Annotated in this window: 66 protein-coding genes (2 of these 66 running past the window's edge); 44 read left to right on the top strand and 22 right to left on the bottom strand. The window is 37.8% G+C overall.

Annotated features, from left to right (window positions below):
- Positions 1-194 carry the end of a GntR family transcriptional regulator gene (locus AOC36_RS11565; RefSeq protein WP_067634484.1) on the top strand. Its footprint begins 499 nt before the window's first position, so 194 of the gene's 693 nt are visible here — the last part of the coding sequence; the start codon falls outside the window, past its left edge; it ends in the stop codon at positions 192-194.
- A gap of 189 nt (positions 195-383) precedes the next feature.
- Here AOC36_RS11565 and AOC36_RS11560 read toward each other — a convergent pair whose 3' ends face one another.
- The 7 genes from AOC36_RS11560 to AOC36_RS11530 form a co-directional block, all read right to left on the bottom strand.
- A complete protein-coding gene (locus AOC36_RS11560; RefSeq protein ID WP_067634482.1) occupies positions 384-1,376 on the bottom strand; it encodes a sugar kinase in 993 nt (330 codons plus the stop codon).
- 1 nt (position 1,377) lies between these two features.
- The gene (dagF, locus tag AOC36_RS11555; protein WP_067634479.1) at positions 1,378-2,118 is read right to left on the bottom strand and encodes a 2-dehydro-3-deoxy-phosphogluconate aldolase; all 741 of its coding nucleotides are present in this window, start codon (positions 2,116-2,118) and stop codon (positions 1,378-1,380) included.
- Positions 2,115-3,197, bottom strand: coding sequence for a DgaE family pyridoxal phosphate-dependent ammonia lyase (locus AOC36_RS11550; protein ID WP_067634477.1), 1,083 nt, complete (start codon positions 3,195-3,197; stop codon positions 2,115-2,117). Before AOC36_RS11550 ends, dagF begins: the two co-directional genes overlap by 4 nt.
- Positions 3,194-4,309 (bottom strand): amidohydrolase/deacetylase family metallohydrolase, encoded by a 1,116-nt coding sequence (locus tag AOC36_RS11545; RefSeq protein ID WP_067634475.1) that lies wholly within the window; start codon positions 4,307-4,309, stop codon positions 3,194-3,196. The genes AOC36_RS11550 and AOC36_RS11545 overlap by 4 nt, the downstream gene beginning before the upstream one ends.
- A gap of 4 nt (positions 4,310-4,313) precedes the next feature.
- Complete coding sequence (locus AOC36_RS11540; RefSeq protein WP_067634473.1) at positions 4,314-5,402, bottom strand: DUF871 domain-containing protein; 1,089 nt, start codon at positions 5,400-5,402, stop codon at positions 4,314-4,316.
- A 1-nt stretch (position 5,403) separates the two neighbouring features.
- Complete coding sequence (locus AOC36_RS11535; protein WP_067634471.1) at positions 5,404-5,667, bottom strand: hypothetical protein; 264 nt, start codon at positions 5,665-5,667, stop codon at positions 5,404-5,406.
- A 65-nt stretch (positions 5,668-5,732) separates the two neighbouring features.
- Positions 5,733-7,028, bottom strand: coding sequence for a PTS sugar transporter subunit IIC (locus AOC36_RS11530; protein WP_067634469.1), 1,296 nt, complete (start codon positions 7,026-7,028; stop codon positions 5,733-5,735).
- A 365-nt stretch (positions 7,029-7,393) separates the two neighbouring features.
- On the opposite strand from AOC36_RS11530, the gene AOC36_RS11525 reads away from it, so the two are divergent.
- The 3 genes from AOC36_RS11525 to AOC36_RS11515 all read left to right on the top strand — a co-directional run bounded on the left by AOC36_RS11525 (position 7,394) and on the right by AOC36_RS11515 (position 9,977).
- Complete coding sequence (locus tag AOC36_RS11525; protein WP_067634467.1) at positions 7,394-8,140, top strand: class I SAM-dependent methyltransferase; 747 nt, start codon at positions 7,394-7,396, stop codon at positions 8,138-8,140.
- 119 nt (positions 8,141-8,259) lie between these two features.
- A complete protein-coding gene (locus tag AOC36_RS11520) occupies positions 8,260-9,132 on the top strand; it encodes a transglutaminase domain-containing protein (protein WP_067634465.1) in 873 nt (290 codons plus the stop codon).
- The gene (locus AOC36_RS11515) at positions 9,129-9,977 is read left to right on the top strand and encodes a helix-turn-helix domain-containing protein (RefSeq protein WP_067634463.1); all 849 of its coding nucleotides are present in this window, start codon (positions 9,129-9,131) and stop codon (positions 9,975-9,977) included. The genes AOC36_RS11520 and AOC36_RS11515 overlap by 4 nt, the downstream gene beginning before the upstream one ends.
- A 25-nt stretch (positions 9,978-10,002) precedes the next feature.
- Here the strand turns inward: AOC36_RS11515 and AOC36_RS11510 are convergent, their stop codons facing one another.
- The 5 genes from AOC36_RS11510 to gltS all read right to left on the bottom strand — a co-directional run bounded on the left by AOC36_RS11510 (position 10,003) and on the right by gltS (position 15,099).
- A complete protein-coding gene (locus AOC36_RS11510) occupies positions 10,003-11,673 on the bottom strand; it encodes a formate--tetrahydrofolate ligase (protein WP_067634461.1) in 1,671 nt (556 codons plus the stop codon).
- Between the two features lie 74 nt (positions 11,674-11,747).
- Complete coding sequence (locus AOC36_RS11505; RefSeq protein WP_067634459.1) at positions 11,748-12,296, bottom strand: HutD family protein; 549 nt, start codon at positions 12,294-12,296, stop codon at positions 11,748-11,750.
- Positions 12,296-12,922 carry a cyclodeaminase/cyclohydrolase family protein gene (locus AOC36_RS11500; RefSeq protein ID WP_067634457.1) on the bottom strand — a complete coding sequence of 209 codons (627 nt, stop codon included), beginning with the start codon at positions 12,920-12,922 and terminating at the stop codon, positions 12,296-12,298. The genes AOC36_RS11505 and AOC36_RS11500 overlap by 1 nt, the downstream gene beginning before the upstream one ends.
- Before the next feature lie 14 nt (positions 12,923-12,936).
- Positions 12,937-13,833 carry a glutamate formimidoyltransferase gene (gene ftcD, locus AOC36_RS11495; RefSeq protein ID WP_067634455.1) on the bottom strand — a complete coding sequence of 299 codons (897 nt, stop codon included), beginning with the start codon at positions 13,831-13,833 and terminating at the stop codon, positions 12,937-12,939.
- 27 nt (positions 13,834-13,860) lie between these two features.
- A complete protein-coding gene (gltS, locus tag AOC36_RS11490) occupies positions 13,861-15,099 on the bottom strand; it encodes a sodium/glutamate symporter (protein ID WP_067634453.1) in 1,239 nt (412 codons plus the stop codon).
- A 258-nt stretch (positions 15,100-15,357) separates the two neighbouring features.
- Between gltS and AOC36_RS11485 the strand changes: the two genes are divergently transcribed.
- The 9 genes from AOC36_RS11485 to guaC all read left to right on the top strand — a co-directional run bounded on the left by AOC36_RS11485 (position 15,358) and on the right by guaC (position 22,691).
- The gene (locus tag AOC36_RS11485; RefSeq protein WP_067634451.1) at positions 15,358-16,359 is read left to right on the top strand and encodes a GntR family transcriptional regulator; all 1,002 of its coding nucleotides are present in this window, start codon (positions 15,358-15,360) and stop codon (positions 16,357-16,359) included.
- 217 nt (positions 16,360-16,576) lie between these two features.
- Entirely contained in the window at positions 16,577-17,713 is a 1,137-nt protein-coding gene (locus tag AOC36_RS11480; protein ID WP_067634449.1) for a pyridoxal phosphate-dependent aminotransferase, read from the top strand.
- Between the two features lie 123 nt (positions 17,714-17,836).
- A complete protein-coding gene (locus AOC36_RS11475) occupies positions 17,837-18,157 on the top strand; it encodes an FtsB family cell division protein (RefSeq protein WP_067634446.1) in 321 nt (106 codons plus the stop codon).
- 63 nt (positions 18,158-18,220) lie between these two features.
- Positions 18,221-18,721, top strand: coding sequence for a hypothetical protein (locus AOC36_RS11470; protein ID WP_067634444.1), 501 nt, complete (start codon positions 18,221-18,223; stop codon positions 18,719-18,721).
- Positions 18,722-18,770: 49 nt separating this feature from the next.
- Positions 18,771-19,154, top strand: coding sequence for a VOC family protein (locus tag AOC36_RS11465; protein ID WP_067634442.1), 384 nt, complete (start codon positions 18,771-18,773; stop codon positions 19,152-19,154).
- 135 nt (positions 19,155-19,289) lie between these two features.
- A complete protein-coding gene (tmk, locus tag AOC36_RS11460) occupies positions 19,290-19,910 on the top strand; it encodes a dTMP kinase (RefSeq protein ID WP_067634440.1) in 621 nt (206 codons plus the stop codon).
- Positions 19,907-20,806, top strand: a complete 900-nt coding sequence (locus AOC36_RS11455; protein ID WP_067634438.1) for a hypothetical protein — start codon at positions 19,907-19,909, stop codon at positions 20,804-20,806. Before tmk ends, AOC36_RS11455 begins: the two co-directional genes overlap by 4 nt.
- Entirely contained in the window at positions 20,803-21,645 is an 843-nt protein-coding gene (gene rsmI, locus AOC36_RS11450; protein ID WP_067634435.1) for a 16S rRNA (cytidine(1402)-2'-O)-methyltransferase, read from the top strand. The genes AOC36_RS11455 and rsmI overlap by 4 nt, the downstream gene beginning before the upstream one ends.
- Positions 21,646-21,713: 68 nt before the next feature.
- Positions 21,714-22,691, top strand: a complete 978-nt coding sequence (gene guaC, locus AOC36_RS11445) for a GMP reductase (RefSeq protein WP_067634433.1) — start codon at positions 21,714-21,716, stop codon at positions 22,689-22,691.
- Between the two features lie 26 nt (positions 22,692-22,717).
- Here the strand turns inward: guaC and AOC36_RS11440 are convergent, their stop codons facing one another.
- Complete coding sequence (locus tag AOC36_RS11440) at positions 22,718-23,302, bottom strand: uracil-DNA glycosylase family protein (RefSeq protein ID WP_067634430.1); 585 nt, start codon at positions 23,300-23,302, stop codon at positions 22,718-22,720.
- Between the two features lie 191 nt (positions 23,303-23,493).
- Between AOC36_RS11440 and AOC36_RS11435 the strand changes: the two genes are divergently transcribed.
- Entirely contained in the window at positions 23,494-23,877 is a 384-nt protein-coding gene (locus tag AOC36_RS11435; protein ID WP_198401181.1) for a Fur family transcriptional regulator, read from the top strand.
- A gap of 156 nt (positions 23,878-24,033) precedes the next feature.
- Here the strand turns inward: AOC36_RS11435 and AOC36_RS11430 are convergent, their stop codons facing one another.
- Positions 24,034-24,708, bottom strand: coding sequence for a MerR family transcriptional regulator (locus tag AOC36_RS11430; RefSeq protein ID WP_067634426.1), 675 nt, complete (start codon positions 24,706-24,708; stop codon positions 24,034-24,036).
- A 165-nt stretch (positions 24,709-24,873) separates the two neighbouring features.
- Between AOC36_RS11430 and metG the strand changes: the two genes are divergently transcribed.
- Positions 24,874-26,799: a methionine--tRNA ligase gene (gene metG, locus AOC36_RS11425; protein WP_067634425.1), complete on the top strand. Its 1,926-nt coding sequence runs from the start codon at positions 24,874-24,876 to the stop codon at positions 26,797-26,799.
- Between the two features lie 51 nt (positions 26,800-26,850).
- Here the strand turns inward: metG and AOC36_RS12275 are convergent, their stop codons facing one another.
- From AOC36_RS12275 to AOC36_RS11410, 4 genes are all read right to left on the bottom strand, one after another.
- The gene (locus tag AOC36_RS12275) at positions 26,851-27,012 is read right to left on the bottom strand and encodes a hypothetical protein (protein ID WP_157777193.1); all 162 of its coding nucleotides are present in this window, start codon (positions 27,010-27,012) and stop codon (positions 26,851-26,853) included.
- A 219-nt stretch (positions 27,013-27,231) separates the two neighbouring features.
- The gene (locus AOC36_RS11420; RefSeq protein ID WP_067634423.1) at positions 27,232-27,561 is read right to left on the bottom strand and encodes a hypothetical protein; all 330 of its coding nucleotides are present in this window, start codon (positions 27,559-27,561) and stop codon (positions 27,232-27,234) included.
- Positions 27,562-27,764: 203 nt separating this feature from the next.
- On the bottom strand, positions 27,765-28,298 hold the full coding sequence (locus tag AOC36_RS11415; RefSeq protein WP_198401180.1) for a hypothetical protein: 534 nt from the start codon (positions 28,296-28,298) through the stop codon (positions 27,765-27,767).
- 62 nt (positions 28,299-28,360) lie between these two features.
- Positions 28,361-28,882, bottom strand: a complete 522-nt coding sequence (locus AOC36_RS11410; protein WP_067634421.1) for a hypothetical protein — start codon at positions 28,880-28,882, stop codon at positions 28,361-28,363.
- Between the two features lie 179 nt (positions 28,883-29,061).
- Between AOC36_RS11410 and AOC36_RS11405 the strand changes: the two genes are divergently transcribed.
- The 3 genes from AOC36_RS11405 to AOC36_RS11395 all read left to right on the top strand — a co-directional run bounded on the left by AOC36_RS11405 (position 29,062) and on the right by AOC36_RS11395 (position 31,086).
- Positions 29,062-29,733 (top strand): response regulator transcription factor, encoded by a 672-nt coding sequence (locus AOC36_RS11405; RefSeq protein ID WP_067634419.1) that lies wholly within the window; start codon positions 29,062-29,064, stop codon positions 29,731-29,733.
- The gene (locus AOC36_RS11400; protein ID WP_067634417.1) at positions 29,730-30,764 is read left to right on the top strand and encodes a HAMP domain-containing sensor histidine kinase; all 1,035 of its coding nucleotides are present in this window, start codon (positions 29,730-29,732) and stop codon (positions 30,762-30,764) included. Before AOC36_RS11405 ends, AOC36_RS11400 begins: the two co-directional genes overlap by 4 nt.
- A gap of 64 nt (positions 30,765-30,828) precedes the next feature.
- Entirely contained in the window at positions 30,829-31,086 is a 258-nt protein-coding gene (locus tag AOC36_RS11395; protein ID WP_470295749.1) for an arsenate reductase/protein-tyrosine-phosphatase family protein, read from the top strand.
- Positions 31,087-31,268: 182 nt separating this feature from the next.
- Here AOC36_RS11395 and AOC36_RS11390 read toward each other — a convergent pair whose 3' ends face one another.
- Genes AOC36_RS11390 through AOC36_RS11380 form a run of 3 tightly spaced genes read right to left on the bottom strand, consistent with a single transcriptional unit; the run spans position 31,269 to position 34,577 of the window.
- On the bottom strand, positions 31,269-33,347 hold the full coding sequence (locus AOC36_RS11390) for a hypothetical protein (protein WP_067634415.1): 2,079 nt from the start codon (positions 33,345-33,347) through the stop codon (positions 31,269-31,271).
- A complete protein-coding gene (locus AOC36_RS11385) occupies positions 33,340-34,221 on the bottom strand; it encodes an ABC transporter ATP-binding protein (RefSeq protein WP_067634413.1) in 882 nt (293 codons plus the stop codon). Before AOC36_RS11385 ends, AOC36_RS11390 begins: the two co-directional genes overlap by 8 nt.
- Positions 34,218-34,577 carry a GntR family transcriptional regulator gene (locus tag AOC36_RS11380; RefSeq protein ID WP_067634411.1) on the bottom strand — a complete coding sequence of 120 codons (360 nt, stop codon included), beginning with the start codon at positions 34,575-34,577 and terminating at the stop codon, positions 34,218-34,220. Before AOC36_RS11380 ends, AOC36_RS11385 begins: the two co-directional genes overlap by 4 nt.
- A 137-nt stretch (positions 34,578-34,714) precedes the next feature.
- Between AOC36_RS11380 and mnmG the strand changes: the two genes are divergently transcribed.
- From mnmG to AOC36_RS11305, 15 genes are all read left to right on the top strand, one after another.
- Positions 34,715-36,568 (top strand): tRNA uridine-5-carboxymethylaminomethyl(34) synthesis enzyme MnmG, encoded by a 1,854-nt coding sequence (gene mnmG / locus AOC36_RS11375; RefSeq protein WP_067634408.1) that lies wholly within the window; start codon positions 34,715-34,717, stop codon positions 36,566-36,568.
- Positions 36,569-36,572: 4 nt separating this feature from the next.
- The gene (locus AOC36_RS11370; protein WP_067634406.1) at positions 36,573-37,547 is read left to right on the top strand and encodes a Gfo/Idh/MocA family protein; all 975 of its coding nucleotides are present in this window, start codon (positions 36,573-36,575) and stop codon (positions 37,545-37,547) included.
- Entirely contained in the window at positions 37,547-38,263 is a 717-nt protein-coding gene (gene rsmG / locus AOC36_RS11365) for a 16S rRNA (guanine(527)-N(7))-methyltransferase RsmG (RefSeq protein ID WP_067634404.1), read from the top strand. The genes AOC36_RS11370 and rsmG overlap by 1 nt, the downstream gene beginning before the upstream one ends.
- Complete coding sequence (locus AOC36_RS11360) at positions 38,256-39,011, top strand: ParB/RepB/Spo0J family partition protein (protein WP_067634402.1); 756 nt, start codon at positions 38,256-38,258, stop codon at positions 39,009-39,011. The genes rsmG and AOC36_RS11360 overlap by 8 nt, the downstream gene beginning before the upstream one ends.
- A 20-nt stretch (positions 39,012-39,031) precedes the next feature.
- Entirely contained in the window at positions 39,032-39,814 is a 783-nt protein-coding gene (locus AOC36_RS11355) for a ParA family protein (protein ID WP_067634400.1), read from the top strand.
- Between the two features lies 1 nt (position 39,815).
- Positions 39,816-40,682 carry a ParB/RepB/Spo0J family partition protein gene (locus tag AOC36_RS11350; protein WP_067634398.1) on the top strand — a complete coding sequence of 289 codons (867 nt, stop codon included), beginning with the start codon at positions 39,816-39,818 and terminating at the stop codon, positions 40,680-40,682.
- Positions 40,683-40,721: 39 nt separating this feature from the next.
- Positions 40,722-41,270: an SIR2 family NAD-dependent protein deacylase gene (locus AOC36_RS11345; protein WP_067634396.1), complete on the top strand. Its 549-nt coding sequence runs from the start codon at positions 40,722-40,724 to the stop codon at positions 41,268-41,270.
- Positions 41,267-41,941, top strand: a complete 675-nt coding sequence (gene rpiA, locus AOC36_RS11340) for a ribose-5-phosphate isomerase RpiA (RefSeq protein WP_067634394.1) — start codon at positions 41,267-41,269, stop codon at positions 41,939-41,941. The genes AOC36_RS11345 and rpiA overlap by 4 nt, the downstream gene beginning before the upstream one ends.
- A 793-nt stretch (positions 41,942-42,734) precedes the next feature.
- Positions 42,735-43,058: a cyclic-di-AMP receptor gene (locus AOC36_RS11335; RefSeq protein ID WP_067634392.1), complete on the top strand. Its 324-nt coding sequence runs from the start codon at positions 42,735-42,737 to the stop codon at positions 43,056-43,058.
- Between the two features lie 41 nt (positions 43,059-43,099).
- Entirely contained in the window at positions 43,100-43,582 is a 483-nt protein-coding gene (locus AOC36_RS11330) for a nucleoside-diphosphate kinase (protein ID WP_067634390.1), read from the top strand.
- 185 nt (positions 43,583-43,767) lie between these two features.
- The gene (locus AOC36_RS11325) at positions 43,768-44,385 is read left to right on the top strand and encodes a hypothetical protein (RefSeq protein ID WP_067634388.1); all 618 of its coding nucleotides are present in this window, start codon (positions 43,768-43,770) and stop codon (positions 44,383-44,385) included.
- A gap of 65 nt (positions 44,386-44,450) precedes the next feature.
- Complete coding sequence (locus AOC36_RS11320; RefSeq protein ID WP_067634387.1) at positions 44,451-44,774, top strand: TfoX/Sxy family protein; 324 nt, start codon at positions 44,451-44,453, stop codon at positions 44,772-44,774.
- 111 nt (positions 44,775-44,885) lie between these two features.
- Entirely contained in the window at positions 44,886-45,623 is a 738-nt protein-coding gene (locus AOC36_RS11315) for a glucosamine-6-phosphate deaminase (protein WP_067634386.1), read from the top strand.
- A gap of 144 nt (positions 45,624-45,767) precedes the next feature.
- Positions 45,768-45,944, top strand: a complete 177-nt coding sequence (locus AOC36_RS11310) for a MarR family transcriptional regulator (protein WP_067634384.1) — start codon at positions 45,768-45,770, stop codon at positions 45,942-45,944.
- Between the two features lie 36 nt (positions 45,945-45,980).
- Positions 45,981-46,253 (top strand): hypothetical protein, encoded by a 273-nt coding sequence (locus AOC36_RS11305; protein ID WP_067634382.1) that lies wholly within the window; start codon positions 45,981-45,983, stop codon positions 46,251-46,253.
- A 245-nt stretch (positions 46,254-46,498) separates the two neighbouring features.
- Here the strand turns inward: AOC36_RS11305 and AOC36_RS11300 are convergent, their stop codons facing one another.
- Complete coding sequence (locus AOC36_RS11300; protein WP_067634380.1) at positions 46,499-47,647, bottom strand: hydroxymethylglutaryl-CoA synthase; 1,149 nt, start codon at positions 47,645-47,647, stop codon at positions 46,499-46,501.
- A gap of 169 nt (positions 47,648-47,816) precedes the next feature.
- Here AOC36_RS11300 and AOC36_RS11295 point away from each other — a divergent pair, with 169 nt between their 5' ends.
- The 11 genes from AOC36_RS11295 to AOC36_RS11245 all read left to right on the top strand — a co-directional run.
- Positions 47,817-48,305: a hypothetical protein gene (locus AOC36_RS11295; protein ID WP_067634374.1), complete on the top strand. Its 489-nt coding sequence runs from the start codon at positions 47,817-47,819 to the stop codon at positions 48,303-48,305.
- A gap of 15 nt (positions 48,306-48,320) precedes the next feature.
- Positions 48,321-48,602, top strand: coding sequence for an acylphosphatase (locus tag AOC36_RS11290; RefSeq protein WP_067634372.1), 282 nt, complete (start codon positions 48,321-48,323; stop codon positions 48,600-48,602).
- Positions 48,603-49,000: 398 nt separating this feature from the next.
- On the top strand, positions 49,001-50,446 hold the full coding sequence (gltX, locus tag AOC36_RS11285) for a glutamate--tRNA ligase (protein WP_067634369.1): 1,446 nt from the start codon (positions 49,001-49,003) through the stop codon (positions 50,444-50,446).
- A complete protein-coding gene (locus AOC36_RS11280; RefSeq protein WP_067634368.1) occupies positions 50,430-51,653 on the top strand; it encodes an HD domain-containing protein in 1,224 nt (407 codons plus the stop codon). The genes gltX and AOC36_RS11280 overlap by 17 nt, the downstream gene beginning before the upstream one ends.
- 13 nt (positions 51,654-51,666) lie before the next feature.
- Positions 51,667-52,893, top strand: a complete 1,227-nt coding sequence (locus tag AOC36_RS11275; RefSeq protein WP_067634367.1) for an aminopeptidase P family protein — start codon at positions 51,667-51,669, stop codon at positions 52,891-52,893.
- Positions 52,894-53,319: 426 nt separating this feature from the next.
- The gene (locus AOC36_RS11270) at positions 53,320-53,724 is read left to right on the top strand and encodes a DUF1934 family protein (protein ID WP_067634366.1); all 405 of its coding nucleotides are present in this window, start codon (positions 53,320-53,322) and stop codon (positions 53,722-53,724) included.
- Positions 53,706-54,023, top strand: a complete 318-nt coding sequence (rpoE, locus tag AOC36_RS11265) for a DNA-directed RNA polymerase subunit delta (protein WP_067634356.1) — start codon at positions 53,706-53,708, stop codon at positions 54,021-54,023. Before AOC36_RS11270 ends, rpoE begins: the two co-directional genes overlap by 19 nt.
- Positions 54,024-54,132: 109 nt before the next feature.
- A complete protein-coding gene (locus AOC36_RS11260) occupies positions 54,133-55,749 on the top strand; it encodes a CTP synthase (protein WP_067634355.1) in 1,617 nt (538 codons plus the stop codon).
- A gap of 27 nt (positions 55,750-55,776) precedes the next feature.
- Positions 55,777-56,643, top strand: a complete 867-nt coding sequence (fba, locus tag AOC36_RS11255; RefSeq protein ID WP_067634354.1) for a class II fructose-1,6-bisphosphate aldolase — start codon at positions 55,777-55,779, stop codon at positions 56,641-56,643.
- A 68-nt stretch (positions 56,644-56,711) separates the two neighbouring features.
- A complete protein-coding gene (locus AOC36_RS11250) occupies positions 56,712-57,452 on the top strand; it encodes a formate/nitrite transporter family protein (protein ID WP_067634351.1) in 741 nt (246 codons plus the stop codon).
- 21 nt (positions 57,453-57,473) lie between these two features.
- Positions 57,474-57,671, top strand: the 5' portion of a protein-coding gene (locus tag AOC36_RS11245) for a UDP-N-acetylglucosamine 1-carboxyvinyltransferase (protein WP_067634348.1). It continues 1,068 nt past the right edge of the window; 198 of the gene's 1,266 nt are visible here — the first part of the coding sequence; the start codon lies at positions 57,474-57,476; its stop codon lies beyond the right edge, outside the window.

Raw genomic sequence — 57,671 nt, 5'->3', positions numbered from 1 at the left:
GGCACACTGTGATGAAATTCGAAGATGATTTTAATGTTGAGGTTGTTTCGGCTGAAATCAAAGATGTTTTAAATGTTTCAAGTGTATTGCGACGTGTACGCAGCACCATAGATGAAGATGGAAATATTATAGAGATTTCTCGCGGTTATTATAATACAGAGGTTTTACCCTATAAAGTAGAATATGAGATTTAACATATACACGCCTACCAATCAATGCAATCATTAAATCTGTAACTCGTACATTATCGTTTGTAGCAAATCAAACCAAAAAAAGAAACATTCCTTAAATTCACATTGAATCTAAGGGGTGTTTCTTTTGCATAGATTGAGTCATTGATATTAAGGAAAACGTGTAAAGTGACGAATAAAAGTAATGCGCTATTATCGCAAGACACGTTGAGCTTTTGAAGGGTTCATGCGTAGTATTTCTTCTTGGGTGACATTCAAGTAATCACCAACCGTTGTATAGGCTACTGCACAGCATCGTGTAGCGAAATCAATTACTTCTTGAATCGGCCATCCGGATTGTAATCCACTGATAATTCCAGATGCATAGGCATCACCGGTTCCAATCGCATCCAAAACATCTACGGCTATGGGTTTTCCGGACTTGAAGACAGAATCCTTGCACAAAAACCCTTTAATAACTAACTGATCGTTGTGATCTAAAGTTTTGAGTGTTCCAGAGAATACATCGACCGTGTATTGATTCATGAAGTTTAACGTGCGTTCTTCAAAAGTAGAACCTTCAATTTGTAGTGTCTTTTCTAAATCAAGGACACTCCCAAAAACGATTGTACTGCGTTTAAGAATATATTTGAAGGCATCAAGAACCGTATCATATTCATTTGGATCCATTAAGGATTGACGGAAATTAAAATCAAAGCAGAGTTTAATACTCATCGATTCACATAATGAAGCAACCAATAAAGCATTGTTTCTACTAATCACGGAAGTTTGGCACGAAATACCGCAGATATGGACAAGATCAGCACCTGAAAGTGCTTGTCTTAATTCTTCTTGTGTAAACTGATAGGTATTAAAGCTTGAGAAACTTCGGTTCATATAAGTGACTTTACTTGGTCTTAAACCATGTCCTGGTTCTAGAAAGTAGATTCCAATATGATTGCCAGATTTCGTGACTGCTTGTTCATTAATGCCAAGCATTCTTAGATTTGAAAGCGCAGCGATTCCAATATCATTATCAGGGACTGAAGAAATAAGAGAAACTTCATGACCAAACTGATACAGGTTTCTTAACAAGTTTACTCCCGTTCCACAAAACAACATATCAAGTGCTTGTGATTGAGATAAGGCTTTGTTATTTTGAGTTGATAAGCGAAGCATTGTTTCGCCAAATGCAACAATTCTCATGTTATTTTACCAGCTTTTTAATGATTCCAAATAATGTTTTCACATCTTCAACGCGGGTGTTATTTGTTGTTGGGTCAATGATTGAGCTGTACACATGCGGAATGATTTCTTTTACATTTGCATCAAGAGCAATTTGCAAGAGGATTTCAAAGTTATCGAGATCGATACCACCTGTAGGTTCAAGTCCAAAGTCATTTTGTGCACAAAGTCGACATACTTCGCGGTATTCATCAAGATGTGCAAGACCTTTCATTGGGAAATACTTAATGGTATTAGCACCCATATCTTTCAGCAAATCGATGGCCCCTTGGACACTGACAACAACAGGATCGTTTTTAGAGCTGATTGGTCCAGTCCCAATATTAACAAATCCAACAGTTCCAGTAGGTGAAACAAGACCGTTAATGTATGTATCCGCATCCCCAAGTCTTCCACGGGTATTACCAATGCCAGTAAATACTTGATTGACATGTTGTGGTTTCAGTGCACCACTAAGTCTTGCGACCATATTGCTTTGATTTGGATTGCCGGCACCTAAACCAATTGAAATGGCGTTGTCTAATGCACTTTGATAACGTTTAAAATCTTCAATCGCAAGTTCATCTGTTTCATAGTTCGAAGATAATAGTCCAATAATTGCGTGGTGTTCTGCTGCCTCATAGCATTCAACAGCATTTTCAAGAGTATTCGCAAGCACATTAAGTGCTACTCGGTTATTATAGAAATTTGGTTTTGTTCTCATGGGTGGTTTCCTTTCATAAATGATTCGATATATTGTGTGATGATACGCATATCGTCTTGATTTAGTGCTCTAACATCAAACTCGATGATCCCTTGATTTGCATAGTACTCACGGGTATAAACAGCAGGGTTTTGTTGTTTCATCGAAGAAATTAATGAAGGTGCATCCTCTACTATTATTTTTAAACGATAGATATCGCGGCCTGCTCCATCTTGAGTGATTGATGCATTGATACCAAGTGCCTTCATATCTTTTAGCCAAGGTTCAATACGTTCAATCATGGATGCGCCAGATTCGTTTCCTTCACTTAAGTAGGTTTTAGTTGCTTGATAGAGACCGAGAATGTTTTCTTTTCCAATTTTCATTGCACGGCCAATTCCCTTGCTTTGACGTCGCACCCAGTCGATTGCCTGAACACTTCCAAATACAAGTCCAGAACTTGGGCCTTCAATGGCTTTTGCGCCACTAAAGATCACACAATCAATCGCTTGATTGACATATTGTGTAAGTGCTTCTTCAGCTGCAGCATCCACAATAAGGGGTACGTTTGATGCTTTGCTAATTTGAATCATATCTTCAAGAGATAACATACTTTTTTGAACAGTATGATGGCTGACAACATACATCAAAGCACAGGTGTTTTCATTCAAGCATGCTTTAACATGCGATGCAGTACATCCATTCGCATAGCCAGCTTCAACAACAACCCCTCCCCCCAGTTCAATCATTGTTTGAACTGGGGCACCATAATCAACGTTATGGCCTTTCATAATAACAACTTCACGTTTTGTTAGGGTTGGATCATAAGGGTGTAACAATGCGTGGTCATTATCTTTAGCGATACACCCTGCAACACAGAGTGCAATCCCTGATGAAGCACTTGCAACGATTGTTGCTGCAGGGTACCCGGTTAATTGACTGAGTTGACTGCCAGTTTTCTCAATAAGTTCTTCGATCACAAAGAAGTTTTGAGCACCGTATTGTTGTGCTTCGATTGCAGTCTTTTGAACCTTTGAAACACCCAGTATCGACATTTTACCACTTGCATTAATTACACGCGTTAAATTAAGTTCGTTCATTGAATCTCCTCCATATCGATCATCACACCACCTACAATTACGTGACGGGGTTGAATTAATTTATGAATGATTTCACGATTTCCTGAAGAATCAATTGCTTCAAATTGTGTGTCTTTGACTTCGAAGATTGTGAAATCAGCGTCATATCCGATTTCTATTTTCCCTTTATTTTGGATCTTAAAGAACTCTGCAGGCACCCTGGTAACTTTATCAATGATTTCCTCTAAAGAATAACCAAGGTGTAACATCTTACTTAATGTGACTGCAAAACTCATCACAGGTCCGCTAACACGGTTTCGGTGATAGATATCTGTACTAATTGTACAGCATTTAAATCCGAGATTTAAACAGTGCCGTGCAACGTTAAAGTCAAAACTCGCAGTTCCATGGCCTAAATCAAATGCCACTCCACGTTTTTGAGCACATAAGACACAAGACTTAATATGCATATCAGAATCAATGATTGAATTCGCTTTACCATTGAAACAATGGGTAACCATATCATGATGATCTAATAACGGCATGATGTCTTCAAGAGGTGGTGGTGCAGACCCAATGTGAACCATTAACGGAATATCACCGAGTTCTTTTTGAATCTTCTTTGCCATCACTAAAGGTTGAATACCGTTATCACCAACAACACTTTGACTCATTCGTGCTTTAATTCCAAGTAGAAAATCGGGGTACATATTAAACTTCTCTTTTATATGATCAATTTGAATCAATGATAAATCAGAGAGTTCGTCTTGTCTAATCAGCCCAATATCTGAGATGTTGAGTAAGGCGTAGACATTTGTTTTAGCATTCTTTACACATTGAAAAAAAGCGTCAACATTCGAATATCCGCAGGACCCAGCATCAATTACTGTACAAACTCCAGAGTGTACACCAATGAGATCGGGTTCATCATAATAGATATCCATCGTCGGATTGCAATGGACATGGTCATCGATCCAACCCGCACTGATGTACGACCCAGATTCCATCACGAATGTCTGAACTGCATTTAAGTTAAGCAGGGTGTCAAGCGCAACAATCTTACCATTCTTTACGCCTATATCAATTTTACTTCCGTCTGTTAAGACGGCATTTTTAATAAGTATATCGAGCATAATATCACAATTTTTCTAATCTAAATTTACTCCAAGGACTGATGTATTTCAGTAAAAACTTCTCTTCCTCAAGAATCTGTCCTACTTTGTTCTTGCGGGGATCTGTATGAGGTTGCAACACAATTTGCAATTCGTTTTTGTATTTTCCAAAGCAATCATTGCCAATAACAACATCTCCAAATTGGAAAGGATCTTCATTTGAATGCAATGAATTTGGACTATGGGCATACTTTTTACGAACCTCTGTTGAACGAATTAAAGAACTTGAAATATCCCCCCGACGTTGATGTTGGTTGTGCGTGATAATGTCATTCTCAACTTCATTATTACGTTCATTAACATCGACTCTAAGACTTAATTGGTAACGATTGACTTTGCTTAGGGATTCAAGTTCTTCATCACTTGCATATGCGTTTCCAATAATCACATCATCGATGAGTCCTGTTGCAAAGAGATGCTTAGCTTGTACATCAATCGGTAAACTTCGGTGAAGCTCTAGAGTTGGAAGCCCATCATTGATATTCCAAGGACCTAAAGTAGCAGTACTTGAAGTGATAAATGCAGCAGTTCGTAGTCCGTGACGTTTAAACCGTTTTGAACAGTTCACAAAGAAATCATAATCTAACCCAGTGCCTGACTGAGGGTAGAAGTTATGGCATCCATATAAGAATGGCTTATTGGCTTGGTAGGTCAGAATGTTATCAAGATAAGCAACATCATTACTCATGTTCAATTCAATAATAAGGCCATATTCATTGTATGTCAATAAAGCTTCTTTATTGCCATCAAATCCAACATCGAGACGAATTCCATCCGCATGAAGTTCCTTAAAAAAGCTAAGATCATCATAGGAAATCTGCAATTGCTCAAAGATGTTCGGTGCAACATCAAGGATTACTTCAAACCCTTTGTCTTTTGCATACTTAAGAATTGTTTTAAACTTAGCAGCCGTCTCTTCTTTGCTTCCAGAAACTTCAAGCATGCTTGCAAACAGTCGAGAAAAACCAAGGTGAGAAGCAGTGTCCAAATAAGCCATATCTGCTTCAATATTGCTGTGGTCGGGGTAAATAGAAATACCAAGTCTTCGTTTCATCTCACATCCTCCTTGCGTTTTCTAACGATGCATTATATTGATTAATTGTAATTATGGCAGTAAAGAGTGTCATCCCAACTACAAGCCATAGTGATAAATGAGCGATGATTGTAATAATTATTGTGATTGCAATTAAACCTAAGCTTATCAATGATAACTTAAGCAAAGAATAATCCTTAATTTGATTGACTAACAGTTTATTGCGAGCTGTAATTTGACAAAGGATAAAGATGCAAACAAGTGTTAATAATTCATAGAGTGTCATAAATAATTATACGAGGAACACCTAATTATGTCCCTCGTACGTCTCCTTTCAAAATATATTGTAGATTATGAGTTATTGCCTTCTAGTTCCTTAGCAAGTTGTTGCTTTTCAGCAACTTTAAAGAATGGATAATAGATTGCTACAGAAATAATAAAGTTTACGATAACTAATGCACCAGCAGTAATGCTCCAATCTGTACTCATCCATGCAGCGATAGGTGAAATTACTGTAAATGGTAATCGAGCCATCATCATCGGAACAATATTAGTAATTGTTAATACATAAGAGAGCGTTGTTGTAACCAATGGCGCAACGATGAATGGAATCGCAAGGATTGGATTCATAACGATAGGAGCACCAAATATCATTGGTTCATTGATGTTGAACAGACCGGGTAAGAATGAAAGTTTTCCTAATTTCTTAAAGTAGGTAGATTTTGATCTTAAGAATAATAATGTTAATGCGAGTGTTGCACCAGCTCCACCAATCCAAACAAACCATTGAAGGAATTGCTCAGTGAAGATGTTTGGAAGCGCGTTTGCAGAAACTCCAGCAGCAAATGCTTCCATGTTTTCAGCAATTGACATATCCCAGAATGGACGAATGATTGGTCCTAGGATTGCAGGTCCGTGAATACCAAGAACCCAGAAAACACAAATTAGTAGAACAGTCAGTAAGCCACCGAGTAGGCTGTTTCCTGCTAGAATTCCTTTTAGTGGTGTTAAAGCAGTGGTTAATAGTTCGTTGATATTAAGATTGAAGAAATAACGAACAAACCAGAATAAAAGTATGATAACGGCAGTTGGAATAAGTGCAATGAAAGAGTTAGAAACTTCTGGCGGAACACCATCAGGAATTTTCAATGTAAAATTCTTCTTTTGCATAAAATTGTAGATTTCCACAGCGAGAATTGCAGTTAAGATTGCAGAAAATAATGATTGAGAGCTTAAGTTTGCAATGTTAATATATCGTCCAGAAGCAATCACACCGTCAACGGCTTCAGTAACGCGTGTTGGAGTAACTGTAGTAATTAGAAAGGCTAAAGTTCCTAACATTCCAGAAGTTATTGTATTCAACTTATAGGATTCGCCTAAAGTTGCAGCGATTGTAAATGAGCAATACAATGATAGAATTCCAACCGTATAACGGAAAGGAATATCGATTACAGAAGCATAAGGTGCAAGCATTGCTGCGATAGAATCAATAGGAACATTAAGTAAAATTGTAAAAAATGACCCTACAATAGTCAATGGTAATGTAGCTACAATCCCCTTTCTAATTGCAGCCATATGGCGTTGAGTACTAATTTTTGTTGCGGAAGGCATAATGCGTTCTTCCAAAAATTGCATAAATTTCTCCATGGTCTCCTCCTTGTATAATGGATATGCAGACATCATAACATCATGATGTCATAATGTAAAGGTTTTCAGATTATTTTATAGCAGAATTTTATTTTGGACATTTTAAGTATCGAAATTCATATTGATATGGTTGAACATCAATCGTTTATTACAAAAAATAAGATGTATTTCACTGAAATACTATAGATCTAGATTAATCATAAATTGAAACAGACTCGCAGAAGTAAGGAACAAAGCAAAATATCAGTACAGGTAAAAGGTAATAACCCCAGAGTGCGTGATGGCTTCGTTAATATATCGATAAAAAACAATATAAGTAAAAACTGTTGTATAATGGGTCTGTATATGAATAAGTGAGGACTAACATGAAAAACAACTATAACAACCCCACCTTCTTTAATGCTTATAAGTCCATGACACGGAGTAAAGAAGGACTAAGCGGTGCAGGTGAATGGGTTCAGTTTAAGGAAATGTTTCCAGATGTAAAGGATATGTGTATCCTTGATTTAGGGTGTGGCTATGGCTGGCATGCAAAGTATATGGTTGAACAAGGCGCTAAGACTGTAGTTGCAATTGATCATAGTGAAAAAATGATTCAGGAAGCTTTGACTCGAAATGCAGATGAAAAAATAGCGTATAAAGTAATTGGTATTATGGATTATGCGTATCCTTTTGAAACATATGATTTGGTATTATCAAACTTAGCACTTCACTATATCGACGATCTAGATGAAGTCTATCGAAATATTGCCAAGACACTGAAGCCAAACGGAATATTCCTGCTGAACATTGAACACCCAACATACACGAGTGGTGTGAATCAAGAATGGATTTACAAAGAGGATGGGACCCCAGATGTATGGCCAGTTGATCGTTACTATGAACCAGGGCTAAGAAGCACTCAATTCCTTGGTCATACCATTGAGAAGTATCATCATACACTCACTCAAATTGTGAACGGACTCATTAATACAGGAATGACCATCGATGCTTTAGTTGAGGCAGAACCTTCTAAGGATGCTTTGGACATTGATGGCATGATGTACGAACTAAAACGTCCTATGATGTTACTGATTAAGGCTACAAAAAATAAGAAAGAACACGGGGACTAAAATGCATAAGTATCCTATGCTTTAGCTTCTTTACAAGCTGGTATCATCGTATTAGCACAAACTATCATGCCTTCTTGTGTTGTATTGCATATAATGGAGTTGAGAAAGAAGGGATTAAGATGAAATCAACCATTGATTATACCAAACATGGCATCATGACAGACCCAAAGTCAATGCGGTTTATGATCAGCATATACCCTCAAAGTCTTGAGGAAATAGTTAGATTGACTCAAAATATCTGCCTTCACCGCCATTGGGCTAAACGATATCATGTGACGCCAACACAAAAACAAGAAGCAGAAATCTATTTAAGAAGTGTCGAAGAAAAACTTAAGGTGTTACATGCAAAAGGGATTAACTCCATCTCAACACCATTATTACCAAATCAAAGAATCCTTGGGATTTGTCGTGACTTTTCAGTCATCGCAACAGCACTGTGTCGTGAAGTAGGAATCGCTGCACGACCAAGATGTGGCTTTGCAGATTACCTAGAAGAGGGTTTATTCATCGACCATTGGGTCCTTGAGACTTATAATGATAAAGAGCAACGATGGGTGATGGTTGATGTCCAATTGGATGAACTTCAAAGAGAAGAGTTGAACTGTGATTTTGATTCAAACAACGTGCCTGCTCCACGCTTTATAAATGCTGCTGAAGCATGGTTAGGTTGTAGACACGGAAACTATGATCCCAGCAAATTTGGGATTTATACTTATTGGGGCTATGAATACTTAGCATGCAACCTAATCCTAGACGCGAATGCTTTGTTGAAAATGCCATTGTATCCATGGGATTATTGGGAAGGGTATAAAAACTTGCCGATTGATCAATGGAATGATGCAGATTATGAAAGTATGGATACACTTGCACATGCCATTTTACAGGTGGACAAAAACCCTCAAATATTGATTGAACATATAAAAAACAACCCGCGTATAAAAGCACCGAGTGATTTGAGTGTAATTTATAATGGATTTCAGGAGTCAGTATGAATGATCTTATTAACACAATAAAACACGCTTTAGATACGATTGAAGCGAACTTAAATGAGAGCATTGATTTAAATGCAATTGCCTCAAACGCAGGATACTCTCTTTATCACTTTCATCGTATTTTTCGTTATTGTGTTGGAGATTCTCTTAGAGATTACATTCGAAAGCGTATCATGACTGAGGCTGCAAGGGACCTAATCAGTAATTCAAGCCCCATTATCGACATCGCAATACACTATGGTTATAGTTCACGAGAAGCATTTAGCCGAGCTTTTGAAAAACTTTATGGTGAGAGTCCTTCGATGATGCGAAAGAATCAAAACTTTTATGAACTCAGAGCCCCTTTAAGTTTAGAGAATGTGATTAACCGCTATTTGATTCACGCTGATGGTTTGTTTCCAACAATTGAATTTATACCTGCGCTCACAGTTGAAGGATCCCCGGTTCATATTGAGACGAAGAGTTATCAAGTCATTCCAAAGCTATGGAGTGAGTACCTCAAAACCAACCACGAACCAATGTGTAATGCTGTGGGTGTCTGTATGTTAAGTGAAACTCATGATTTTACCTATATCATTGGGAATCTAGAGATTATGGATCCTAATAAACCCGGACTTCATCTTGAAGCATCATATTATGCAGTTTTTAAGGTGGTGAATCCGATCGTTGAGAACGTGCAAAAAACCTGGGATGCAATTTACTCGGTGTGGCTTCAAGAAACACACTATAAAAGACGTTTTCAATACGACCTTGAGTATTATTGTTTCAATGGAAAGAACTCCTATGCTGAGCTATGGATTCCAATAGAAAATGAGGGGTTGGATATAGAAAAAACGCAAGTGTAAAGTGCTTGCGTTTTTTAAGGTATAACTAGAAGAGTCCACTTATTTTACCATCTTCATCAATATCAATACTGTTTGCTGATGGTACTTTAGGAAGTCCAGGCATGGTCATGATTTCTCCAGTTAAGACCACAATAAAGCCAGCGCCTGCCGATACCTTTACATCACGAATTGTGATATCAAAGCCTTCAGGGCGACCAATGCGTTTTGCATCATCAGAGAGTGAATACTGTGTCTTTGCCATACAGATTGGCAAGGTATGATAGCCAAGTTCCGTAAGTTTCTTGATGGTTTTTCGAGCCTTCGCGGTATAGCTAACAGAAGAGCCGCCATATATTCTAGTAACAATCTTTTCAATTTTAGTCTCGATTGAATCTTCTAATTCATAAGCGTAATTGAAATGAGGAACACCGTGTTCAACAAGATTAATCACTTCTTTTGCAAGTGCTTCTCCCCCTTTTCCACCCTTTGCCCATACATCAGAAAGTGCAACATTGACATTGTGCAAACGACATTTATCACGAATAAGTTGAAGTTCCGCTTCATGATCTGTTGGGAATTTATTAATCGCAACAACAACTGGGAGTCCAAAGCATTGAGTTATGCTTTCAATGTGACGTAATAGATTTGGAATTCCCTTTTCTAATGCGTCAAGATTCTTTGTTTCAAGATCAGCCTTCTTTTGTCCCCCATGCATTTTTAAGGCGCGTACAGTAGCAACAAGTACAACTGCATCTGGCGATTTATTAAGACTGCGACACTTAATATCAATAAACTTTTCCGCACCTAAGTCTGCGCCAAATCCAGCTTCTGTGATGACATAATCCGCAAGTTTAAGTGCAGTTTGAGTTGCAATCAATGAATTACATCCATGCGCTATGTTTGCGAAAGGCCCTCCATGAATTAAGGCTGCATTTCCTTCGAGTGTCTGAACAAGGTTTGGTTTGATTGCTTCTTTGAGTAAGGCTGCCATAGCACCCTGTGCGTTTAAGTCTTTTGCAGTAATCGGTTCATCATTTCGATTATAACCCACAACCATACGACCCAATCGTTCTTTTAAGTCTGTAATATTTTTCGCAAGACAAAGGACAGCCATCACTTCAGAGGCAACGGTAATGTCAAACCCATCTTCTCGTGGTTCGCCATTTGTTTTACCACCTAACCCATCCACAATATTTCGAAGTTGACGATCGTTCATATCAACAACACGGCGCCATGTGACTCTACGAGGATCAATGTTAAGTGCGTTTCCTTGATAGATGTGATTATCGATTAAAGCTGCGAGCAAATTATTTGCAGCACCGATTGCATGAAAATCGCCCGTGAAATGCAGGTTGATATCTTCCATTGGAACAACTTGTGCATACCCGCCTCCTGCGGCACCGCCCTTCACACCAAATACGGGACCTAAAGAAGGTTCTCTTAAGGCAATAATTGTTTTCTTACCCAGTCGATTAAGTGCATCACCAAGGCCAATTGAGGTTGTGGTTTTCCCCTCGCCTGCAGGTGTTGGATTAATCGCAGTAACCAAGACGAGTTTTCCTGAAGGTTCCTTATCTTCGAGATGATGGATGTTCAGTTTTGCTTTATACTTCCCATAATAATACAAGGATTCTTCTACATTCAACTTCATGGCAACCTCAACTATTGGTTTAAGATGTGCTTGTTGAACGATTTCTATATCACTGAGATACGACATAAACTTAAAACTCCTAGTATGATGATGTTGATCAGAATTTGACTCATCACCATATCCCTTTCTTTTTCGTTAATTTAATTAATTTGAATGTTTGCATATACAGCACGAGAACTAAGGAATCCCACTTTAATTGGTTCTTTACTTCGAATGAGGAGTGCTTTATGCTTTTCGATGATTCGACTTTCACCATTTACTTCTAAATAAACCCGCTCATCATACGCATAGATAATCGTATGCCCCGATGGTATTTCTTGAAGGTCATGGCGTAATACACCAATTGATCCAAGGAGGCCATTTTGTATAATCAAGTTAAAGTCGCTACATTTCCCATAAGCGGTTGTTTCAACATCTCCGCTAAAACGATGTACCTGAAGCGGATCTAATTCAATGTGGCCACCCTTATTATGGGAAATCTTTAGTGGGTTATTGAGTGAAATGATGTATCGTGTGTACTTTTTAAAGGAGGTAAAGTTGGATTCGTCCAACTCTACCTCTGCACTTGAAACTCTGTAAATAAAATCATGATGAGCGAATACTGCGTCACTTGGATAAATCGCTATCTGATGTGTAATCCCACCAGACCATGATGTAGTTTGCAGTGTGTCAATTGAAATGATATCCATTATAAATAAGAAGCAACTTTATCCAGAATCTGTTGATGTAGCGTATCAATGGTTTCTAGAAGGTATGTTCCTTTCGTCGTATAGTCATCCACAAACGCTTGATCTTTAATGGATGACAAGTTGATTAAAATATTATACCACCCTCCATATGCTGCAGTGTGAAGGTGAAGCGCAGCAACACCTAAGTCACTCGATGCACTCGTATTAAATCCTTCGAGCATGGCTTCAATCAGTTTCATCCCAACAAGCGCTTGTTCAAGGATTTGATAAGGGGTTAATGTGCATTGCTTCAAACCTGCTTGGATTGCAACAGAACGCGCTGCTTTATCTTCAGGTGTTTCTTTAGGTAATTTAAAGGCATCACTTACGATATTAAAGGATTCTGTATCTGCATCAACAATCCGTAGAAACTCCAAACGGGATGCATCTGCTTGGTCTATCAGTCCTTGTGTAGCGTCATGGTGTTGAGCATATTTCTTAGAACCTAAAGTCAAAGTTCCGACCATACTCACTAAGGATACACCTATTGATCCAGATAAAGCTGCAGCACTACCGCCGCCTGGTGCAGGCGAACTGGAAGCAAGTTCAGACGTAAAGTCTTTTAGGGTTAAATCAACAAGTTTCATTGTGTATAGCTCCTTTATAATATGTGGTTTTCTAAGACTTGTTTTGCATAATCAAAGTCTTCAATTTGAAGATAATATTCTGCACAGTCAATTAATGCTTTCATCGGTGTTAATCCAATAACTTCACTACCAAGGATTTCGACACCATAGCGTTTCGCTTCAAACTTAATTGTTTCAAAGGCAACATACATTGCATTTTTTTCGTAGTTCACAAGATTCATGGATACTTGTGCTATGTTACGATCTTCAAGCATCACGCCGATTCCTTTAATGTATGTGTAACCACCACTTGATCCACGTATTTTCTTCGCAATCTTATTCGCAATATTGATGTCGCTGGTGTTCAAGTTCACATTGAATGCTACCAGTGGCATTCTACCTCCAACGGCTGTGACACCCGCTGTTTCATGAATCTTTCGTTCACCAAAGTCTGGTGCCCAATCTTCTTCAAGCAACTTCTCAGGCATTCCTTCAAATTGGCCCTTACGTACTTTCGCAAGATTCTTACGTTCAGGACGTGTTGCGGAATCTTCATAGAGGAATGTAGGAATTCCTAATGACTCTGAGATGCGTTTTGCGACATTAATCGAGATTTCAACACAGTCCTTTGCGGTTGCGTTTTTTACTGGAACAAAGGGGATGACGTCAGTCGCTCCCATACGTGGGTGTTCACCCGTGTGTTTTCTCATATCAATAAGTTCAGATGCTTTCTTGCACAATTCAAAAGCTGCTTCCTCAATACCCTCAGGTGTTCCCACAAGTGTGAATACACTGCGATTGTGACTTTCATCAGATGAGTGATCCAGTAAGGTAACGCCTTTGATACTTGTTGCGGTATCAACAAGCGCATTGATAATTGTTTGATCGCGTCCTTCACTAAAGTTAGGAATGCATTCGATTAATTTTGACATAATTTTCTCCTTTTATATTTTAATAATTTATGCAAATGTTTGTAAGAACCAAAGGATTGCAGGAATGGCGACAATGTCGATAAACACTGCATTACACAATGGTACAATGATTAAAGCTTTTGGTGATGGTTGATTAAAGTGTTCTGTAACAGAACTCATACTTGCAACACCCGTTGCGGTAACACCTAAACCGACACCAGAGAAACCAGCAGCAATGACAGCTGCATCGTAGTCTTTACCCATCGCAGGCCAAACAATAAACCGTATCACAAATAATACAACGACTGTTTGAACCAGCAAGATAATGATAAGGGGGCCAGCAAGCGATGCAAGATCCCAAATACGTAAGGTCATAATTGCCATAGTTAGGAAGAATCCAAGGCCAACTTCTTTGATGAGATCAATGGCATCTTCCCGAAAGTCCATAAGCTTAAAAGTATCATTTAGATTCCTGAAGATTATCGCAGCAAACATCGCACCAACATAAGCTGGCAGTGCAAAGTTTTTGATATTTAAACTCGCAACCCAATTTACTGCGAGATTTCCAATAACCATAAAGACACCGACAAAGGTCATATATTTCATTAGAGTAAACGCATCAATCATTTGCTTTTCTGCCTTTGTATTCGTGTTTTCTTCAGTAAACAAAGCATCATCACTGGTTTTGATTGGTGGTTTGTAGCGATCAATTAAATATCGCCCAATTGGACCCCCACTTAATGATCCTGCAATTAAGCCATAGGTTGCTGCAGCAACTGCAACTGCCTCAGCACCCACAGCGCCTAAGCTCTCTGCTGAAGGACCAAATGCTGCTGCGTTACCATGCCCTCCTGTTAAGGATACAGCTCCAGCCATTACGCCAAGCAATGGATTAATATTCATCAGTTTCGCGAGGGATACTCCCACAATATTTTGAACAATTGCCATTCCAAAACAGATGAATAAGAAAATAATGAGTGCTTTTCCTCCCCGCTTGAGCAAGGCGAAACTACCACTAAACCCTACACATGCAAAGAAGGCAATCATGAAGGGTGTCTGAAGTGTCGTGTCCAAGCTAAAGGCTATTATATTAAAACTTCGAAGTCCCCATGCAACTAAGGCAAAAATCAGACCTCCAATTACAGGTGCAGGAATACAGAATTTCTCCAAAAAATGAATCTTATGACGTAAAGCATATCCCAACATAAGGAGCGCTCCGGCTAACATCGTTGTTTCAACTAGACCCAATTGGATTGTTAAGAGCCCGTCAATTGTTTCAAATTTCATGAATCATACGCGTGACAAATATGTCACTTCTCCTTTCTTTTGACTGCTCACAAAAGAACACGTGACATATGTGTCATTTATAACTAACGGTGTCCCCCTGTGTTTATAGCTTTATTATATGTCTAGAACTTTATTGTGCAATACGCATCGATAAAACTAAAAAAAATAGCGGGATTGGTATATAATGAATATACCAATAGTGTTTGCGAAAGATTTAAATTGGACTATAAATAAAAAGCGTTGGACTAAAGGGGGCTTATGGAAAATCTCAAAATTAACCGAGATTCGCCGTTAAGTATTGTCGAACAGATTGTCTCATATTATAAAGCTGCAATCCTTACACGTCGAATTCAAAATAATGTTAAGTTGCCATCAGAAAGGCAATTGTCTTCTCTTTTGGGTGTCGCACGCGGCACAATTAGCAAGGCATATCAACAACTTGTTGATTTGTCTTTGGTTGAATCGAAACATAATGATGGCTATTATGTGTCTTTTCAGCCACAAATTCTGAATGATATCACGAAGAAACATGCCATGGATCTTATGGATCATGCTTTTGATCAATTATATGAAATGGGGCTTACAGATACTGAAATTGTGAATATTATAAAACTAAAAATCAGTGCCCAAAAGTCACTGGAGAACATCAATATTCTCATTGTTTCAAATAATCACTTAATCTTATCGAAACTTGAATCAGAGTTGTCGTATTTAACGCAAAAGACTTTTTATCTTTTTACCTTGTCTTTTATGACACTTAATAGCATACAAATTAGCAAAAACCCAAGCGATTTATTGATGACATATGATTTAATTATTGCAACAATCATTGATTATGATCAACTGGTAGAAATAATCCCTGAACATAATCACAAAATCCTTCGTGCAAACATTGTACCAACAAACTCGACTCTAAAGCTTTTGAGTTCTTTACCAAAATATTCACGAATCACAGTAATATATCGTACAGACGTATTCAAACAACTCGTCATTGATACACTTACAAACTTAGGCTTTAAATTCGAAAATATCTATGCCTATTATGAACATGATTACAATCCCAAGAATCACAGCCTTAATGGGGTCAATGCGATTATTAACTTCAATGAATCACCATTGTATACCAATCCGGCATTTCAACAAAGAAACCATGAATTCATTCTTAATGGCGGGAAGATTATTCATTTTGAATACATGCTAACGCGTACTTCTCTTACTGCGATTGAAGAGCGGATTCACAGCATTAAAGTGAAACGATAATATGAGAAACGATGCTAGGTAGGGTGTTCATAAATTGATACAAGGTGTCCATAGATTATTTTATGATGTAACACAGTGAAAGAGATAAAACAGACACGCGTTGAGAATAATTTTTTTATAGATATAAGTGGTTTTTATACCTGTGTTACACCAAATTTTATAAACGCTTTACTGCTTTTTGGTGTATAATAACAAAATAGAAAAGAGGACATTTGAAATGGCTAAAACGATGAATAAATTGATTGAGAGCGCTACAGTAATCGGCGTAAAGGATTTGACAGGTTATGTTCAAGAAAAACCAGAGTATGTAAAACTTACAATTGGGGAACCTAACTTCAATACTGATGATTCAATCAAAAAAGCCGCCATTCAAGCCCTCTTAGATAACGATACGCATTACCCTCCAGCACAAGGGTATGAACACATACGAAAAGCAATTGCAGACTATGAAAACGAAAAACATGGAACACACTATACTGCTGAGAATATCTTAATAACACAAGGTTCGACAGAAGGTTTAGCATGTATTTTGAACTCTATTTTAAACCCAGGGGATGAAGTTGTTGTACCGATGCCGTATTATCCAATCTATCGTACAATTATTGAAATGTGTGGTGCAAAGCTTGTTGAAGTTGATACAAGCGACACAGATTTTATGGTAGATCCGAAACGATTAAATGAAGTGATTAATGAGAATACAAAAGCGGTTATGTTCACAACACCAAACAACCCTACAGGTACTGTCTATACAAAAGAAGCAATCAATGCACTATCAGAAGTACTCAAAGAAAAAGATGTATTTATCATCCTTGATGAAATTTACAGTAAAATTTTATATACAGAGTATCACAGCTTCGCTCAAGTTGAAGCTTTGCGTGATAAAGTGATTGTGGTTCAATCATTTTCGAAAATATATGCAATGACAGGATGGCGTCTTGGGTATGTCGCTACAACACCAAAACTTATTACAGCCTTTATGAAATGGCATCACAATGTTATGACTGGTGTTACAAGCTTTATTCAACATGCAATCATACCTGCCTTAAAACTCGATGTAACCGACATTGTTGAAGAATACAAAGCAAGACGGGATTATACATATCAAAGACTTGTTGATATGGGCTTTGATGTTGCGCTACCAGATGGTGCATTTTATATCTTCCCTTCCATTGAGAAATTTAATATGGGATCAAAAGAATTTTGTATTCGTGCTGCGCAAGAAGGGGGCGTCATGTTAGTACCAGGAAAACCGTTTGGTGATGATAAACACGTACGAATTTCCTTCTGTTACAACATGGAAACCATCGAAAAAGGATTGGATCTTCTTGAAAAATTCGTTAAAAATTTAGGATAGACTTAACTGTGTTAGAATGATGTGAAATGCTTTGAAAGCGATGAAAGAAACTAACAACCCTTGATTTTAAATGGATTGTCAGTATAATAGTGGGTGTAAGTCAAGATAGAAAGTGGATGAGTTATGACACAAACGACATTGAGACAAAAACGAAAATTTTCAGTAAATCGTGCAATTGGCGGAGTAGTTGCTCTCGCAATCGTATTTGTTTCTGGGGTGCTTATCTTTAACTCAGCGAAAGAGTGGTTCCGTTATTACGAATCATCCCAAACGTTGCAAACAGTTCAACAAGAGTTATCAGAACTTGAAGAAAAACAAGCTGCGCTTGAAGCAACTAAAGATAAACTATCAAACCCTGACTATGTTCAAAACTTTGCACGCGGTGTTCATTTGATGTCAAAATCAGAAGAACAAATCTTTGTATTGCCAAAAGCAGATGAATAAGAAATGAGGCGACCCTAAGGGGTCGTTTTCAGATTATAAACACGTAAAAAGAGGACCAAAAATATGTTTGATTCACTGGGTTTTTCCTATATTGGATTGCTCTTTATTCTAATGCTCACAATACCCAATTTGCTTTGGACTCAAAACCAACCTAAAAACTATAATCCAAACCAAGAGAATAAATGGCTTGTATTTTGTGAACGATTCGGACAAGTCCTCGTGACTACACTTGCCCTTTTGACCCCCAGCTTTAACATAACATCAATTGATCTATGGACCATTTGGTTATTTGTTGCTTTTTTTGTGATGTGTATGTATGAATCATGGTGGATTCGATATTTTAAAAGTGAGCATACACTGCAGGATTTCTACAGTAGCTACTTTGGTGTTCCAGTTGCAGGTGCGACGCTACCTGTTATTGCGTTTTTCCTTCTTGGAGTATACGGATGTTCAATCGCTATGATCATATCAATTACAATCCTGGGAGTCGGTCATATTGGAGTACATCTTGGTCACAAAAAAATCAGTGATCAAAATAATGCCACAAAATCAGTGAAATCATGATATCGAAATCAAATTTGGGATATAATAATAATTGATTGGAGGATTTCACATGAAACTTGAACATGTCGCAATCTATGTTGAGGATCTTGAACGTGCAAAGAATTTCTTTGAGACCTATTTTGAAGGTACATCAAATGAACTCTATCACAATAAATCAACCGGACTTAAAACTTACTTCATTACGTTTGAAGATGGCGCAAGACTTGAAATAATGACCCGCCCTCACCTGATTGTTAGAGAACCAGCACCCTATGAAACGGGGTATACTCATCTCGCATTTAGTGTGGGTTCAAAAGAAAAAGTAGATACACTGACAAAACAACTGCAAAATGAAGGATACCAAGTGATTTCTGGACCGCGTACAACGGGTGATGGATATTATGAAAGTTGCATTGTTGGCTTTGAAGGACATCAAATCGAAATAACCGAGTAATGACGTGAAGAAGGATACAAATATCCTTTTTTCTTTGGGTACATGTTGATTCCGTGGAGTTATCGATAAAGAAAAACACAATCACTATTTGCACGGGTTTTATCATGGTATAATGGTTGATGAAGGAGTGCTGATATGAGTTTATTTATTACATTAGAAGGTCCTGATGGTAGTGGAAAAACTACCGTTACAAAAAATATAGAATCATACTTTAAATCAAAACAAATCCCTTTTGTACTGACGCGTGAGCCAGGTGGGATTGGTATTTCAGAAAAAATTAGAGAAATAATATTGGATGTTGAACATGATACGATGGATGATCGAACTGAAGCATTGCTCTATGCAGCAAGCAGACGCCAACATTTAATTGAAAAGATATTACCCGCTTTAAAAGAAGATAAAGTTGTATGGTGTGAGCGATTTGTGGATAGTTCTTTAGCATATCAAGGTGTTGGTCGCGGTATTGGCATGGAGGCTGTTTTAAGCATCAATTTATTTGCGATTGAACACCATATGCCAGATGTTACATTCTTTTTAGATATTAGTCCTGAGGAAGGCTTAAAACGTGTTGGGAAACGTGCTGCAGAAGATCGATTAGAGCTCGCAGGGGATGCTTTTCATAAACGTGTCTATGAAGGATACCAAGAAATCATCAAAAATAATCCAGAGCGAATCGTTGTGATTGATGCAACCCAGTCACCTGGGAAAGTAGTTCACGATATTATCGATGTGCTTGAAGGAAGATTTGGACTATGACTGGCCTTGAACGCCAACACCAATTCCTGTCCTTTTTCGATCGGCAAATAAAGTTGGACCGTGTATCCCATGCGTATATGTTAATCGGAAAAAACGATACCTATGAAGTAGCCCTTGCGATGGCCAAACGTATTTTCTGCCCCCAAGGCGGAGAAGACAATTGCGTGATATGTCAGCGTATTGATCACAATGAGTATGCTGATTTACACATCATCAGTGGGAAAGAAACCTCAATTAAAAAGGATGAAATCTTAGATCTCAAAGAAGTGATGGCGCAGACTGCTTTTGAATCCAATTCAAAGAAAATCTACATCATACACGATGTTGATCAAGCATCTCCATCGGCACTTAACAGTCTTCTTAAATTCTTAGAAGAACCCGAGTCAGACATTACCGCAATTCTAACAACACAAAATGTAAATAAAGTATTGGAAACAGTACAAAGCCGTTGCTTGTTGGTACATTTAAAACCATTACTTCGACGATCACTTGTGAGTGCAATCCAGGATGCAGGGTTTCCAAAAAGAGAGTCCATCTATCTATCCTACATTGCAGAAAACAAGGATGAGGCACTGAAGATTGGTGAGAGTACACAATTTATCCAACTGCTTGACTTGATGGAACAACTCTCATTACATTATGAAAAAAGAGAAATGGAAGTTGCTGGTATTTTGTTGCAAGTAGCGTGTAAAGAAAAGAAAATGGACCTAAAGAGCATCAATTGGTTATGTCTTATGCACATTGCATACTACAATGAATTCAAACATAAAGACGTAAAGTTCTTGCCGGTACTCAAGGCATCCTTAGCGATTCAAGACCGCATCCAACCAGGTGTTATCAGTAGTATGTTAATGGATCAATTTGCATACGAACTCATAAGGGAGGACAATCTATGATACTTCAAAGAAGTTTTGATGAAACAACCCCTACCTTATATGTTGTCGCAACACCTATTGGAAATCGTGATGAAATGACCCCGCGTGCAATTGCAGTGTTGAAAGATGTTGATGTTATTGCATGTGAAGACACACGAACAAGCGGGCCGTTATTGGCACACTTTGGCATCGAAACAAAGAAGATAAGTTATCATAAACACAACGAGCGTTCAAGTGCAGAAGGTATTCTTTCACTTTTGAGTGAAGGGAAATCAGTTGCGCTAATCAGTGATGCTGGATATCCCCTTATCAGTGATCCAGGCTATATTCTAGTGGACACTGTGACCCAAGCAGGATATCCTGTTGTACCTATTTCTGGAAGTAGTGCGTTTTTAAATGCCCTTGTTGCATCAGGACTGGATACAATGCCCTTTACATTTTGTGGATTTTTAGAGCATAAAGACCAAGCAATGCGCAATCAACTGAATGCGCTAAAAGATCGTCAAGAAACCCTAATTTTCTATGTGTCGGTACATCGGGTAGAGAAATCATTAGCCCTTGTTAGAGACGTATTGGGTGATCGAAACATCTGTTTGGCCCGTGAACTCACCAAACGCTATGAATCATTTTTACGTGGAACAATTAGCGAGGTTATCGAAGCACTGGATACACTCAAAGGAGAGTTTGTCTTAGTGATTGAGGGACAAAGCGATATCCAGGTAACTGAAGAGAATTATCTTGAATTAGTGGATCAGAAAATCGCTGAAGGGCTTTCGCCATCACGAGCTATCGCAGCGGTTGCGAAAGAAAAAGGTCTATCAAAAAATGTGATTTATCAAGAATATATGTCAAGAACATGAAATATAAAGAATATGCTTTGACAAACCCAATGATATTGTTTATAGTAATTTGGGCTTAGGAGGTTCTTATGAAAATATTTGATTATGAAGATATTCAGTTAATTCCAAATAAGTGTATCGTTAACAGTAGATCTGAGTGTGATACATCGGTAGAATTCGGTGGACGAACCTTTAAACTACCGGTAGTTCCAGCGAATATGCAAACGATTGTTGATGAATCATTATCAATCTGGTTGGCTGAGAATGATTACTTTTATATTATGCACCGATTCAATGAAGCACGTCGTTACGACTTCATTAAGATGATGCATGATAAAGGCCTTTATGCATCAATAAGTGTTGGTGTAAAAAAAGAAGAATATGATTTTATTGAAAAACTAAGCAAAGATAAGAATGTACCAGAGTACATCACAATTGATATTGCCCATGGATACTCACAAAGTGTAATTGATATGATTCAACATATCAAAAAACATTTACCAGAGGCGTTTGTGATTGCAGGAAATGTGGGAACACCTGAAGCAGTTCGTGAACTTGAAAATGCAGGTGCTGATGCAACTAAATTGGGAATTGGCCCTGGGAAAGTATGTATCACAAAATTAAAAACAGGATTTGGTACAGGTGGGTGGCAGTTGGCTGCGTTGAACTGGTGCTCAAAAGCTGCGCGTAAACCAATTATTGCGGATGGAGGCATTCGTAATCACGGAGATATCGCCAAATCATTACGCTTTGGTGCAACATTGTGTATGATTGGTTCACTGTTTGCAGGACATGAAGAATCACCTGGAGAAACCATTGAAATTGATGGCGCGAAGTTCAAGGAATACTTTGGAAGTGCATCAGAATATCAAAAAGGTGAACGTAAAAACGTAGAAGGTAAGAAAATCTTGATTGCGCATAAAGGCAGTGTGAAAGACACCCTTATTGAAATGCAACAAGACCTTCAATCATCAATCTCTTATGCAGGTGGAAACGATCTAGAAGCAATTCGTAAAGTTGATTATGTAATTGTGAAGAACTCAATCTTTAATGGAGATAATATCTAACAACCGAAGACTAAACTTCGGTTTTTTTATGCGTTGATGATTTTTGAAACCATTTCTTGAAGCAGTGGTATGACGTCGTGTTCAAAAAATGGGTTTTTAGAAAGCCAGCGTTGATTCAAGGGGGATGGATGCACAATTGGAAAATACTTCGGAGTATACGATTGATAAGCACGGACGGTTTGTGTTAGGGTTGGCTTGATTGTGTCTTTTAGGTAATATTTCTGAGCGTATTGACCAATTAAGATGATCAGTTGAATATAGGGCATGCATGCAAGAAGTTGCGGATGCCACTTCTGAGCAAACCCTTTTCGTGGTGGTAAATCCCCTGTTTTTTTACTTCCGGGGAAATAGAAATCCATAGGGAGTACCGCAAAAAGATGTGAGTTATAAAAAGTGTCTTCATCAACACCCAACCATGCTCTTAAACGATCACCACTTCGATCTCGAAACACATCATTCTTCAGTTGTGTTTTTAAACCCGGTGCTTGACCCACAAGTAAAATACGAGCATCAGGATGTGCCATAAATATTGGGTTGTAATCCTGTTGTGTATAGCGAAGGTTTTCTGGATCGTGTTTGATATTTTCTTTTATTGCATCAATGGCGTTCATGTGTATCACTTCCTTTGATTATTGTAGCATGATGTACGGATTAAGTAACTTAAAGCGCGCACCGCGATTTAAATCAAAAACTTCCATCGTGAGATTTTCGACAAAATCGATAAAAAAAGTAATTATTTTCAATGATATCACTCAAAATAAGAGTTGATATGGTATACTATACGCGGTGATTTTTTATGTTAATGATAACGAAACAAAGAAAACGTATCCTTGATCTTATCATGCAATCCGATGTTCACTTAAGTGCAGAGATGGTACATGATATTCTAAAAAACGATATAGACCCAATAGGGGTTGCGACTGTATATCGTGCTTTAAACCTGCTCTATGAGGCGGGATACATTAATCGCATTCATCATCCTCAATATGGTTATGTATATGATAAAAATGTTAATGAGCACTATCATTTCCATTGTACAAAATGCCATAATATCTTGGATGTTGACCTGCCGTATGGCGAAGGGATTAATGAAGAGATAAAAAGACATATCAATGGTGATGTGTGTTCACACTCATTGATGTTTGAAGGAATCTGTGAAGATTGTAAGAAGAATACGGAATCATAAACCAAAGTTAACGCTGAACAAGTGTGTTCAAAAGGACTTTGGTTTATTTTTTTTAACAAAGACAAGGTCAATCTAAACATCAAAGCACAGTGTATGAAGACAAATGAACAAAAAAATGCTCCAACAACTCTCATTGTTTTGGAGCATTATTATGCATTATTTCGTTTTACGATAGGGCTCATTCACATCTCGCAACATGTCCTTAGTCTTTGTGAAAAATACAATCTTCGCGGAAGTGAAAACCGTTACGATTCCTAACAAGATAAAGAGCACATTGATGAGGATACTTTCAAAAGGCGGTCCCCAAATATAGTCTCCGTTGATAAGATATGCGCCGTTAAAATATATCATCATAATTCCAAAGAGCATAAATAATATCAAATAGGGTTTAGACATTATAACCGTTAGGTTTGTGAGTGTTCGTGGAATCGAATCGTCATACTTCTCAAGGTTCTCAAATTTTTCTTTCTTTTCCATTACAGTGTGTCCTTTCAGTTCATCTTCAATTGAACGGTGTAAAAGATCAATGATGTGTTCATAATGTTGCACTTCTTTTTGTGCATAAGCAAGCTGATTGTTTAAGATGTCGACACGTGAATCAGTGCTATGTGCATCAAAGAGTGTTTTGATAGTTTCAAGTTTAAATCCCATGTTTCGATAAATAAGGATTTCTTGAAGTCGATTTATTTCTAGATCACTATAGTAACGATAATTGTTGGGCCCAGTACGATGCGGTGATAAAATACCAATCTTTTGATAATGATACAAAGTCTTTACACTAACACCTGATAATTCAGCCATCTCACCAACTGTATAGAATTTCTTAGTCATTTTATCACCTCACACATACATTATCTAACCCTACCCCTAAGGTCAGTCAAGTATATTCTCAAATTAAGTAAAAATAATTCAAAAGATTCATGTAATACTCAATTTCGACCGTTGTTTACGATTGACAAGTAAGTTATAATTATTGAGACAGCAAGGAGGTTTGCGATGAAAACAGATAAAAATTATTATTTAACAACGGCAATTGCCTACACCTCAGCAAAACCTCATATTGGAAATATTTATGAGATTGTGCTTGCAGATAGTATTGCTCGTTTTAAAAGAGCTCAAGGGTATAATGTGCGCTTTCAAACAGGAACCGATGAGCATGGGCAAAAAATCGAAGATTATGCAAAAAGAAGCAACCGAACTCCAAAGGAACACGTAGATGAAATATCAACAGTAATTCGTGATTTATTTGATTTAATGAATGTTTCCTATGATAAGTTTATTCGTACAACTGATGCATATCACATGGAACAAGTACAAAAAATCTTTAAGAAGTTTAAAGATCAAGGGGATATTTATCTTGGCAAGTATTCAGGATACTATTGTCAATCATGTGAGTCTTACTTCACAGAAACACAAGCACCTGACAAAATTTGTCCAGATTGTGGTGGTCCATTAACGGTCCAAGAAGAAGCATGTTACTTCTTCAAGTTATCGAACTATCAAGATCGTCTTGTTGAACATATTAAAACACACCCAAACTTTATTCAACCAGAATCAAGAAAAAATGAAATGCTTCAAAACTTCCTAAAAGAACCGCTCTTAGATTTAGCGGTGTCGCGTACAAGTTTTAAATGGGGTATTCCAGTTGACTTTGATCCAGAACATGTTGTGTATGTATGGCTTGATGCACTTGTTAACTATATTACAGGCTTGGGATTTGATGTAGATGGAAATCATGGCCCGCTTTACGACGAGTTTTGGCCAGCGGATGTGCATTTAATTGGAAAAGACATTCTACGATTCCATACGATTTATTGGCCAATTTTCTTAATGGCATTAAAGGAACCACTACCGAAACAAGTCTTTGGACATCCATGGTTACTTGTTGGTGAAGGGAAAATGAGCAAATCAAAAGGCAATGTTATCTATGCAGATGATTTAGTTGAAGTCTTTGGTGTCGACCCAGTACGTTACATCATGCTTCACGAAATGCCTTTTGAGCGTGATGGTACCATCACGCATGAACTCATGATTGAACGAATTAACACGGACTTCGCAAATATTATTGGAAACTGTGTTCACCGTACTTTAAATATGACAAACAAATATTTCGATGGCGTAATTCCCACAAACCATACACCCGATACACTGGACGAAGCATTGATTGAAATGGCTTCAACCCTTCAATCGAAAGTTGTGGAGCATATGGATACGCTTCATGTTGCAGACTCAATCAATGATATTGTTGCATTGTTTAGACGTTGTAATAAGTATATTGATGAAACCGCACCATGGACACTTGCGAAAGATGAAGAAACCCAAGATCGCTTGGCAACCGTTCTGTATAACTTATTGGAGTCAATTCGAATTGGTGCAATTTTGCTTGAACCATTCATTCCAGATACTGCACAAAACATTTTAAATCAGTTACAAACAGAGCATACAAGCTTTGAGTCTTCTGGACACTTTGGTCTTTTTGAACTCAATAAACCTGTCACAAAGACGCCTGTAGCAATCCTTCAACGGCTTGATTTGGAAGAAACAATGGCAAAATTTGAGAAGCAAAATGAACCAGAGCTTCCAAAGGCTGAACCCGAACAACCTGAAGTTACAATCGATGACTTTATGAAACTTGATTTTAGAACGGGTGTTGTGATTGAGGGTGAAAAACATCCTAAAGCAGACAAGTTATATGTCCTCAAGATTGATCTTGGATATAAAGTTGTTCAAGTAGTGAGTGGACTTGTTGGTTACTACTCACTCGAAGAACTTATAGGACAACATGTTGTGGTTGTTGTGAACTTAAAACCTGCGAAACTTCGTGGCGTTGAATCACAAGGCATGGTGCTTGCCGCAGAAGATGAGCATACCCTTCGTCTTGTCAATGTTCAAGGCATCGCACACGGAACACGAATTCGTTAACAAACAAAGGACGTTATCTTTTCATTGAGATAACGTCCTTTTATTGGTTCTTTAATGGACAAGTGCGTCTGTTTGAGTTGAAATGTCAAGCAAGACATCATCAGAATCATCAATCTGCGGAGTAATAATTCGTAAGGTTTGACCCTTTACTTCTCGATAAATGACATATCGGAGTGTAAACCCAACAAGTGATAATACTGTTATGACAAGCATCGCCATTGTATTGGGCCACGCCAGTAAGACAATGAGTGCAATGCATTCGATACAATATGCATAGACAGACGCTTTGAAACCTTTCGAACATTCTAAGGTCCTGATGCTATCGAAGGTATCATCAAACTTTTTTTAATTCACAAGGAAATTGAAACTTCGATGTATTCATACCTAGCTATTTTTTTGTATCTATAGTCATCACTCATCACCGCTTATTTCCTAGATGAACAACAAATTCATAATGGGAAAGCCACCGTTTGTATAATAGGTTAGCCCCGCTATGATTGCAGCACCTAAAATACAAACAACCCCCGCAGTGACTTTATTATTGGACTTCATAAATCTATCGGATAACTTTTGTGGTGCGAGTAAGACCGTGATTCCAAGGGATACAAACAAGGCGGCAACGCAGAGTAATGTAGGGCCAAGTCCCATTGATAAGTTTGCGAAAGCAAGGATGACCGATAGAATTATACCCAGTACACCCATTCCCCAACTTCCATAACGTGTTCCAATAAATAATGCATCGATAACTTTTGTCAGTTTCATAATCTGTTCCTCTTTTCTTTTGACAGACTCATAATATCGAACAAATGTTTCATTGGTGTTGTAGGTATGTTTATGAAATATTAATAATCCATACATTGAAATTTTTTTGAGATAAGTGAAGGGTGGATAACAGAAATTTGAGTAATAAAGGGTCCGCATTTAATTTAAGACAAAAAAACACCCGAAGGTGTTTGATAGTGGCGCTATACACTAAGAAGGCTGTTTGCACGCATTGAGACATCGTAGATTTCATCGTATTTTTCATCAATCATTGGTGTTACCTCAAGGGTTGATTGATTCTTGATGTGTCTAAATACAAGGTATGGAATAATCCATAGAATCACACCAGGGATTGCAAGGATGATCATGAGCATAGTATTACTTAGAAATGACATAACCATTACAGAAGCAGCCATAAAACCACATCCTATAACCCCAAGTATATATGCAATTGCAGACGCTTTAAAAACCTTCTTTGTTTCAAGGTGATCGACTTGCTCAACAAGGGAGTCAAACTGTCTTTGAAGACGGGTTAATTCTGCTTTATTGCGAATTTTACGATCACGTTTAAATACAAGCGTTGTACTCCCTACATTATGTGTTGCACTTTTCTTGTCTTCAAATTCCCATCCAAAATTTTCGTATGAATCGACGTAGAGATTCACATAGGCATTTTTTACTGTAACATCTTGGTATTCATAACCTACAAAATTTTTTTCTTCATTCATTGCTTTCATATAAAGTTCCTCTTTTCTTTGTTTGCATTATAGCGTAAGGATGTTTCTGAATTGTTAAGGTGTTAATAATCTAGAGAACTTTTGTAATTTCTCGCAAGACCTTCATAGTGTGTCAACGTCAGTGTGTTTTCAAAATCGGTAGGTAAACATAACGAAGTATGCTTTCCAATTGACATTACCCCGCTCTTCTCTAAGACCTCAGCCACGAATTTTGAACAAGTGTAACCCTGTTTAAAATTGTGCCGAATGCCGAGAAATCCTAACAAGAGGCTTGTATATGAGAAGTGGAAGTGTTCACGTTGATTCAAATAAGACTGAATTGTCTCTTGTATTTCTGAATATTGTTGTGATGTTACTTCAATTTCGTAAATCATACACTGAACATCTTTTTTATAGGGTTTATTGAATCGAAAGGGATGTTCAATGCACAGACCCCATTTTGATCTAAAACTATAGAATTCATCCATTGAGTCTACAATTCCCAAAGATGCATGATTATATTGTGTCCCTTTCAATCGTTTATAGACATCCCCAAACAAACACTGATAGCCTTGAAGTAATACGTATATTTTCTTTGTTTCCATGGTGTTCATCGCTCCTTACATGATGAAGTATAGAATAAGAATGTTTGTAGAATGCTTATAAGATGTTTCGGGATTATTAAATATTAGGAGAAATACTTAACATTTCTGAAACATTTATAGTCTATACTTATAATAAAGACTATAAGTGTGTCAATAAATCGTGGATGGAGGCGTGTGAAATGAATCGAATCTTGATTGTTGAAGATGATTATGAAATGAATCATTTAATGTGTAAGTTTTTAAGAGGCTGTGGGTTTGATGTTGAAGGGTGTATTAATGGTGAAGAAGCATATGATGCGATGTACAACAATACCTTTGACTTGATAGTCTCGGATGTCATGATGCCTAGAATTGATGGGTTTGAATTTGCGCAAACCGTCCGTAAACTCAATGAAACAATTCCAATTCTATTTGTAAGTGCTCGGGATGATATCGCATCAAAACAAAAAGGATTTAAAATAGGGATTGATGATTATATGGTCAAACCCATCGATCTTGATGAACTTGAAATGAGAGTCTATGCCTTACTTCGAAGGGCTCATATTAATACAAACCGTACCCTAACAATGAACCAATTTGAAATTAATGCAAACTCAAATACAGTTTCGTATCAAGGGACTGAAATACCCTGCACCTTACGTGAATTCAACATCCTGTATAAATTATTGTCCTATCCCAATAAAACATTTTCACGCACTCAATTGATGGATGAGTTTTGGGACGTCGATACAGATACCAGTCCACGGGCTGTGGATGTATACATTACGAAACTGAGGGATAAGTGTTCAGAGATTACCGAGTTTAAGATTGTTACAGTCCATGGGCTTGGGTATAAGGTGGTGCTAACATGAAACGACGCATCTATTTCACATGGATTGAGTATTTCTGGTCCTTTGTTGTGCTATCATTGCTGGGTGCTTTACCAGCAATCTTTTATGGAGCACAATTTCGAGAATACATATTTCCTTTTGGGTTGTATTATGCTCTGTATTGGTTGATCGTTGCTGCAGGTTTTACCTTTCTTACAAATCACCAACGGAGAAAGGCGTATGAAGATCCAATGATGATCCTTGGAGAAGCAACACGAAAAGTCGCATCGGGTGATTTTTCAATTTACCTCAAACCCATTAGGTCTTTGAGCCAAGCAAACTATATCAACGAAATGTTTAAAGACTTCAATAAAATGGTGGAAGCATTGGGGTCGTTAGAAACGATGAAGACAGACTTTATTGCCAGTGTTTCACATGAAATAAAAACCCCGCTTGCAAGTATTCAAGGGTATGCGCGAATGCTTCAAAAACCGCAACTCAGTGAAGAAGAACGTCTGGATTATACCCACTTCTTAATGCAATCATCTCAGAATTTGAGTGTATTAGTTACCAATATCCTTCAACTCAGTAAGCTTGAAAATCAAGGCATTATCTCATCCCATGAATCTTATAATGTGTGTGAACAGCTGTCAGAGTGTATTATCTCATTTGTTGATATGTGGGAAGCGAAAAATATCAACTATGAGATAAATATCGAAGATGTTGCTACCCTTTATCAAGATCCTGCAATTGTATCAATCATTTGGCGAAACCTTTTATCCAATGCTACAAAGTTTACAGATGCAAAAGGAACCATATCAATTACCCAAACATCAACAGATAAAGGGATTGTGGTTAGAATATCAGATAGTGGTGTTGGTATGAGTAATGAAACGAAACAAAGACTGTTTGAGAAGTTCTATCAAGGGGATACTTCACGATTTGTACAAGGGAATGGATTGGGAATGGCACTTGTAGCACGGTGTGTTGAACTACTTAATGGAACCATTGATGTTGATAGTGAGTTGGGTGTTGGGACAACCTTCACAGTACATATTGACACACAAAGATAAAGACTTGACGCAGTCCATACGTTTCTTCTATAGTTAAGATGATAAATGTTAAAGGATGGATTGTATGAAAAAAGTTGGATTTATTTGTGTGCATAACTCATGTCGAAGCCAAATCGCTGAAGCATTGGGTAGGTATTATGCTTCAGATGTTTTTGAGAGTTATAGTGCTGGAACTGAAACGAAACCTCAGATCAATCAAGATGCTGTACGACTCATGAAGGAATTGTATGGCATTGATATGGAAAAAACACACAATTCAAAGGTGTTGTCTGAGATACCGGCACTCGATATTGTGATTACAATGGGGTGTAATGTTGAATGACCAACCTTAGCCTGTGAATGGCGAGAAGATTGGGGGTTGGATGACCCATCAGGGCATACGGATGACGTATTCAAAGAAACAATCCAAGCCATTGATTCTAAAATACAAGCGCTAGCACAAAAATTGAAACCATAAGAAAACGCATTGAGCGCGTAACTCAATGCGTTTTTTAGATTAAATCGTTAGTTATCGATTGTTGAAGTAGTTGTGAAGTCTGTAGGCAAGAAGTACGTTGAAGACCCAACAGTCACAACATATACAGCCTTCGATGTCGTTCTTAGGTGTGGACCGTTGATGTTTGAACTCAATGCGTGTGCTTCATCACGGGTCAATGATCGACTATCAAGTATTGCATAGCCGTATAAGTCATCAATTGTAATAAATGGCAGGCCATATTGAGGAATCACGATGTCGTTTTCACCGAATGTCGCAAGCGTAAATGAAGACCCCGAAGGGTTCATCGTTTCTTCCCCACCAATAAGCGAATCAAGATAATCCACGGTATATTTGAATCGTGAATCAATGAAAAGGGTCGATACGTTACTGGATGCGTAAATGTCTCGTTGAGCATCATAAGTATAGGCGGAATATTGAAGAACGTACTTCAGTTCGCTTTCCTCAAACGCAAAGGTTTCGTCATCCATTGAACTGAGATCTTCTTTGTATCGATTGATAAATTCAGTTCGAACATTTTCGGTGAAAGATAGGGTCCGTGTTTTCGTCATTGTTGCGTTGAAGAAGGTCACGCTGTTTGTGTCCAACACGACTTCAGGATTCAAGATTCTATGCGCTGAGGTTTGGACATCCCAGTTGTTTGCGAGTGTGTAAAGGCTTGTGCTGAGTGAGGATGGAATGTTATAGTTTCGAGATACTGTGAACCCTCCCCTTACTTTGTACTCAATAGAGATCGTATCGATGTTTGAAACCGGAGCCTTTTGAGCGTTTTCATTTTCAAAAGTATAGTCGGAATCGTAATACCCAAAATTAGGGTTTTCATCATAGAAATTAAGGATCTTGTGATGGAAATTCACAATCTCTTGAATGGATTGGTCCTCGGTTAACACTAAATTTGAAATGTCATAATAATAGGATGTCGGATATAACTGAGAGACGACGGAATAGTGAGTGACTTTTACTTCACGAATGGACTGTGTTGATGGAATGAAGTTTCCATAGCCCAGTAGGTTCGTAAAGATTAGTACGACACAGATCGATACTGTGGTTGCAGCGATAATAAAATAGTGGATCACAGCTTTCGCAAAGTGCTTCGTGGATTTATATCTGAAGAAATCAAGGACGATATACATCACAAATGAAATACCCATCGGAATGAGGAAGGTATTGAGCGTTAGATAATCAGCCAAACCTTTATTGGATGATGAGTCATTACTATAGGTAAATAAAGACATGAGTCCTGTCAATACCAGACCCGTAAATAGTGATACAACAAGTGGGAAATAACGGTGATTGGTAAAGGGTTCCTCAGACCGTTCCGACTTACGCTTATTATAGAGATTGAGATTGAAACATGTAAATCCAATAGAGACAATAAGCCACACCGTTCCAACAACGAGCACTTGATTTTTTGATGGAACACCAATCAATCGAAGAAGTCCATACGATGGTGAAAGATAGCTTAGGATCATTTCGTCAAAGGCAGATACGCCAAAGATGAACGATTCCACAAACGACGTAAATGCGCCATACGCAACAAAGGGTGCGATGAATAAAATGAATGCATGAACTAAACCGTTGGCAAGGGTTCCTGTATTCATAATTACAAAGTTATTACAGGTTTGAATCGCAAAGAACAAGATACTTGCAAATGCAAAATAGAGAAACACATGGTGGTTAGCGAAATTTACCCCTTGGCTTGCTAATAGGCTATATCCCAGTACATAGTTAATTGTAAATGGAAGATAAACTATAATGAAACTGGAGAAAGCGTTTGTTAGGTATAAGTCGTTTCGTGTGATTGGAAGGGCATGATAGACATCAACTGCCTTTTTAGAGTTGAGATAGCTTTGGGTGATAAAAGGCATAAAGAACATCACCATACCTGTAAAGATAATCAATGCGAATGGCACACTATCGCCTGAAAGCATTGATGGAAAGCCATCCCTTCTGAGTATCTTCACAATAGTTGACGAAGGGAATAGAACAAAGAAGAACACTGTGAAGAGAACAATATAAGCTCTTTGTGTTTTCAAGTTATGCTTTAGAAGATTTAAATTAATCCGTGCTTTCAATAAATTACGCATTGTTGGAATCCTCCACTTCGTAAACAAACACTTCCTCAAGGGATACACCTGTACGTTCAAATAATGCTGGGTTTAGACTTTCGATTAATTGGTCACAGGTATCTTTTGGACCTTTCATAATAATTGAGAATATCCGCGATTTCCCAGAAACATGAAGCGGTTTAATTGATTTAATTGAGTTAATATCCGTGTCTTCATGAAAGACCACTTGGTATTTATGATACAGATCATGCACTTCTTCAGAAGAATGGTCCAGTGCAAGCGTGCGATTGTTAATCATTACAACCGTATCGCAGATATCTTCAAGTTCACGTAAGTTGTGGGATGAAATAATTGCGATGATGTTTTGAGTCGCTACTGAATCCGCGATAATCTGACGGAGTTTAAAACGCATGACAGGATCGAGTCCATCAAACGCTTCATCAAGCAGTAAAATATCGGGTTTACATGACAGTGCAATGATTAAGGCGCATTGACGTTTCATCCCTTTAGAGAATGAATTGATTTTCTCTTTTGGATTAATCTTAAACACTCCGATTAAGGATGTGTAGATGGTATTGTCAAAGTTTGGATAAAACTTGGTATAGAAATTACGCATATCTTCTAAGGTAGATTGTTGGAAGAAATACGGATCATCACCTAAAAATAAGATGTTTGATTTCGCTTTGACGTTCTCAAAGACTTCCATACCATCTATTTGAACGGTACCGCAATCGGGTTCGATAACACCGCTGATTAAGCGAAGTAAAGTTGACTTACCTGAACCGTTTGGTCCAACTAATCCAACAATGTGACCCTCTTTCACTTCCCAATTAATATCTTCTAGGATGTGTTTTTGGTCAAATGATTTACTGACGTTATATAGTTTTATCATGATTTAAGTCCCCTCAATGTATTTATTATATCATCAGGTGCTTCACCCAATTCTATTAAGGCATTATAGGCCTCAAAAAGTGTAGCATAGGCTTTCGCAAGCACTGCTTTCACACCTTCGCTAGTATTAGATACAAACATCCCAACCCCCGATACTGAATAGATAAGACCCGATCGCTCCGCTTCCTGGTAGGCTTTTGACACAGTATTGGGATTAATCCCCAATTCTTTTGCTAAAGACCGTACAGTGGGAAGTTGTTCGTCAGGTTTCAATATACTCAAGGCAATATACTTTCCGATTTCTTGATAGAGTTGTTCAAAGATTGGAACATTGCTTCTTAAATCGATTGAGAACATATGGCGTCTCCTTTCAGTGTACTAACTGTACTATTTACAATAATACAGTAACACTAGTGTGTATCATTGTCAATATCATTGCACTTTAGCATCGTATTTTACTGTAAATGTGTTAAAATTCATGAGAGGTGTTTATTATGTATGAAGTAATTGTTGTGGGCGGTGGTCATGCTGGTGTTGAAGCAAGTGTGGCTGCAGCACGTATGGGGCGAAAAACAGCGCTCTTTACCTTAAATGTTGATCGCATTGCATCGATGCCCTGTAATCCATCTGTAGGTGGACCTGCAAAAGGAATCGTAGTTCGTGAAATCGAAAGCTTAGGCGGAGTGATGGGGAAAATTGCTGATAAAACAGCCCTTCAATTCCGTATTTTAAATTCGTCCAAAGGACCAGGAGTTCAATGTCTTCGTGTCCAATCCGATAAGATTGAGTATTCCCATGCCATGCGGGATGCTGTATTAAATGAACCAGGAATTGATGTTGTGCAAAAGATGGTTGAAGGCATTGCCATTGAAAATGGCATATGTGTGGGTGTGATTACATCTGAAGGTGAAGTGATTCAATCAAAGACTGTGATTATCACATCGGGGACCTACATGAGCTCAAAGATTTTAGTGTCTTCAAGCGTAACTGAGAGTGGACCAGATGGTGATCCAACAACCAACAAACTCTCAGAATCACTCAGAGCTTTAGGCCTTAAAACGTTTAGACTTAAAACTGGAACGCCTGCACGTGTTTATACACGTTCGATTGACTTTTCAAAAACTGAAATTCAACCAGGTGATACAGAACCGTATACTTTTTCAAATAAAACCAAACCACAGGATCTGATTCAAGAGCAATATCCATGTTACTTAACGTATACAAATGAGAAAACCCATGAAATTATTCTTGCAAATCTTGACAAATCAAGTATGTATTCAGGTGTTGTGGAAGGCGTGGGTGCGCGATACTGTCCATCAATCGAAGATAAGATTGTACGGTTTGCTGATAAGAAGCGTCATCAAATATTTTTAGAACCAGAAAGTGCACACCTTGATACAACATACGTTCAAGGGTTGTCATCTTCTTTACCAGAAGCTGTTCAAGACCAAATGTTGCGAACCATCCCAGGGCTTGAAAACTGTGAAGTTCAAAAGTATGGGTACGCTATCGAGTATGATGCAATTGATCCCTTACAACTCAGTCCTTCCTTGGAAGTAATGCGAGTGCCAGGCTTATTTACAGCTGGACAAATTAATGGAACATCAGGCTATGAAGAAGCTGCAGGACAAGGGCTCATGGCAGGAATTAATGCTGCACTTAAGGTCCAAAATAGAAATCCATTGATCTTGAAACGTGATGAAGCATATATTGGTGTCATGATTGACGATCTTGTTACTAAAGGAACAAAAGAACCTTACCGACTGTTAACATCACGTGCAGAATACCGCCTCCTTTTGCGTCATGATAACGCATATCGACGGTTATCTCATTTTGGTCATGAAGTTGGGTTACTAAATGATGAAGAATATGCGATAATTAAAGAAGAAATAAAATCAATTGATGCATTTATAGAAGAAGCGAAGAAAATTCGTCTAGATCGTTCTGATGCGATGCGTGCTTACTTTGAATCAAATAATTCACCGTTTGAAGCACATGACCTTACACTTTATGAAGCTGTGAAACGTCCTGAGATTAAATTGGATGCACTGCTTGACCTTATAGGATATGACCTACGCCATGATCTTGCGTTTCAAGCTGAGGTTGAAATCAAATATGAGGGATATATTCGTAAAGCGATGAAAGATGCTGAGAAGTTACGCGCAATGGAAAATATCGAACTCCCTGAATCTATGGATTATGATGGGGTTCAAAACTTATCCATTGAGGGAAGACAAAAACTTAACCTAGTACGGCCACGTACAATGGGGCAAGCATCACGCATTTCAGGTGTAAATCCAGCAGATCTGACGATTCTCGCAATGGTGTTGAAACAAAGGGAGGCCTAAAAGCATGATTCGATTTGGTGTAGTGGGGACAGGTGTTATTGTAGAAACGTTTATACGTTCAGCAAGAGTCCATGAAGGAGTATCTTTTGATGCAGTACTTTCACGTCGTGAAGAAACGGGTCGTCAATTTGCAGACAAACTGCATATTCCAAATGTATATACTGATTTAGAGACGATGTTATTGGATCAAACATTGGATGCAATTTATATTGCATCTCCAAACAGTCTTCACTATCCACAAGCGAAACAAGCACTTTTGAGTGGCAAACATGTTTTAGTTGAAAAACCATTTGCAGGTAATCAAACCCGTGCTAAAGAACTCATTAATTTAGCACAAGAAAAAGGATTAATTCTCATGGAGGCAATCTGTAACATTCATATGCCTCACTTTAATATACTCAAAGAAAACCTAGCAAGTTTGGGTGATATAAAATTAATCCAATGTAACTACAGTCAGTATTCAAGTCGCTATGATGCACTTTTAGAAGGTGACTTACCCAACGTCTTTAACCCTGCGTTTTCAGGGGGTGCACTAGCCGATATCAACATCTACAACATTCACTTTGTAGTGGGACTCTTTGGTTTACCAAAAGGCATCAAGTATGATGCAAATGTCCACGATAATGGCATTGACCTTTCTGGAATCTTAGTCCTTGATTATGGTAATTTTAAAGCAGTATTAGTTGGTGCAAAAGACAGTTTCTCTAAGAATTTTGGACAAATTCAAGGTGAAAAAGGGTATGTGTACATTGAGGATGGTGTGAATAGTCTTGAAAAACTCAAATTCATTTCTTCTCAAGGCGATAAAGAAATTAAAGAGCAAACCATGCCACGATTGTATTATGAACTTGAAACTTTTGTGAATATGGTGGATAATAATGACCTTGCACTACGAGATGTGTACTTACAAGAAAGTCTCGATGTAGTAAAGGTTGCCCAAGAAGCACGGAGACAAATAGGATTGGAATTTGATAGCTAATGACATTTGAAGCATTAATCATAGAATTAGAAAAGTTAGGAATTGAAGTAGACGAAAACAAACGTGACAATCTCCTTACGTATAAACATTTAATACAAACTGTGAATCAGGTTTTAAATCTAACCGCCATTGATGATGATGAAGGGATTTATTTAAAACATTACTATGATTCAATGCTTATTAACCCCTTAATTAAAAAGGGGTCTTTTGTCTGTGATATTGGAAGTGGTGCAGGGTTTCCTGGATTAGTTCTTGCCATCCTAAGACCAGATATTACGATATCTTGTGTCGAACCCACTCTGAAACGTTGTAATTTTCTGAATCAAGTAATTCAAGCATGCCATTTATCAAATGTAACAGTATATAATGAAAGAGCGGAAGACTTTGTGAAAAAACACAGAGAATTGTTTGATGTGTGTACCGCACGCGCTGTAGCATATTTAGACATTCTTAGCGAACTGTGTTTGCCACTTGTTAAGGTAGGGGGGCTTTTTATTGCGATGAAAGGTGCTTCTGGAGAACAAGAATATGCGGTTTCACAAAAAGCAATCACACTGTGTGGTGGCGAATTAAAAGCGGTACATAAAGAATTCAACGAAACATTAGGGACGCGAATTAACCTTGAGATTTTAAAAATGTGTAAGACGCCCCCTCAATACCCAAGAACTTATGGTAAAATAAAGAGAGCACCATTATCAGGGAGGAAATATGAATAGAAATGTAGAGTTGCCAATTGAAAAAGTAGTACCAAATCGCTATCAACCACGAACACAATTTGATGACGAACATCTGTTTGAATTGGCACAATCAATCCGAGAAAATGGGCTGATTCAACCAATCGTAGTAAGACCAATTGATAATGGGAATTATGAAATTGTAGCAGGTGAACGACGCTACCGTGCAATGCTCTTAACTGGGAGTATTACTGTGCCCGCAATCATCGCAGATGTAGACTCTCAAAAAAGTGCAGCACTCGCACTTATTGAGAACATTCAACGCGAAGACTTGAATGTTGTGGATGAAGCAAATGCCTATCGAGATCTGTTAAGAATTCAAGGCATCACTCAAAAAGAGTTAGCAGCTAAAGTTGGGAAATCACAATCTGCAATTGCAAATAAGATTCGATTATTAGAACTTCCAGATGATGCGCTTGATGCTTTAGGTAATCGTCAAATTACCGAAAGACATGCACGGGCACTATTGGGAGTTGAACGGGATGAAATCATGCCAACACTCAATAAAATCGTGAATGATAAATTGAATGTAAAACAAACAGAAATATTGGTTCAAAAACCAAAAAAGAAAAAGAAACCTGTTCTCAAAGGAATATCGCAAAGTATTAAGATTGGCGTTAATTCCATCAAACAAACCGTCGCGATGGTGACAAAAACAGGGATTAAAGTAGAACAAGATATTGAAGAAACGGATGATGCGGTAATTATTACATTGCGTTTTCCAAAATAGGAAGATCTGAGGTGAGTTAAGTGGGTAAAATTATCGCCATAGCGAATCAAAAGGGGGGCGTTGGTAAGACAACTACAAGTATTAATCTTGCAGCTGGCTTAGCGTATTTAGGGCAACGTGTACTCTTGATTGATTTAGATCCACAAGGGAATACGACTCAAGGTGTAGGCGCAAACCGTAGCACAATTAAAAAGAGTACATATGATTTATTATTAGGGCAAGATACACAAGTGCGGGATGTAGTGCAAACACTCAAAACACCCCCACTTGATTTAATCCCCGCGACCATTGACTTAGCAGGTGCAGACCTTGAAATGGTTGAGTTTAAAGTAGGAAGAGAACGTTTACTAAAAAATAAACTGTTAGAAGTGCGTGATGCGTATGACTTCATCATTATCGATTGTCCACCATCACTTGGACTCCTTAATACCAACGCATTAACAGCAGCAGACTCAGTTATTATCCCTGTGCAATGTGAATACTATGCACTTGAAGGGTTGACACAACTTCTCTCCACTATTCGACTTGTACAAAAGCTCTTCAACCCTGAGCTCAGAATTGAAGGGGTGTTACTGACGATGTTCGATGTCAGAACACGACTCAGTGTTGAAGTTCAACAAGAAGTACGAAAATACTTTAAAGAACGCGTTTATAAGAGTAATATACCGAGAAATATTAAGTTGAGTGAAGCACCATCACGAGGATCATCAATTTTTGAATATGATGTACGTTCAGAAGGTGCCAAAGCCTATGCAGCACTTGCAAAAGAAGTCCTCAACTACAATAAAGAAGAGGTGAAGTAAGATGTCTGATCGTAATCGTTTAGGGAAGGGTCTAGGGGCCATATTTGGTGATGATGTTTCATCTGTATTAGAAGAGATTCAAACAGGGTCACATGACGAATATGGGGGTGTAAAAACATCGCTTAAGGTCAACACGATTCGTGTTAACCCATATCAACCACGCCGTCATTTTGATGATGCGAAACTACAAGAACTCGCAGATTCAATTAAGGAACATGGACTCTTCACACCAATACTCGTAAGAGAAAGCAACAAAGGCTATGAATTAATTGCAGGAGAACGTCGTCTACGCGCAAGTAAACTTGCAGGACTCAAAGAAATAAGTGCGATTGTTGTTGGTTTTGATGACCAACAAATGATGGAAATAGCACTTGTGGAAAACGTTCAACGTGAAGATCTCAGTGTTATCGATGAAGCACATGGCTATCAATTGTTGATGGAACGTCTCAATTTAACACAGGATGAGGTTGCCAAACGCGTCCACAAGTCAAGAAGTCATATCGCAAATTTATTACGCTTGTTGAAGCTTCCCGAATCCGTTCAAATGATGGTTAACCAGGGTGATCTTACAATGGGACAAGTTCGACCATTAATTACATTGGACGACTCAAAGGAAATCGAACGGCTTGCTAAAGAGATTAAGAAGGGTGACTTATCAGCACGTCAAGTTGAGAAACTTGTCAAACAACCTGAGAAACCAACACCTAAAAAAGATGACAATACTAAACATTACGCATATGCTAAAACACTATTCGAAAAGAAACTTCAAACACGTGTAAATATTGATAAGAATACAGTGTCCATTCGATTTGAAGATGATGAAGATTTAAACCGTATTCTTGAAACACTTAATTTAATTGAACACTAATCTTTTGGAAACAAAAGATTTTTTATAAGGAGGCTGACAATGATACTTGCATTTACAGGAGCTGGAATCAGTAAGGATTCTGGAATTAGCACCTTTATGGAAAAACCAGAAGTAAGAGCACGTTTATTTCGTTCGTTTGCCAATCAACATCCACAAGCTTATAACGAAACGATCACACAGCTTGTGAATTCGATGCGTGATAAAAAGCCCAACGATGCCCACCATGCCCTCTTTGAGTACAACATTCCAATAATCACTATGAACATTGATGGTTTACATGAATTGGCAGGGTCAAATCCATTAACATTACATGGTACCTTACCGACTGACGAAGAGTTGGTGTATGCATCACAACTTACGAACAAACCCGTTCTTTATGAAGATCCTGCACCAAATTATGCAAAAGCATACGAAATGGTGAATGAACTACAAAGTGGGGATGTTTTCTTGGTAATTGGCGCATCATTTCATACAGCAATCGCGCATGACTTACGGGTCCTTGCGAAATCAAGAGGTGCAGAAGTTGTTGAGATACAAGATGATGCAAAAACAAAAGTTAGGGAATATTTAAGGGAGCGAACACTATGAGTGAACTAAAAAAAGCAGCTGCATTAAAAGCAAGTGAATATATTCTCGATGGCATGGTAGTTGGCCTAGGGACTGGATCTACAGCATACTATATCATTGAAGAATTGGGTCGTCGCGTGAATGAAGAGGGACTCAACATTGTGGGTGTTCCAACCTCCACCCGATCAAAAGAACAAGCTGAGAGCTTAGGGATTGATGTAAAAGAAGTACATGAAGTGCCCTATATCGATATTACTGTAGATGGTGCCGATGAATTTGACCAAGATCTTAATGGAATCAAAGGCGGTGGGGGAGCACTTTTATTTGAAAAAGTCGTTGCTAACCACACTAATACAAACATTTGGATTTGTGATGAAAGCAAATGTGTCGATACATTAGGGCGATTTCCACTGGCCATAGAAGTTGTCCCTTTCGCAACAGACCTTCTATTCAAGGAATTTGAGAAAAAGGGATACAGTCCAGTAATCAGACCATCAGAAACAGGGCGCTATATTACAGACTCAAATAATTACATTATTGACTGTCACCTAGAGTCTATTGAGAATCCATATGAACTTGCAAAACAATTGGATAATACATCGGGTGTTGTAGAACATGGACTTTTCTTAGATATTGCGGATATTGTGATAGTTGCCTCTATGGATGGTATTAAAACATTTACGCGAGATTAAGAGTAAAATTTGTGAAAATAACATCTTAAGTTTTGCAGATTAAAAGTAATAAAACCTCAAAATATAGGCATTAAAAGCCTACATTTCGAGGTTTTCTTTTTGGTAGAGACCATTGTATAATGGACGTTAATTACGTGCTTTTCAAAATATTAATAATTTCTGATTTGCTTAGGTATTTTCTACTAAAGTCTACCTTGAACACGTTTGCTAAAGCTTTTTATAACATGATCACGATAATCAAATAATAGTGTTCATGCGCTTGAGAGCAACTGTAACCTATAAGGGATTTCCGGTTTGTTTTTGGTGAGTAGACATTACCTAATGTGTGTTCTAGAATACTGTAAACTACCAGGGAAACAAAGCAAATCAAAAATGTGCTTTAATAGGCTCCTCAACACTCAAAAAATACAGGTCTTCACTTAAACTCACTTTTTATAACCTTAAATGATTCTTCTATTTTCCAAAGCCCTCTGTATATATTTCTTAGTTCCGAATCACTTAATTCAATTTTACTACTAGCAATTGAGAAACTGTCATCGTACTGCTCTGAGTAATCAACCATTCTCTTTTGATCGGCGATCGTTTTTGATTTGGATATTTTTCATTAAAATCCAATTGAACTTTTTTAGGAGATCATAGAGCTTATACTAAGAAACGTATTCCTGTTATTTAGCTGGTTCAGTTGGTTGTTTTCGGCTGTGTGAAAAACTAAATTTACACTTTGAAATCATTCAAAGTTCGTATATACTTAAATATTATGTGATATAATTAGCTTAGTTAGGAGGTAACCTTCATGAAATTAATTTTAGCAATCGTATCAAATGATGACGCTTCAAGTGTTTCATCAGCATTAACAAAAGAGAATTTTTCGGTAACACGCCTTGCGACTACAGGTGGATTTCTTCGCGCTGGAAATACAACCATTATAATTGGTACAGAAGATGATAACGTACCAAAGGCTCTTGATATCATTGGAACTGAGTGTAAGAAACGTACAGAAATTGTACCTTCTAGTGCTTCGTACGATATCGGACGTTATGCATCATTCCCTATTGAAGTACCAGTAGGCGGTGCAACAGTATTCGTAGTTGACGTCGAACAATTCCATAAACTATAAGACCTTTCGTAAGGTCTTTTTATTAGAGGAGGTCGTATCTTATGACAAAACAAACAACATTTTTAATGCTAAAGCCGGATGCTTTTAGGAGTAATCACCAGGAAGATATACTAAAAAGACTTAAAGGTGCACATTTAGTCATTGAATCTTCAAAAACAGTAAATGTTGATCTCGATGTTATGAAAACACTAATTGAACATTATGGTGAAGTTATCGATAAAATGGATCCTGCTTTCAATTTCCCGGGAAAACTCTTCAACTCGTTTTATTACTATGGTCCACACACAATCATGCCAATGTGTGTAAGCTATAGTGGTGATGAAGATATCATTGAATACACTCGAAAACTCGTTGGTGCTACCAGTCCAGCCAACGCTGCAGAAGGAACAATTCGTGGCGACTTAAGTGATGACGATTATGATAAAGCCGGAGCACAAAACCGCTTAGTGAATAATCTAATCCATGCATCAGATTCATTTGAAAGCAAAGAGCGTGAGCTTACTTTGTGGCGTGAATATCTTTAAAGAATCAGTATATGAATAATATGAAGGCAGTTGTGACTCATGAGTTAAACACATGAGTCACAACTGCCTTTTTATTATCCGATTTTCAATTCTTTCCATTTAAAGTACGTTACGAACCTTAAAGTGGGTACTTGTAGCACTTGAGGCGTTAGGGTAGTATGTATAAGAAGAAAGGATGATTATCGATGGACAAGACTGTACATTTTCAAGATGAAATCTATTTGCCAATTAATACTGAAATCACGACAGAAATGTTGGAAGGAGAACAAGCTATCTGTGTACTTAAAGGCGAACACATCATTGAGTATGACGAACCTACCTATGCGAAATTATTAAACTGCGATTTTCACAACGGTATTATCAAAGTCAAAGTGTTGAGTAGAATTCTACAAGATGCACCCGAGCTTGCGAGAGGTTTTATTGGGCTTGCCTTTCGTATCAATGAGGATGATACACAGTTTGAAAGTATTTATATTAGACCAACCAATGGACGATGTGAACTACAAAAACGAAGAAACTGCTCAACACAATATTTTTCCTATCCAAATCATAAATATAATCAATTGCGAATCGAAGCACCTGGAGAGTATGAGTCTTATGCAGATATGGGGTTGGATGAGTGGATTGATTTCAAGATTGAAGTCATCGATACACGTGCAAAACTGTATCTACACAACTCAAAATATCCAGTTCTGATTGTGAATGACTTAAAACTAGGGGCTCATCAAAAAGGAAGCATTGGATTATGGGTCGATGTTGGTACTCAAGGATTCTTTAAGGATCTAAGAATCACTCATTTTTGAACCGTTGTCCCTAGATAATACGAAATACACGATGTATAATTGTGGTGTTAGAAAAGAGGGTTCTTATGGCTTCATCATTAGAATTTGTTGAATATGTATGTGACCAGATGGAAGATGCTGGAATGATAACCTATAAAAGAATGTTTGGTGAGTTTGGCGTATATTGTAATGGCAAAATTATTGGACTTATATGTGAAGATCAGTTGTTTGTAAAACCAACCCAAGCAGGAGCAATAGTATGGGAAGGATTGAGTATGGCACCACCTTATCCAGGCGCAAAACCCTATTATGTTATTGAAAGTCTTGATGACAGAAGTAAGCTAACAGATTTTGTCATAGAAACATATAAAGCACTTCCTGAGCCAAAACCAAAGAAAAAAAAGGTTTAAAAAGTATGGGTTTTATTTAAATTCATGAAGAAGGGTTCGTTTATTTTAGTCGGAATCGTTGATATAGTCTTCATAGGGATAGTTTGAATAAACTAAATGAAAGGAAGACTTATGAAATTAATAATAACGAAAACGTATGAAGAAATGAGCGAAATCGCTAGTAATATTCTGTTGGGTTATATACTGAGCCCAGAAAATCAAAATATTGCGATTACTGGTGGAAGAACACCTGCTTTGATGTATGAGAAGTTAGTGACAAAAATGAGTGGGTTGAATATATCTTATAATACGACATTCTATAATTTTGATGAGATTGCCTACAAGCGATCTAAGCGTGAAGGAATTACCATCAGTGATTTAAGAAGCTATTTCTTTACACCTGCTAATATACCAGAAGAAAACATTCACCGACTTGATGAAACGAATTACAAAGCACACGATCATTTGATTCAAAGCCGAGGTGGTATGGACTTCATACTCTTAGGAGTCGGTGCAGATGGACATTTTTGTGGAAACTTACCAAATACAACACAGTTTTTTGACCAAACTACACAAGTAGTTATGTCAGATGCAATGCGTCAGAATGTCGGTGAATTTCATTTTAGTGATCCACAAGAGTATCCAGATACATATGTTACGATGGGACCGCGAAGTGTGATGAACACAAAAAATATCCTGTTAATTGCGAATGGTAAAGAAAAGGCAGATATTATAAAACGTATTTTAGGAGGGCCTGTGGATCCTTTAGTTCCCGCAAGCATTCTCCCGCTTCATCCAAAAATAACGATTTTAATCGATTCTGAGGCTGCATCTGAGCTTGATGAAATAACAATCAATCAATATAAATGAAGAAGTCCCGTAGGCAACTGCGGGATATTTTGTTGAGGTGCACTTTATATTCACAATTTGTATGTGAAAAAACGTGAGAACACCAACTTCGCTTGCTTCTTCTGTGGGTATAAAATATAATTATATTATGTTGGAGGGATAAACATGGACAACAAAGATAGAGTTTTAAAATTGCTTAAAGAATCAGATAAACCACTTAAAGCAGTAAACGTTGTGGAAATACTGGAGATTGATCGCAAAGAGGTTGATAAAGCATTTAAGGAATTGAAAAAAGAAGGGTTGATTACATCTCCAAAGGCATGTTTCTATACTGCTGAATAAAGGAGTAATTACCGATTTTAAAAAGGAGATTTGGTTATGGCAAAAAGGATGAAGACCATCCGGATTATATTCTTAACATTTGCGTTTATTGTGTTGATAGTAGGGTTATTTTTTAGTTATCTAATCGCACAACTTGAAGATGCGCCAGGCGTAGTTATTCTTGGTTCTGCAGTATCCTTATTTGGGTTTGCGATTTTGTGGGGATTGGGTGAACTCATCGCTGCAACGATGCATAATAGCGAAATGTTAATGGAACTAAAAGATACACTAGAATATGAACAAGAGAATGATGATCACGAAGAATCGTGAGTGTCATTCTCTTTTATATATCATAAAAATATCATTATTTTTTAGTCAACCGTATCTTTTTGGTTTGTATTGATCCATCATCTTTGATGGTGCAATGGATCAATTGTTCGATTACTTAGTTACGTATGCTTAAGGATTTGAGGTTAACAATTAGGAATTGGAGTTAATCATTGGATCCGATGGTGTCAATTAAAAAAACACCATTTAGTCTAACGACAGACCTGATGGTGTTTCAAACAATCTATTTATCCTTTGGTTTTGTACAGTCTTATATGACTGTCAATACCTTCAAGCACACAGAAACTCTGATCATTTGAGTCATCAATAATGTAGCGCGAACCATCTGTAGGAAGTTCGCTTGGATACATTGTTTCATACTCTTCTCGAGTCAGTTTAATTCGCTTATCAAGATTTTCTTCGATATCGTGTGGGATATTATTTTCATATCCTTCAACAGTTAACAAAGAGAAAAATTCACCAACTGCCCCAGAACCATAACTAAACAACCCAATGCGATCATTTCCTTTTAAGTGTCCTGAATCAAGTAATGATAATAAGCTTAAAAATACTGAACCAGTATAGATATTACCAACACGTCGATTAAAGGTGATGCTCTTTTGGAAGATGTCTAGGAAATGACTGTCCTCATCAACAACAGATTTCAATGCTTTCAACCCTAATTTTGTATAAGGGATATGGAAGCACAGTGCTTGGAAGTCATCGAAGCCACGCCCTGTCATTGCTCTATAATCATCAAAAGTTTGGTGGAAGAAACGACTGTACTGTTCATTGGAGAACTTTCCTTGTACAAATGCAACTTCACTGTAGTTTGGTCTCCAGAAATCCATCACGTCATCCGAATAATATGCAGTTTCATCTTCAATAATTGCGATGCGAGGATCTTTAGATACGAGTAAAGCTACTGCTCCTGCGCCTTGTGTTGGCTCACCACTTGAATAAAGCCCGTACTTGGATATATCAGATGAGAGTACAAGCACCTTTTTATCAGGGTGTGCAAGAATGTGATCCTTAGCCATCATAATTGCGATTGTTGCAGCATAACATGCTTCTTTTAACTCTACACATCGTGTACGTGGTTGTATGCCAAGTAATCGTAAAGCGTAGATTGATAATGCTTTTGATTGGTCCAATCCAGACTCAGTCGCAAAGAGAACAAGATCGATTGCTTGTTTGTCTTCTTCAGATAGGATTGAATGTGCGGCATTGACAGCCATTGTTAGTGTGTCCTGTGTATTTGGAGCTATGGCCATTTGATCCTGACCAAGTCCGTATTTATATTTATCAGGGTCTGTGTCTCGCCACTGGGCAAGTTCACTCATCTCAATATAATATTGAGGCGCATAGAACCCAATTTTATCTAAGCCAATTCTCATTGGAACACTCCTTACTAATCCACACATTATTATAGACGAAACTAAAGAAAATTGCACTCTTGTTTAGTTATTATGTGAAAAAACAGATAATTATAAGGTTCTATTGTACCTAAATTGTGTACTTGTGAGTGATAATCAAGTAAAATTAAGATAGGTAGGGGGATTCTATATGCGTCGAAAAACATGGGCGATTTTAGTGATAGGATGTGCATTATTTGTCTTTCTTGGTACCGTGTTGGCTCGTGATTCAAAGCGGTCTGAGGTTTTAAATGTGCTTGAAACACATTGGTCAATTCCATTGCCAGACATGACTCCAATAAAAACCCATAGCAATATCAAGAATAAGAAACGCGAAGCGATTATGGGTTATATCATTTATGAATTGGATGATGATACCTATCGTGAAATCGTTGCACGCATACGTTTAGAAATTGATGAAGAATATCACCCCGAAAGCATTGAATACCTGGATGGATATACAGCACAAAGTCTTGGGCTCGTATCTGACTATGGTAAACTCGAGAAAAAATTGAAGAAGTTCAATACATTTACTACATGGCTTGCATTTAAAGAAGACAGTAGTGATGCAGTATGTATCGTCGCGGATTATACACAGAATTTGATTATTTATATTGTGAGTTATGAGATACAGCATTAATCAAAAGGAGGCCCCATGATAACACTACAATTAAATGTATATGGTTTTGTACAAGGCGTTGGTTTTCGCTTTTTTACACAAAGACTTGCAGATTCTTATGGAGACTTAACGGGTTTTGTGAAGAATGAGATGGATGGCTCGGTAACGATTGAAGTAAGAGGTCCCAAACAATCTGTGATGAAGTTTGTGGAGGATGTAAAGCGCTCACCAGCCCCTTCGGGTCATGTCGACCGTGTTTCGATTACTGAAATAGTGGACGAAAAGTCGTACAATGGCTTTAAAGTAATTGGATACTGAATTATCGAGTTGTTTGTGAAAGCTTAATGTTGTAAACATTAAAGTCCACATAAATGCGGATTTAGCCAGCCAACGTGATTGGATTGTTGAAATGCTAGATGGTAATATAAAAGGAAATAATTATCGGGTCGCGTAAAGTTAAATTAATGGAAATCTTTTGATACTTTGAGGGGTCCAGCAGATGATTGACCTTGTCCAGTGTGTATTTGACCGGAGATTTCTTTTTTAGCGAAATCTTTACAAAGACAATATCTAAATGGTTCATCAGCTTATGATACCAACGATGAGAATCAGTGATAACTTAACGTTTTTCTTTGATTAGTCCATTGGCTATTGAGTCACTCAAAGTTGTTTATTTCATGATATAATTATTAAGCACATATGAAAGAGGGAATTGTATGAAAAGAGTTAGAGTGCGCTATGCACCAAGTCCGACAGGTTTTTTACATATCGGAAATGCACGAACAGCGTTATTTGATTATTTGATCGCGAAACATTATGATGGTGATTTCGTACTTCGTATTGAAGATACAGATATTGAGCGTAATGTTGAAGGTGGAGAAGCCTCACAAACGCATTATTTAAAATGGTTGGGCATTGAGCCGGATGAATCACCAGACAAACCCAATCCAAAGTATGCACCTTATCGTCAGATGGAACGTTTGGATCTGTATCGTGAATACACTGAAAAATTAATTGAAATGGGGCATGCATACAAATGCTATTGTACCCCAGAAGAACTTGAAAAAGATTATCAAGAACAAAAAGCGAAAGGGTATACCTCAACGCGTTATAACCGCCATTGTTTGCATCTTGATGAAGAAACCAAACAAAGATATGAACAAGAAGGCAAGACCTATTCAGTGCGCTTAAAAGTGCCTGAGAACAAGACCTACTCATTTGATGATATGGTACGTGGTACCGTTTCCTTTGAAACTAAAGATATAGGGGATTGGGTTATTATGAAATCAAATGGGATCCCTACCTATAACTTTGCAGTTGTGATTGATGATCACTTGATGGAAATTAGCCATGTATTTAGAGGTGAAGAACATATCTCAAATACACCAAAACAACTCATGTTATTTGATATGTTTGGCTGGGAACCCCCAATCTATGGTCATATGACCTTAATCGTGAATGAAAATGGTAAGAAGTTATCAAAACGTGATAATTCAGTGATGCAATACATCAGTCAATATGATGAACAAGGCTATTTGCCTCATGCGATGTTTAATTTTATGTCACTTCTTGGATGGTCGCCAGAAGGTGAACAAGAACTCTTCACAAAAGAAGGACTTGTGGAACACTTTAGTGAGAAACGTCTCTCAAAAGCACCATCTATGTTTGATGTTCAAAAATTAACCTGGATGAATCACCAATACATGAAGTCACTGGATGATGCGAGTTGGTTAGCGTTTGTAAGACCACATGCTGAAAAAGCAGTAGACTTATCACAAAAGGATGAAGCATGGATTCATACCTGTTTACTCTTGTTTAAGGAGCAATGTCAATATGGCGCTGAAATTGGGGCGCTAATCACAATGTTCTTTGAAGAACCTGAGCTGACAGATGAAGCGAAGGATGTTCTATCATGGGAAACAACACCTGAAATTGCGAAAGCATTCTTGAATCATTTCCCAAGTGAGTGGAACCCTGAAGCATTAAAAGAAGCATTTAATGCAGCGAAAAAAGACAGTGGACTCAAAGGCAAACCGCTCTTTATGGGTCTTCGTGTGTGTGGAACACACCAAACACACGGACCTGATTTGATGAGTTCGTTATATTTAGTAGGTGAGCATACTGTCAAAGAACGGTTAGAATCCTATGTCAATTCACTATAAAAAAACTTCAGAACATAAAGTATTAAGAGATCCAGTCCACGGATACATTAATGTTGAAGATGCAGTCATATGGGAACTCATTGATTCCAAAGAGTTTCAACGTTTAAGGCGCATCCATCAGCTTGGTGGAACCTTTCAGGTGTATCACACCGCTGAACACTCGCGTTTTGGCCATTCATTAGGTGTGTATGAAGTTGCACGTTTGATGATTGAAAACGTAAAAGGGTTAAAGATTGCCTTAAGTGAAACTGAACGTGTTGCGGTTTTATGCGCTGCTTTACTCCATGATGTTGGTCATGGTCCCTTTTCGCATTCTTTTGAAAGTGTCACCAGTGTGAACCACGAAGCCTATACAGACAAGATCATATTAGAATCAAGCTCTGAGATTCATCAAATTCTCCATCGCGCTGATGGTAATCTTCCTCAAATGGTGGCGGACATTATTTCACATCGTCATAAGCGAGAACTTCTGACACAAATCATATCGAGTCAACTCGATGCGGATCGCATGGATTATCTTTTAAGAGATTCATACTTTACAGGTGTTAGCTATGGTGAGTTTGATTTGTTCAGAATCTTACGGACACTTCGTGTTGTTGATGATGAACTCGTGGTGAAGGAAAGTGGCATCCATGCGGTTGAAGATTACATTATGGCTCGGTATCAAATGTATTGGCAAGTATATCTCCATCCAACCTCACGTGCTTATGAAAGCATTTTGCATATGATTTTTAAACGACTTAAAGATGTTGCGTTTGAGAAACCTGAAATTTTGAACATGTTACCCTTGTTTAAAAATTTGTTGCTCAATGATGAGGTGAGTGTAGAAGATCATTTCTATCTCGATGAAACAACCTGTATGTATGGATTTATGATGCTCATGAATAGTGAGGATGAAGTCTTAAGAGACCTTACAACCCGGCTTGTGAATCGTGATTTATTTAAGTATCAAGATGTTGAAAGTGAAGCAATGATTGAGTCAATCTCAACAGAGGTTGAATCGAAAGGATATAATCCACGCTATTATGTTGTGATGGATTATATGACACAAATTCTCTACAAACCCTATGATGAACATGAAGGACCGAAACCAATTCGAGTATTAAAAAATCAAGAACTGGTGGAATTGTCCAGTGCATCACAGATTGTAAAGGGATTTGTATTACAAGAAGATAAAGAAGACTTTAAAGTTTTCTATCCAGAATGAAAAGGAGTTTGATATGAACAGAGAAACGTATATAAAAATTCGCAAACTGATCCGTGATCATTTGCCTAAAAACACAACTACCTTTGTATTTAGCGGATTACCAATTCGCAAAAGTGCAGATGCTGATTATCCATTCCACGCAAACCGTAACTTTGTATATGCAACAGGCATTGAAGAACCGGGTGCAGTTTTAGTCTTTGATCCAAAAGGTGATATCCTCTTTTTACGTGATGTCGATGAATCTCAAGAAAAATGGGTTGGGCATTACATGCGTAAAGAAGAAGCGCAAGACATCTGTGGAATTAAAGATGTCCGTTATTTTGAAGACTTTGATAAGTATCTCAACAAAGTGCTTGAATCAAATAACCGTATAGGACTTGATATGGACCACAATACATACCAAGAACAAGTCTATGGTTCTGCAATCGGAATGGCTGACTATGTTGGCATTCAACGTGTCACAGATGTTACAGAAATTTTTGTGCGCAGTCGAATGGTTAAATTCCCTGAAGAAGTTGACGCCATTAAACACGCAATTAAAGTAACGCATGAGTCAATTCTTGCTATGTTGGAAGAAATGAAACCTGATGCAAATGAAAATGATATGGCTGCACGATTCCATTATGAAGGTGCGAAACAATCAGGTGATCAAATGTTTGAAACGATTGTGGCTTCTGGGATGAATGGGACCGTTCTTCACTATATAAAAAATGATGAACCCTTAAATGATGGAGAGCTCGTATTGTTAGATCTAGGGATTCGTGTGAATCACTATGGTGCTGATATTTCACAAACCTATCCAATCAATGGTACCTTTACACCACGTCAACGTGATATCTACAACGTTGTACTTGAGTGCTTTGAAGCAGTAAAAGCAGCCGCAAGACCGGGTGTATCAATTATTGATTTAAATGAGTTATCTAAAGAGAAACTCGCTCAAGGTCTGAAGACACTTGGACTTCTTGAACGCAGTGAAGACATTGGACGGTATTACTACCACAGTGTAGGTCATTCACTGGGGCTAGATACACACGATGTATGGTCAGACCGTGCAATGCCGCTTGAACCTGGACATGTAATTACCGATGAGCCAGGACTTTACATTGCAGAAGAAGGCATTGGCATTCGTATTGAGACAGACTTACTCATTACTGAAGATGGATGCGAAGACCTTGCACCATTCATCATTCGAGATGCAGATGGTATTGAAGCATTGCTAAAGGAAATTCATAACACGTAATTCATGCAAAATGGGACTTGATATATTGAGTCCCATTTTTATTTGAACCCGATCAGGGTTTAAGAAGAAACGTATCTGCGAGTGGGGTTTAGTGTAAATAAGAAAGTGAAGCATAAAATCACATAATGTAAAGCAATGAAGGTGTATAACGAAATCGTTACTCAGGATCTCACTGTGTTTTCATTGGGACTGTTTTGGTCTAAATTTTATACACCAAAGAGGTTATATAAATAAATTTTTATTCAATGATGGAATCACTATTGTTATGAATGACTTTTCAAAAGTTTCTATAATTAAATCCCGTTTTCTCCTTTGTTTAAAGGTGTATTACTGACACTTCACAAAACTTTCATATAAATATCTGAATTTCGCTTGACATTAGGGTGTAATTAAATATAATTCTATTACGTAATAGATAAGAGGTGTTTGACCATAAACAGGGCAATCAGAGTTCAGCAGCATTCAAATGATACAACATTATCATTTGTAGATGCCTTAGGGGAAGTCAATAATCTAAATGGATCAGTTCGTGTGATTTATCGAGAAAATGATACTGTGCAAGTTGTGTTAGATATCACACGCGATACATGTTTATTACGAAGATACGGAGAGTGGATCACTACCTGTTATTTTTCAAAAGAGGAATCGTGGGTTCAGATTAATTCTGACGAAGGGAAGCTGGTCTTCGAAGTTCAATTAATAAAACTTGAGGTACAGGATGATTTTGTGGGATTGTCGTATAATTTGATTGATAATAATCAAATTATTGATAGCTATAATTATTCTTGTTCCTGGTTAGAGGAGGTCAAAACATGGCAGGAAATTCACTAAGCGATGTAGCATATCGTAGTTTAAAGCGCAAACGCAAACAAGTGGTTTTTAACAAACTATGGAAAGAAGTTTGTGATGATGTTGGCTATACAGATGAGATGGCAAAAAAGAAAATTGCATCTTTCTACAATGCATTAATGCTTGATTCTCGCTTTATCTCTTTAGAGGGTAACCAATGGGATCTTCGTGAACGTTATGCAGAGGATACACTTAAAATTGATCCTGAATTAACAGAAGCGTATGAAGACTATGAGGAATTCGAAGAAGAAGAGTTTGAAGAAGAAGAAGGCGAAATATAGTTTTCTTTGTTGAAGTAGAAAGTCAAGTTTGATAGAATTAAAAAGGGCAACGCCTCCAAATGATTTTGGGGGCTCATTTTTTTTATAAAGAGGAAAGGAAAAAAGGACCATGACAAAATATATATTTATAACAGGTGGTGTTGTATCAGGGATTGGTAAAGGGATTACTGCTGCATCAATTGGTCGACTTATGAAGAATCGTGGCTTTAGTGTATTTATGCAAAAGTTCGATCCGTATATTAATGTAGACCCAGGTACAATGTCTCCGTATCAACATGGAGAAGTGTTCGTAACAAAAGATGGCGCAGAAACTGACCTAGACTTAGGACATTATGAACGGTTTATCGACGAAGAACTAACGCGCAATGCAAATATCACGACGGGCCGTGTATATTCGAATGTAATCTCTAAAGAACGCCGTGGTGACTACTTAGGAGCTACAGTACAAGTTATCCCCCATATAACTGATGAGATTAAGAATAAAGTATACGAAGCAGCACGTGAATCAAATGCGGATATTGTAATCACTGAAATCGGAGGGACAGTTGGAGACATTGAGTCCTTGCCATTCATAGAAGCAGTACGCCAAGTTCATGCTGAAAACGATCGTAATGATGTATTATTTATTCATACAACATTGATTCCTAAAGTACCAGCGAGTGGAGAATTTAAAACGAAGCCAACTCAACACAGTTTTAAAGAACTCATGTCATTAGGAATCAAAGCCAATATTATTGTGACACGATGTGACGAACCACTCACAGATGAAATGAAATCAAAGATTGCACTATTTTGCGATGTGCGTAAAAATGCAATCATCGAATCACGCAATGTTGAGAACTTATATGAATTACCAATCTCATTTCAAGAACAGGGGTTAGACGAGTATATCTTACATAAGTTTGATATTACGGATGCACCTGAAGCAGATATGTGCGATTGGATTAAAATGCTTGAACGTTCACGCAACCTCAAGAAGTCAATAAAGATTGGATTAGTTGGGAAATATGTACAACTTCATGATGCATATTTATCCGTTGCGGAATCTTTATTGCATGCTGGATACACACACAGTACGGCTGTTGAGATTGTATGGATTAATTCTGAAGATGTGACGGCAGAAAATGTTGAACGTCATATGCAAGGTCTTGATGGTATCTTGGTTCCAGGTGGTTTTGGTCATCGTGGAATTGAAGGTAAAATTGTGACAGCACAATATGCACGTGAAAATAACGTTCCATACTTTGGAATTTGTCTTGGAATGCAAATTGCGATGATTGAATTCGGTCGTAATGTATGCAAGCTTGATGGCGCAAATTCAAGTGAATTTGACAAGGATTCACCAAACAAAATTATCAGCTTAATGGATGAACAACTTCAATATACAGATATGGGGGGAACATTACGTCTTGGTAATTACCCATGTCAACTTGATGAATCCGGTAAATCCTACGATTTATATAGCAATAAAGTAGTTTTTGAGCGTCACCGTCACCGTTACGAATTCAACAATGCTTACAGGGAACTGTTTGAAGCAAATGGAGTTGTATTTAGTGGGTTAAGTCCAGATGGACAATTGGTTGAAATTGTGGAATTAAAAGACCATGACTACTTTGTAGCATGTCAATTCCACCCTGAATTTAAGTCGCGTCCAAACCATTCACATCCTTTATTTAACGGATTTGTGAATGCATCTTTGCAATATTCAGAAAAAAGAGTAAAATAGAATAGTAGATTATTAGGAGGATAAGATATGGCATTAGTATCTGCAAAAGGAATTTTAGAAAAAGCACGTCGTGAACATTATGCTGTTGGAGCATTTAACATCAACAATTTAGAATGGACACAAGCAATCTTAGAAACAGCTGAAGAGCTAAAATCACCAGTATTATTAGGAGTATCAGAAGGTGCTGCGAAATATATGGGCGGGTTCAAAGTTGTTGCTGATATGGTAAAAGCATTGGTTGAAGAATTGAATGTAACGGTTCCAGTTGCACTTCACTTAGACCATGGTTCATATGAAAAATCATTCAAAGCTATCGACGCTGGATTTACTTCAGTAATGTTTGATGGTTCACACTATGACTTCGAAGAAAACTTGGCAAAAACTAAAGAAGTTGTAGCATACGCTCATGAACGCGGAATCTCAGTTGAAGCAGAAGTTGGTTCAATTGGTGGTGAAGAAGATGGTGTAATCGGTACAGGTGAACTTGCTGATCCTCAAGAATGTAAAACATTGGCTGATACAGGCATTGACTTCTTAGCTGCTGGTATTGGTAATATCCACGGAAAATATCCTGAAAACTGGGCTGGTTTAGACTTTGGTGTTCTTAAATCAATCCAAGATTTAACAGGAGAAATTCCACTCGTATTACACGGTGGTTCAGGAATTCCTACTGACCAAATTCAACGTGCAATCGAACTCGGTGTTGCTAAAATCAACGTAAATACAGAATTACAATTATTGTTTGCTGAATCAACTCGTAAATATATTGAAGCTGGTAAAGACCTTGAAGGTAAAGGCTTTGACCCACGTAAATTGTTAGGGCCAGGAAAAGCTGCTATCAAAGCGGGCGTTAAAGAAAAAATCGAAATCTTCGGTAGTGCTAACAAAGCTTAATTAAGTCGGAGTAAATAGACTGTGTGTCATCTGACATGCAGTCTATTTTTTTGAGGAGAAACGTAGAAATGTATACATTAGATGAAACAATCAATAAAGCATGTGAGCTTGGTGTCAAGAAAGTCAAACGATCTTTAAAATCTCAAATTGTACTAAGCTTTATTGCGGGGGCAATGATTGCATTTGGTTATATGGCATATGTCCGCTCAGTTTCATTATTGGGCGAAGGAATGGGCACGGTGGTTGGTGCTTCAGTATTCCCTGTTGGGCTAATCATAATTTTATTTGCTGGCGGGGAGTTAATTACAGGAAATATGACGATTGTATCCATTGCTTATTTTAATAAAAGAGTAACACTTGGGCAGTGTTTAAAAAACTGGATGATTATCACATTTGGGAATATAATTGGTGCATTATTTGTAGCCTTCTTCTTTACATACTTCTTAGGAAATGTATCACCTGAAGTTGTTGCAAATATCGCTCATCACAAAATCAATGCGTCTCCAATGCAGATCTTTGTATCAGGAATTGGATGTAACTGGTTTGTGGGATTGTCCGTTTGGTTATTTATTATGGTGAAGGATACTGGCGCAAAAATGTTTGCTGTATGGTTTCCAATCATGGTATTTGTGCTCTTAGGATTTCAACACAGCGTGGCCAATCTATACATACTTGGTGCAGCAGTATTGAACACATCCGTAACCTTATTTGACTTTGTATATAACTTTGTGATTGTATATCTAGGGAATATCGTTGGGGGTGCATTTTTTGTGGGATTCCTTTATACTTATATCAGGGACAAATCGTAAAAATTTATAGAGGAGTATTTTATGGGAAATGTTATTAAAATCGAAGGTGGTCACAAGTTGAAGGGTAGCGTTCATATTAGTGGCGCGAAAAATGCAACAGTGGCATTAATACCTGCTGCGATCTTAGCAAACGACAGTGTGGTAGATATATATGGCGTTCCAAACATCTCGGATGTTGAATCGCTATCAATCTTGCTAAAGGAATTGGGTGTTGACGTA

Origin of the sequence: Erysipelothrix larvae (assembly GCF_001545095.1) — a bacterium.
In the GTDB taxonomy this organism is placed as follows: Bacteria; Bacillota_I; Bacilli_A; order Erysipelotrichales; family Erysipelotrichaceae; genus Erysipelothrix; species Erysipelothrix larvae.
This window is presented reverse-complemented; position numbering and strand designations above follow the sequence as displayed.

Coding starts and splice junctions, on each gene's coding strand:
- tmk (WP_067634440.1), top strand. CDS start 19,290: ATGAGTTTATTTATTACATTAGAAGGTCCTGATGGTAGTGGAAAAACT.
- AOC36_RS11390 (WP_067634415.1), bottom strand. CDS start 33,347: ATGCGTAATTTATTGAAAGCACGGATTAATTTAAATCTTCTAAAGCAT.
- AOC36_RS11305 (WP_067634382.1), top strand. CDS start 45,981: ATGGCAAAAAGGATGAAGACCATCCGGATTATATTCTTAACATTTGCG.
- AOC36_RS11505 (WP_067634459.1), bottom strand. CDS start 12,296: ATGGATATCATTTCAATTGACACACTGCAAACTACATCATGGTCTGGT.
- AOC36_RS11535 (WP_067634471.1), bottom strand. CDS start 5,667: ATGACACTCTATGAATTATTAACACTTGTTTGCATCTTTATCCTTTGT.
- AOC36_RS11290 (WP_067634372.1), top strand. CDS start 48,321: ATGATAACACTACAATTAAATGTATATGGTTTTGTACAAGGCGTTGGT.
- AOC36_RS11330 (WP_067634390.1), top strand. CDS start 43,100: ATGACAAAACAAACAACATTTTTAATGCTAAAGCCGGATGCTTTTAGG.
- AOC36_RS11545 (WP_067634475.1), bottom strand. CDS start 4,309: ATGCTCGATATACTTATTAAAAATGCCGTCTTAACAGACGGAAGTAAA.
- rsmI (WP_067634435.1), top strand. CDS start 20,803: ATGATACTTCAAAGAAGTTTTGATGAAACAACCCCTACCTTATATGTT.
- AOC36_RS11295 (WP_067634374.1), top strand. CDS start 47,817: ATGCGTCGAAAAACATGGGCGATTTTAGTGATAGGATGTGCATTATTT.
- AOC36_RS11520 (WP_067634465.1), top strand. CDS start 8,260: ATGAAATCAACCATTGATTATACCAAACATGGCATCATGACAGACCCA.
- AOC36_RS12275 (WP_157777193.1), bottom strand. CDS start 27,012: ATGCTTGTCATAACAGTATTATCACTTGTTGGGTTTACACTCCGATAT.
- AOC36_RS11360 (WP_067634402.1), top strand. CDS start 38,256: ATGAATAGAAATGTAGAGTTGCCAATTGAAAAAGTAGTACCAAATCGC.
- AOC36_RS11435 (WP_198401181.1), top strand. CDS start 23,494: ATGATAACGAAACAAAGAAAACGTATCCTTGATCTTATCATGCAATCC.
- AOC36_RS11400 (WP_067634417.1), top strand. CDS start 29,730: ATGAAACGACGCATCTATTTCACATGGATTGAGTATTTCTGGTCCTTT.
- metG (WP_067634425.1), top strand. CDS start 24,874: ATGAAAACAGATAAAAATTATTATTTAACAACGGCAATTGCCTACACC.
- AOC36_RS11405 (WP_067634419.1), top strand. CDS start 29,062: ATGAATCGAATCTTGATTGTTGAAGATGATTATGAAATGAATCATTTA.
- AOC36_RS11420 (WP_067634423.1), bottom strand. CDS start 27,561: ATGAAACTGACAAAAGTTATCGATGCATTATTTATTGGAACACGTTAT.
- AOC36_RS11310 (WP_067634384.1), top strand. CDS start 45,768: ATGGACAACAAAGATAGAGTTTTAAAATTGCTTAAAGAATCAGATAAA.
- AOC36_RS11315 (WP_067634386.1), top strand. CDS start 44,886: ATGAAATTAATAATAACGAAAACGTATGAAGAAATGAGCGAAATCGCT.
- AOC36_RS11550 (WP_067634477.1), bottom strand. CDS start 3,197: ATGAACGAACTTAATTTAACGCGTGTAATTAATGCAAGTGGTAAAATG.
- rsmG (WP_067634404.1), top strand. CDS start 37,547: ATGACATTTGAAGCATTAATCATAGAATTAGAAAAGTTAGGAATTGAA.
- AOC36_RS11485 (WP_067634451.1), top strand. CDS start 15,358: ATGGAAAATCTCAAAATTAACCGAGATTCGCCGTTAAGTATTGTCGAA.
- AOC36_RS11515 (WP_067634463.1), top strand. CDS start 9,129: ATGAATGATCTTATTAACACAATAAAACACGCTTTAGATACGATTGAA.
- ftcD (WP_067634455.1), bottom strand. CDS start 13,833: ATGTCAAAATTAATCGAATGCATTCCTAACTTTAGTGAAGGACGCGAT.
- AOC36_RS11530 (WP_067634469.1), bottom strand. CDS start 7,028: ATGGAGAAATTTATGCAATTTTTGGAAGAACGCATTATGCCTTCCGCA.
- AOC36_RS11525 (WP_067634467.1), top strand. CDS start 7,394: ATGAAAAACAACTATAACAACCCCACCTTCTTTAATGCTTATAAGTCC.
- AOC36_RS11455 (WP_067634438.1), top strand. CDS start 19,907: ATGACTGGCCTTGAACGCCAACACCAATTCCTGTCCTTTTTCGATCGG.
- gltX (WP_067634369.1), top strand. CDS start 49,001: ATGAAAAGAGTTAGAGTGCGCTATGCACCAAGTCCGACAGGTTTTTTA.
- AOC36_RS11395 (WP_470295749.1), top strand. CDS start 30,829: ATGAAAAAAGTTGGATTTATTTGTGTGCATAACTCATGTCGAAGCCAA.
- AOC36_RS11345 (WP_067634396.1), top strand. CDS start 40,722: ATGATACTTGCATTTACAGGAGCTGGAATCAGTAAGGATTCTGGAATT.
- AOC36_RS11465 (WP_067634442.1), top strand. CDS start 18,771: ATGAAACTTGAACATGTCGCAATCTATGTTGAGGATCTTGAACGTGCA.
- AOC36_RS11320 (WP_067634387.1), top strand. CDS start 44,451: ATGGCTTCATCATTAGAATTTGTTGAATATGTATGTGACCAGATGGAA.
- AOC36_RS11480 (WP_067634449.1), top strand. CDS start 16,577: ATGGCTAAAACGATGAATAAATTGATTGAGAGCGCTACAGTAATCGGC.
- rpoE (WP_067634356.1), top strand. CDS start 53,706: ATGGCAGGAAATTCACTAAGCGATGTAGCATATCGTAGTTTAAAGCGC.
- AOC36_RS11250 (WP_067634351.1), top strand. CDS start 56,712: ATGTATACATTAGATGAAACAATCAATAAAGCATGTGAGCTTGGTGTC.
- mnmG (WP_067634408.1), top strand. CDS start 34,715: ATGTATGAAGTAATTGTTGTGGGCGGTGGTCATGCTGGTGTTGAAGCA.
- AOC36_RS11500 (WP_067634457.1), bottom strand. CDS start 12,922: ATGAAACTTGTTGATTTAACCCTAAAAGACTTTACGTCTGAACTTGCT.
- AOC36_RS11300 (WP_067634380.1), bottom strand. CDS start 47,647: ATGAGAATTGGCTTAGATAAAATTGGGTTCTATGCGCCTCAATATTAT.
- AOC36_RS11415 (WP_198401180.1), bottom strand. CDS start 28,298: ATGAAAGCAATGAATGAAGAAAAAAATTTTGTAGGTTATGAATACCAA.
- dagF (WP_067634479.1), bottom strand. CDS start 2,118: ATGAGAACAAAACCAAATTTCTATAATAACCGAGTAGCACTTAATGTG.
- AOC36_RS11430 (WP_067634426.1), bottom strand. CDS start 24,708: ATGACTAAGAAATTCTATACAGTTGGTGAGATGGCTGAATTATCAGGT.
- AOC36_RS11260 (WP_067634355.1), top strand. CDS start 54,133: ATGACAAAATATATATTTATAACAGGTGGTGTTGTATCAGGGATTGGT.
- guaC (WP_067634433.1), top strand. CDS start 21,714: ATGAAAATATTTGATTATGAAGATATTCAGTTAATTCCAAATAAGTGT.
- AOC36_RS11380 (WP_067634411.1), bottom strand. CDS start 34,577: ATGTTCTCAATCGATTTAAGAAGCAATGTTCCAATCTTTGAACAACTC.
- AOC36_RS11325 (WP_067634388.1), top strand. CDS start 43,768: ATGGACAAGACTGTACATTTTCAAGATGAAATCTATTTGCCAATTAAT.
- AOC36_RS11470 (WP_067634444.1), top strand. CDS start 18,221: ATGTTTGATTCACTGGGTTTTTCCTATATTGGATTGCTCTTTATTCTA.
- AOC36_RS11335 (WP_067634392.1), top strand. CDS start 42,735: ATGAAATTAATTTTAGCAATCGTATCAAATGATGACGCTTCAAGTGTT.
- AOC36_RS11370 (WP_067634406.1), top strand. CDS start 36,573: ATGATTCGATTTGGTGTAGTGGGGACAGGTGTTATTGTAGAAACGTTT.
- AOC36_RS11475 (WP_067634446.1), top strand. CDS start 17,837: ATGACACAAACGACATTGAGACAAAAACGAAAATTTTCAGTAAATCGT.
- rpiA (WP_067634394.1), top strand. CDS start 41,267: ATGAGTGAACTAAAAAAAGCAGCTGCATTAAAAGCAAGTGAATATATT.
- AOC36_RS11350 (WP_067634398.1), top strand. CDS start 39,816: ATGTCTGATCGTAATCGTTTAGGGAAGGGTCTAGGGGCCATATTTGGT.
- AOC36_RS11540 (WP_067634473.1), bottom strand. CDS start 5,402: ATGAAACGAAGACTTGGTATTTCTATTTACCCCGACCACAGCAATATT.
- AOC36_RS11560 (WP_067634482.1), bottom strand. CDS start 1,376: ATGAGAATTGTTGCATTTGGCGAAACAATGCTTCGCTTATCAACTCAA.
- AOC36_RS11275 (WP_067634367.1), top strand. CDS start 51,667: ATGAACAGAGAAACGTATATAAAAATTCGCAAACTGATCCGTGATCAT.
- AOC36_RS11280 (WP_067634368.1), top strand. CDS start 50,430: ATGTCAATTCACTATAAAAAAACTTCAGAACATAAAGTATTAAGAGAT.
- AOC36_RS11510 (WP_067634461.1), bottom strand. CDS start 11,673: ATGTCGTATCTCAGTGATATAGAAATCGTTCAACAAGCACATCTTAAA.
- AOC36_RS11410 (WP_067634421.1), bottom strand. CDS start 28,882: ATGGAAACAAAGAAAATATACGTATTACTTCAAGGCTATCAGTGTTTG.
- fba (WP_067634354.1), top strand. CDS start 55,777: ATGGCATTAGTATCTGCAAAAGGAATTTTAGAAAAAGCACGTCGTGAA.
- AOC36_RS11385 (WP_067634413.1), bottom strand. CDS start 34,221: ATGATAAAACTATATAACGTCAGTAAATCATTTGACCAAAAACACATC.
- AOC36_RS11440 (WP_067634430.1), bottom strand. CDS start 23,302: ATGAACGCCATTGATGCAATAAAAGAAAATATCAAACACGATCCAGAA.
- gltS (WP_067634453.1), bottom strand. CDS start 15,099: ATGAAATTTGAAACAATTGACGGGCTCTTAACAATCCAATTGGGTCTA.